General features: G+C 70.8%; 49 protein-coding genes and 1 pseudogene (1 of these 50 running past the window's edge). 27 read left to right on the forward strand and 23 right to left on the reverse strand.

Features of this window, described 5'->3' with window-relative positions:
- Positions 1 to 417: the end of a ricin-type beta-trefoil lectin domain protein gene (locus ABZ642_RS08705; RefSeq protein ID WP_360479305.1), read on the forward strand. The gene continues 945 nt to the left of window position 1, outside the view; 417 of the gene's 1362 nt are visible here — the last part of the coding sequence; its start codon lies beyond the left edge, outside the window; the stop codon is at positions 415 to 417.
- Positions 418 to 490: 73 nt separating this feature from the next.
- Entirely contained in the window at positions 491 to 2635 is a 2145-nt protein-coding gene (locus tag ABZ642_RS08710; RefSeq protein WP_360480175.1) for an RICIN domain-containing protein, read from the forward strand.
- A gap of 62 nt (positions 2636 to 2697) precedes the next feature.
- Here the strand turns inward: ABZ642_RS08710 and ABZ642_RS08715 are convergent, their stop codons facing one another.
- From ABZ642_RS08715 to ABZ642_RS08730, 4 genes are all read right to left on the reverse strand, one after another.
- Complete coding sequence (locus ABZ642_RS08715) at positions 2698 to 4365, reverse strand: MFS transporter (RefSeq protein WP_360480178.1); 1668 nt, start codon at positions 4363 to 4365, stop codon at positions 2698 to 2700.
- A gap of 116 nt (positions 4366 to 4481) precedes the next feature.
- Positions 4482 to 4949: a MarR family transcriptional regulator gene (locus ABZ642_RS08720; RefSeq protein WP_360479308.1), complete on the reverse strand. Its 468-nt coding sequence runs from the start codon at positions 4947 to 4949 to the stop codon at positions 4482 to 4484.
- 78 nt (positions 4950 to 5027) lie between these two features.
- Positions 5028 to 6218 (reverse strand): glycoside hydrolase family 3 N-terminal domain-containing protein, encoded by a 1191-nt coding sequence (locus ABZ642_RS08725; RefSeq protein WP_360479311.1) that lies wholly within the window; start codon positions 6216 to 6218, stop codon positions 5028 to 5030.
- 186 nt (positions 6219 to 6404) lie between these two features.
- Entirely contained in the window at positions 6405 to 6815 is a 411-nt protein-coding gene (locus ABZ642_RS08730) for an ATP-binding protein (RefSeq protein ID WP_360479315.1), read from the reverse strand.
- Between the two features lie 206 nt (positions 6816 to 7021).
- Between ABZ642_RS08730 and ABZ642_RS08735 the strand changes: the two genes are divergently transcribed.
- The 5 genes from ABZ642_RS08735 to ABZ642_RS08755 all read left to right on the forward strand — a co-directional run bounded on the left by ABZ642_RS08735 (position 7022) and on the right by ABZ642_RS08755 (position 15241).
- Complete coding sequence (locus ABZ642_RS08735) at positions 7022 to 7387, forward strand: STAS domain-containing protein (RefSeq protein ID WP_360479318.1); 366 nt, start codon at positions 7022 to 7024, stop codon at positions 7385 to 7387.
- A gap of 280 nt (positions 7388 to 7667) precedes the next feature.
- Entirely contained in the window at positions 7668 to 11942 is a 4275-nt protein-coding gene (locus ABZ642_RS08740; RefSeq protein WP_360479321.1) for a HAMP domain-containing protein, read from the forward strand.
- 149 nt (positions 11943 to 12091) lie between these two features.
- Positions 12092 to 14536, forward strand: a complete 2445-nt coding sequence (locus tag ABZ642_RS08745) for a SpoIIE family protein phosphatase (protein ID WP_360479324.1) — start codon at positions 12092 to 12094, stop codon at positions 14534 to 14536.
- A 145-nt stretch (positions 14537 to 14681) separates the two neighbouring features.
- Positions 14682 to 15038 (forward strand): PRC-barrel domain-containing protein, encoded by a 357-nt coding sequence (locus tag ABZ642_RS08750; protein WP_360479327.1) that lies wholly within the window; start codon positions 14682 to 14684, stop codon positions 15036 to 15038.
- Positions 15039 to 15070: 32 nt separating this feature from the next.
- Entirely contained in the window at positions 15071 to 15241 is a 171-nt protein-coding gene (locus tag ABZ642_RS08755) for a hypothetical protein (RefSeq protein WP_360479330.1), read from the forward strand.
- A gap of 3 nt (positions 15242 to 15244) precedes the next feature.
- On the opposite strand, the gene ABZ642_RS08760 is transcribed toward ABZ642_RS08755, so the two are convergent.
- On the reverse strand, positions 15245 to 15580 hold the full coding sequence (locus ABZ642_RS08760; RefSeq protein ID WP_360479333.1) for an STAS domain-containing protein: 336 nt from the start codon (positions 15578 to 15580) through the stop codon (positions 15245 to 15247).
- Between the two features lie 269 nt (positions 15581 to 15849).
- Positions 15850 to 16284 carry a MarR family transcriptional regulator gene (locus ABZ642_RS08765; protein WP_360479336.1) on the reverse strand — a complete coding sequence of 145 codons (435 nt, stop codon included), beginning with the start codon at positions 16282 to 16284 and terminating at the stop codon, positions 15850 to 15852.
- A 201-nt stretch (positions 16285 to 16485) separates the two neighbouring features.
- On the opposite strand from ABZ642_RS08765, the gene ABZ642_RS08770 reads away from it, so the two are divergent.
- Positions 16486 to 17661, forward strand: coding sequence for a PP2C family protein-serine/threonine phosphatase (locus ABZ642_RS08770; RefSeq protein ID WP_360479339.1), 1176 nt, complete (start codon positions 16486 to 16488; stop codon positions 17659 to 17661).
- A 97-nt stretch (positions 17662 to 17758) separates the two neighbouring features.
- On the opposite strand, the gene ABZ642_RS08775 is transcribed toward ABZ642_RS08770, so the two are convergent.
- From ABZ642_RS08775 to ABZ642_RS08790, 4 genes are all read right to left on the reverse strand, one after another.
- Entirely contained in the window at positions 17759 to 18265 is a 507-nt protein-coding gene (locus tag ABZ642_RS08775) for a MarR family transcriptional regulator (protein ID WP_360479342.1), read from the reverse strand.
- 296 nt (positions 18266 to 18561) lie between these two features.
- Positions 18562 to 19047 carry a lipocalin-like domain-containing protein gene (locus ABZ642_RS08780; protein ID WP_360479345.1) on the reverse strand — a complete coding sequence of 162 codons (486 nt, stop codon included), beginning with the start codon at positions 19045 to 19047 and terminating at the stop codon, positions 18562 to 18564.
- A 72-nt stretch (positions 19048 to 19119) separates the two neighbouring features.
- A complete protein-coding gene (locus tag ABZ642_RS08785; RefSeq protein ID WP_360479348.1) occupies positions 19120 to 20715 on the reverse strand; it encodes an aldehyde dehydrogenase (NADP(+)) in 1596 nt (531 codons plus the stop codon).
- Positions 20712 to 21341, reverse strand: a complete 630-nt coding sequence (locus ABZ642_RS08790) for an isochorismatase family cysteine hydrolase (protein ID WP_360479351.1) — start codon at positions 21339 to 21341, stop codon at positions 20712 to 20714. The genes ABZ642_RS08785 and ABZ642_RS08790 overlap by 4 nt, the downstream gene beginning before the upstream one ends.
- Positions 21342 to 21509: 168 nt before the next feature.
- Here ABZ642_RS08790 and ABZ642_RS08795 point away from each other — a divergent pair, with 168 nt between their 5' ends.
- Positions 21510 to 22109: a TetR/AcrR family transcriptional regulator gene (locus tag ABZ642_RS08795; protein ID WP_360479354.1), complete on the forward strand. Its 600-nt coding sequence runs from the start codon at positions 21510 to 21512 to the stop codon at positions 22107 to 22109.
- A gap of 480 nt (positions 22110 to 22589) precedes the next feature.
- Here the strand turns inward: ABZ642_RS08795 and ABZ642_RS08800 are convergent, their stop codons facing one another.
- Together ABZ642_RS08800 and ABZ642_RS08805 are read right to left on the reverse strand one after the other, a co-directional pair.
- Complete coding sequence (locus ABZ642_RS08800) at positions 22590 to 23810, reverse strand: metallophosphoesterase (protein ID WP_360479357.1); 1221 nt, start codon at positions 23808 to 23810, stop codon at positions 22590 to 22592.
- Positions 23811 to 24066: 256 nt separating this feature from the next.
- Positions 24067 to 24435 carry a hypothetical protein gene (locus ABZ642_RS08805; RefSeq protein ID WP_360479360.1) on the reverse strand — a complete coding sequence of 123 codons (369 nt, stop codon included), beginning with the start codon at positions 24433 to 24435 and terminating at the stop codon, positions 24067 to 24069.
- A gap of 632 nt (positions 24436 to 25067) precedes the next feature.
- On the opposite strand from ABZ642_RS08805, the gene ABZ642_RS08810 reads away from it, so the two are divergent.
- The 4 genes and pseudogenes from ABZ642_RS08810 to ABZ642_RS08825 all read left to right on the forward strand — a co-directional run.
- Positions 25068 to 25295, forward strand: a complete 228-nt coding sequence (locus ABZ642_RS08810; RefSeq protein ID WP_360479363.1) for a hypothetical protein — start codon at positions 25068 to 25070, stop codon at positions 25293 to 25295.
- 75 nt (positions 25296 to 25370) lie between these two features.
- Positions 25371 to 25733 carry a hypothetical protein gene (locus ABZ642_RS08815; protein WP_360479366.1) on the forward strand — a complete coding sequence of 121 codons (363 nt, stop codon included), beginning with the start codon at positions 25371 to 25373 and terminating at the stop codon, positions 25731 to 25733.
- A 247-nt stretch (positions 25734 to 25980) separates the two neighbouring features.
- Positions 25981 to 26391 carry a hypothetical protein gene (locus tag ABZ642_RS08820; protein ID WP_360479369.1) on the forward strand — a complete coding sequence of 137 codons (411 nt, stop codon included), beginning with the start codon at positions 25981 to 25983 and terminating at the stop codon, positions 26389 to 26391.
- Between the two features lie 1127 nt (positions 26392 to 27518).
- Positions 27519 to 27750: pseudogene (locus tag ABZ642_RS08825) on the forward strand (asparaginase); the annotation flags it as partial.
- Between the two features lie 158 nt (positions 27751 to 27908).
- Here ABZ642_RS08825 and ABZ642_RS08830 read toward each other — a convergent pair.
- The 3 genes from ABZ642_RS08830 to ABZ642_RS08840 form a co-directional block, all read right to left on the reverse strand.
- On the reverse strand, positions 27909 to 28580 hold the full coding sequence (locus tag ABZ642_RS08830) for an enoyl-CoA hydratase-related protein (protein ID WP_360479372.1): 672 nt from the start codon (positions 28578 to 28580) through the stop codon (positions 27909 to 27911).
- On the reverse strand, positions 28567 to 28971 hold the full coding sequence (locus ABZ642_RS08835; protein ID WP_360479375.1) for a CoA transferase: 405 nt from the start codon (positions 28969 to 28971) through the stop codon (positions 28567 to 28569). The genes ABZ642_RS08830 and ABZ642_RS08835 overlap by 14 nt, the downstream gene beginning before the upstream one ends.
- A 561-nt stretch (positions 28972 to 29532) precedes the next feature.
- On the reverse strand, positions 29533 to 29784 hold the full coding sequence (locus ABZ642_RS08840; protein ID WP_360479378.1) for a hypothetical protein: 252 nt from the start codon (positions 29782 to 29784) through the stop codon (positions 29533 to 29535).
- Between the two features lie 141 nt (positions 29785 to 29925).
- Between ABZ642_RS08840 and ABZ642_RS08845 the strand changes: the two genes are divergently transcribed.
- Positions 29926 to 31884, forward strand: coding sequence for a glycoside hydrolase family 15 protein (locus tag ABZ642_RS08845; protein ID WP_360479381.1), 1959 nt, complete (start codon positions 29926 to 29928; stop codon positions 31882 to 31884).
- Between the two features lie 520 nt (positions 31885 to 32404).
- Here ABZ642_RS08845 and ABZ642_RS08850 read toward each other — a convergent pair.
- Positions 32405 to 34513 (reverse strand): FUSC family protein, encoded by a 2109-nt coding sequence (locus ABZ642_RS08850; protein ID WP_360479384.1) that lies wholly within the window; start codon positions 34511 to 34513, stop codon positions 32405 to 32407.
- A 698-nt stretch (positions 34514 to 35211) separates the two neighbouring features.
- Here ABZ642_RS08850 and ABZ642_RS08855 point away from each other — a divergent pair.
- The 4 genes from ABZ642_RS08855 to ABZ642_RS08870 all read left to right on the forward strand — a co-directional run bounded on the left by ABZ642_RS08855 (position 35212) and on the right by ABZ642_RS08870 (position 37450).
- Positions 35212 to 35781, forward strand: a complete 570-nt coding sequence (locus ABZ642_RS08855) for a hypothetical protein (RefSeq protein WP_360479387.1) — start codon at positions 35212 to 35214, stop codon at positions 35779 to 35781.
- 240 nt (positions 35782 to 36021) lie between these two features.
- Entirely contained in the window at positions 36022 to 36441 is a 420-nt protein-coding gene (gene panD / locus ABZ642_RS08860) for an aspartate 1-decarboxylase (protein WP_360479390.1), read from the forward strand.
- 21 nt (positions 36442 to 36462) lie between these two features.
- Entirely contained in the window at positions 36463 to 36807 is a 345-nt protein-coding gene (locus ABZ642_RS08865) for a GNAT family N-acetyltransferase (RefSeq protein WP_360479393.1), read from the forward strand.
- Positions 36808 to 36817: 10 nt separating this feature from the next.
- The gene (locus tag ABZ642_RS08870; RefSeq protein ID WP_360479396.1) at positions 36818 to 37450 is read left to right on the forward strand and encodes an aspartate/glutamate racemase family protein; all 633 of its coding nucleotides are present in this window, start codon (positions 36818 to 36820) and stop codon (positions 37448 to 37450) included.
- A 433-nt stretch (positions 37451 to 37883) separates the two neighbouring features.
- Here ABZ642_RS08870 and gndA read toward each other — a convergent pair whose 3' ends face one another.
- A complete protein-coding gene (gndA, locus tag ABZ642_RS08875; RefSeq protein ID WP_360479403.1) occupies positions 37884 to 39323 on the reverse strand; it encodes an NADP-dependent phosphogluconate dehydrogenase in 1440 nt (479 codons plus the stop codon).
- 353 nt (positions 39324 to 39676) lie between these two features.
- Between gndA and ABZ642_RS08880 the strand changes: the two genes are divergently transcribed.
- The gene (locus ABZ642_RS08880; protein ID WP_360479406.1) at positions 39677 to 40852 is read left to right on the forward strand and encodes a transglycosylase family protein; all 1176 of its coding nucleotides are present in this window, start codon (positions 39677 to 39679) and stop codon (positions 40850 to 40852) included.
- On the opposite strand, the gene ABZ642_RS08885 is transcribed toward ABZ642_RS08880, so the two are convergent.
- Positions 40842 to 42098 carry a DMT family transporter gene (locus tag ABZ642_RS08885; RefSeq protein ID WP_360479409.1) on the reverse strand — a complete coding sequence of 419 codons (1257 nt, stop codon included), beginning with the start codon at positions 42096 to 42098 and terminating at the stop codon, positions 40842 to 40844. The two genes, ABZ642_RS08880 and ABZ642_RS08885, sit on opposite strands and share 11 nt — an antisense overlap.
- A gap of 231 nt (positions 42099 to 42329) precedes the next feature.
- Between ABZ642_RS08885 and ABZ642_RS08890 the strand changes: the two genes are divergently transcribed.
- The 6 genes from ABZ642_RS08890 (at position 42330) to ABZ642_RS08915 (ending at position 51179) form a co-directional block, all read left to right on the forward strand.
- Positions 42330 to 43097 (forward strand): (2Fe-2S)-binding protein, encoded by a 768-nt coding sequence (locus ABZ642_RS08890; protein WP_360479412.1) that lies wholly within the window; start codon positions 42330 to 42332, stop codon positions 43095 to 43097.
- A 38-nt stretch (positions 43098 to 43135) separates the two neighbouring features.
- Positions 43136 to 44287 (forward strand): glycogen synthase, encoded by a 1152-nt coding sequence (gene glgA / locus ABZ642_RS08895; RefSeq protein ID WP_360480181.1) that lies wholly within the window; start codon positions 43136 to 43138, stop codon positions 44285 to 44287.
- Positions 44288 to 44379: 92 nt separating this feature from the next.
- A complete protein-coding gene (gene glgC, locus ABZ642_RS08900; protein WP_360479415.1) occupies positions 44380 to 45600 on the forward strand; it encodes a glucose-1-phosphate adenylyltransferase in 1221 nt (406 codons plus the stop codon).
- Between the two features lie 183 nt (positions 45601 to 45783).
- Positions 45784 to 48105, forward strand: a complete 2322-nt coding sequence (locus ABZ642_RS08905; RefSeq protein WP_360479417.1) for a GH92 family glycosyl hydrolase — start codon at positions 45784 to 45786, stop codon at positions 48103 to 48105.
- A 148-nt stretch (positions 48106 to 48253) separates the two neighbouring features.
- The gene (locus ABZ642_RS08910; RefSeq protein ID WP_360479420.1) at positions 48254 to 49582 is read left to right on the forward strand and encodes a wax ester/triacylglycerol synthase family O-acyltransferase; all 1329 of its coding nucleotides are present in this window, start codon (positions 48254 to 48256) and stop codon (positions 49580 to 49582) included.
- Between the two features lie 103 nt (positions 49583 to 49685).
- The gene (locus ABZ642_RS08915) at positions 49686 to 51179 is read left to right on the forward strand and encodes an SDR family NAD(P)-dependent oxidoreductase (RefSeq protein ID WP_360479423.1); all 1494 of its coding nucleotides are present in this window, start codon (positions 49686 to 49688) and stop codon (positions 51177 to 51179) included.
- 180 nt (positions 51180 to 51359) lie between these two features.
- Here the strand turns inward: ABZ642_RS08915 and ABZ642_RS08920 are convergent, their stop codons facing one another.
- Together ABZ642_RS08920 and ABZ642_RS08925 are read right to left on the reverse strand one after the other, a co-directional pair.
- On the reverse strand, positions 51360 to 52118 hold the full coding sequence (locus ABZ642_RS08920) for an SDR family oxidoreductase (protein WP_360479426.1): 759 nt from the start codon (positions 52116 to 52118) through the stop codon (positions 51360 to 51362).
- 25 nt (positions 52119 to 52143) lie between these two features.
- The gene (locus ABZ642_RS08925) at positions 52144 to 52515 is read right to left on the reverse strand and encodes a hypothetical protein (RefSeq protein ID WP_360479429.1); all 372 of its coding nucleotides are present in this window, start codon (positions 52513 to 52515) and stop codon (positions 52144 to 52146) included.
- A 481-nt stretch (positions 52516 to 52996) separates the two neighbouring features.
- Between ABZ642_RS08925 and ABZ642_RS08930 the strand changes: the two genes are divergently transcribed.
- Together ABZ642_RS08930 and ABZ642_RS08935 are read left to right on the forward strand one after the other, a co-directional pair.
- Entirely contained in the window at positions 52997 to 53170 is a 174-nt protein-coding gene (locus ABZ642_RS08930; protein WP_360479432.1) for a hypothetical protein, read from the forward strand.
- Between the two features lie 58 nt (positions 53171 to 53228).
- Positions 53229 to 53711, forward strand: a complete 483-nt coding sequence (locus ABZ642_RS08935; protein WP_360479435.1) for a GNAT family N-acetyltransferase — start codon at positions 53229 to 53231, stop codon at positions 53709 to 53711.
- A 2-nt stretch (positions 53712 to 53713) separates the two neighbouring features.
- Here ABZ642_RS08935 and ABZ642_RS08940 read toward each other — a convergent pair whose 3' ends face one another.
- Genes ABZ642_RS08940 through ABZ642_RS08950 form a run of 3 tightly spaced genes read right to left on the reverse strand, consistent with a single transcriptional unit; the run spans position 53714 to position 56655 of the window.
- Complete coding sequence (locus ABZ642_RS08940; protein ID WP_360479438.1) at positions 53714 to 54670, reverse strand: SDR family NAD(P)-dependent oxidoreductase; 957 nt, start codon at positions 54668 to 54670, stop codon at positions 53714 to 53716.
- A 54-nt stretch (positions 54671 to 54724) separates the two neighbouring features.
- Positions 54725 to 55612 (reverse strand): MBL fold metallo-hydrolase, encoded by an 888-nt coding sequence (locus ABZ642_RS08945; protein WP_360479441.1) that lies wholly within the window; start codon positions 55610 to 55612, stop codon positions 54725 to 54727.
- 59 nt (positions 55613 to 55671) lie between these two features.
- Positions 55672 to 56655, reverse strand: coding sequence for an aldo/keto reductase (locus tag ABZ642_RS08950; protein ID WP_360479444.1), 984 nt, complete (start codon positions 56653 to 56655; stop codon positions 55672 to 55674).
- Positions 56656 to 56722 lie beyond the last annotated feature (67 nt).

Here is a 56722-nt window from a genome sequence, read left to right on the forward strand (position 1 = left end):
AGCGGCCCCGACACCAGCCTGATCAACCGGGCCGCGTCCTCCGGGCTGACCGTCGACGCCTGGGCCATCATGCCGTTCGACTTCGGCGGCGCGGGCCAGAACATGGGCAACCTCACCACCCAGGCGGCCGAGGGGCTCAAGAACGCGCTGAAGAACGCGTACGGCTACAGCGACGACACCGCCTACCGGGACATGGGCATCTCGTCCATGAACGGCATCACCGACAACAGCGAGACCGTGACGGTCGCCGACTTCCGGACCATTCTCGCCTACGCGCAGCAGCACCACCTGGCCCGGCTCACCTTCTGGTCCGCCAACCGCGACCGGCCCTGCACCGGCGGCTCCGCCGACAGCTGCTCGGGCGTGAGCCAGTCCAACTGGGACTACACGCGCGTCTTCGCCGGCTACACCGGCTGACCTCCCACCCCTCGGACTAGGAGATCCAGTGCTTCGCCTTTCCTGGCGCCGCAGACCGACGAGCGCCGCAGTGCTGGCCGTTCTCGGAGCGTCCCTGCTGACCGCCGCCCCGTCCGCGCACGCGGCCGCCACCGCCCTGCCCACCGGTTTCGCCACCCTCACCAACGCCGCCAGTGGCAAGTGCCTGGACGCCAGGTCGGCCGCCACCGCGAACGGCACCGCCGTCCAGCAGTACACCTGCAACAACACCACAGCCCAGCAGTGGAGTCTCACCGCCACCAGCGACGGCTACGTCCGGATCGGCAACGGCAACAACACCAGCCAGGTGGTCGACGTCACCGACGTCTCCACCGCCGACAACGCCCTGACCCAGCTGTGGGCCTACGGCGGCGGGACCAACCAGCAGTGGCTGCCTGTCGACGAGGGCGGCGGCGCCTACCACTTCGTCAACCGCAACAGCGGCAAGTGCCTCGACGACCCGGCCGCCTCGACCGCGGACAGCGTGCAGCTGGTCCAGTACACCTGCAACAACACCGCGGCCCAGCGCTTCCAGGTGGCCGCTGTGACGCCGCCGTCCACCGGCGACCCCGACCTCGGCCCGAACGTGGTCGTCTTCGACCCGTCGATGTCGGCGTCGACCATCCAGAACCGCCTCAACTCGATCTTCCAGCAGCAGGAGACGAACCAGTTCGGCTCCCAGCGCTACGCCGTGATGTTCAAGCCGGGCACCTACAGCGCGGACGTCAACGTCGGCTTCTACACCCAGGTGCTCGGCCTCGGCCTGACCCCGGACGCGGTCAACATCAACGGCGCGGTGCACGCCGAGGCCGACTGGTTCCAGGGCAACGCCACCCAGAACTTCTGGCGGGGCGCGGAGAACCTCTCCGTCACCCCGACCGGCGGCTCCGACCGCTGGGCGGTCTCGCAGGCCTCCGCCTACCGCCGGATGCACCTGCGCGGCAACCTCGCCCTGGACGACGGCGGCTGGTCCAGTGGCGGTCTGATCGCCGACAGCAAGATCGACGGGCAGGTCAACTCCGGCAGCCAGCAGCAGTGGCTGACCCGCAACTCGCAGCTCGGCAGCTGGACCGGCTCCAACTGGAACATGGTCTTCGTGGGCAGCACGGGCGTGCCGTCCACCACGTTCCCCAGCCCGCCGGACACCACGGTCGCGCAGAGCCCGGTGACCCGTGAGAAGCCGTTCCTGTACGTCGACGGCTCCGGCAACTACCAGGTGTTCGTGCCGTCCGCGCGGTCCAACTCCTCCGGCACCAGCTGGAGTTCGGGTTCCGCGGCCGGTTCGTCGCTCTCGCTGGACAGCTTCTACATCGTGAAGCCGGGTGCCACCGCCTCCCAGATCAACGCGGCCCTGGCGGCCGGCAAGAACCTCCTGGTCACCCCGGGTGTCTACCACCTCGACCAGACCCTGCAGATCAACCGCGCCGACACCGTCGTCCTCGGCCTCGGCCTCGCCACCTTCGTCCCGGACAACGGCGTCACCGCCATGAAGGTCGCGGACGTCGACGGCGTCCAGATCGCGGGCCTGCTCTTCGACGCCGGCACCACCAACTCGTCCACCCTGGTGGAGGTCGGCCCGAGCAACTCCTCGGCCTCGCACGCGGCCGACCCGACCTCGCTGCACGACGTGTACTTCCGGGTCGGCGGCGCGGGCGTCGGCAAGGCCACCACCAGCCTGGTCGTCAACAGCGACAACGTGATCGGCGACCACATGTGGATCTGGCGCGCCGACCACGGCAGCGGAGTCGGCTGGACCAGCAACACCGCCGACACCGGCCTGGTCGTCAACGGTGACAACGTGACGATGTACGGCCTGTTCGTGGAGCACTTCCAGAAGTACCAGACCGTCTGGAACGGCAACGGCGGCCGGACGTACTTCTACCAGAACGAGATGCCGTACGACCCGCCCAACCAGGCGGCCTGGATGAACGGCTCGACCCAGGGCTACGCGGCCTACAAGGTCGCCGACTCGGTCACCAGCCACCAGGTGTACGGCCTCGGCAGCTACTGCTACTTCAACGTCAACCCCGGCGTGGTGGCGGCGCACGCCGTCGAGGCGCCGAACAACTCGGGCGTCCGCTTCACCAGCATGGTGACGGTCTCCCTCGGCGGCACCGGCACCATCAGCCACGTCATCAACAACACCGGGGGACCGTCGAACTCCTCGACCAACGTGGCGAACCTCGCCTCCTACCCGTGACCGGCGCTCCCTGAGCGGAACACGGGTGCCCCGGCGGACCTCCGCCGGGGCACCCGTGTCTGTCAGGACGGAGCGTTGTGCCGGGGCTCAGCCGTCCGCGCCGACGGCTGGTCCTTCGGCTCCGGACGGTCCTGGCGGTCCGGGTCGGGCCGGTGGCCGCCGCGCAGGGCGGAGGCCACGGCGGAGACCAGGGCCATGCCTGCGGCCACGCCGAAGACGATGGCCAGGCCGTGGTGGAACGGACCGGAGACCAGCTGCGGGAAGAAGGTGTGGCCGGTCAGGACGGACCGCTGGGCGCTGGTCACGTGGTCCAGGACGCCCTCGGAGGAGAGCAGGTGCTCGATCGGGTTGTTGCCGAGGAACGTCGCGAACAGCGTGCTCACCGGCGGCAGCGAGGCGGCGTGCGCGGCGGAGGCGGCCGGCACGCCGTGTGCCATGAGCCCGCTCTTCAGCGTGTCCGGGAGCGAGGAGGCGAGGCCGGAGACCATCAGCGAGAAGAAGACGCCGATGGACAGCGCCGTACCGGAGTTCTGGAAGGTCGAGCGCATGCCCGAGGCGACACCCCGGTACTCGGCCGGGACACTGCCCATGATCGAGGACGTGTTCGGTGCCGAGAACATGCCCTGGCCGAGCCCGTTGAGCAGCAGCAGCGCCGCGAACAGCCCGTAGTCGAAGTCGACGGGCAGCGCGAGCAGGCCGAGGAAGGACAGCATGACGACCACCAGGCCGGCGGTGGAGAAGAACCGGGCGCCGAACCGGTCCGACAGATAGCCGGAGACCGGGCCCGCGACGAGGAAGCCGAGCGTGAGCGGGAGCATGAAGATGCCGGCCCACAGCGGGGTGTCCTCGAAGTCGTAGCCGTGCAGCGGCAGCCAGATGCCCTGCAGCCAGATGATGAGCATGAACTGCAGGCCGCCGCGCGCGATCGAGGTCAGCAGGGCGGCCACGTTGCCCGCCGCGAACGCCCTGTTCTTGAAGAGCGCCAGGTTGAACATGGGATCGGCGACCCGCGTCTCGATGACGCAGAAGGCCAGCAGCAGACCGGCGCCACCGATCAGGCCGGTCAGCACCCACGGATTCCCCCAGCCGGTGGCGCTGCCGCCGTACGGCTGGATCCCGTACGTGATGCCGGCCAGCAGGATCCCGGCGCCCGCCGCGAAGGTGATGTTGCCCAGCCAGTCGATCCGGCCGGGCCGGCCCGTCGAGGTCTCGCGCAGACTCAGGTACGACCAGATCGTGCCGGTGATGCTGACCGGGACGCTCACCCAGAACACGGCACGCCAGTCGACGACGGCGAGCAGACCGCCCGCGAGCAGACCGAGGAACTGGCCCGCCAGCGCGGTGATCTGGTTGATGCCGAGCGCCATGCCGCGCTGCCGGGTGGGGAAGGCGTCGGTGAGGATGGCGGCCGAGTTCGCGGTGAGCATCGACCCGCCGAAGGCCTGCACGATCCGCCACAGGATCAGCCACATCGCGCCCGCCCCCGCACGGAACGGATCGAGCGACAGCGCGACCGAGGCACAGGCGAAGATCAGGAACCCGAGGTTGTAGATCTTCACCCGCCCGAACATGTCGCCGAGCCGCCCGAGCACGACCACCAGGACCGCGGAGACCAGCAGGTACCCGAGGATCATCCAGAGCAGATAGCCGATGTTGCCGGGCGCGAGCGGGTCGAGGCCGATGCCGCGGAAGATCGCCGGCAGCGAGATGATCACGATCGACGCGTCCATCGTGGCGATCAGCACACCGAGTGTGGTGTTGGAGAGCGCGACCCACTTGTAGCCCGGCCCGGGAGGGGTGTCCTTGTGGCGGGCCGAGCGCAGGGTGCCGGGCCAGCCGCGCGCGCTCACAGCTGTTCCGCCAGCCGGGCGAGGAGCGGCACGGCCGCCCCGAGGGTCTCGCGCTCCTCGGCGGAGAACGCGTCGAGGACGTTCGCGAGCCGCTGCACCGATTCGGAGCGCCGTTCGGCGAGCATGGCCCGCCCCTCGTCGGTGACGGCCGCGATGCTCCGCCGCCCGTCCGCCGCGTCGGGGGTACGGCGGACCAGGCCGCGCTGTTCGAGCTGGGCGAGGGTGGTGGCCATGGCCTGCGGCCGCACCCGCTCCATCTCGGCGAGAGACGTGGGGGAGTCGGGGCCGTCGGCGGCGAGCCGCGCGAGCACGGACACGCCCGAGAGCGATACGTCCCCCACCGCGTGGGCCTGTCGCAGCCGCCGCGTCATACGGCCCACCGCGAGCCGGAGCTCGGTGGCGAGCAGAGAGGGGTCGCTCAGATCGCGTGCACCGCCGGCATCGGAGGCTATATCTGTCTTCACATGTACTAATACTAGGTTTATCAGTCTGGACTGCTCAACCAGGCATAAGTAAATATGCCTGGTTGCGTGGGGTGGGTCTCAGCTGCAGGTGAGCCGGCCTGCCGTGGCCTTGGCCGTGAGGATGCGGTGCACAGAGGCCGCGACCGTGGTGCGGAAGGAGGCGCTAGCCGCCATCCGGGCCTGCACGCCCTGCACCATCGCCGGCACGGTCGACGCCTTGACCGTGAGGATCATGTCGCCGCCGGCGGTCAGGAAGTTCACCGCCCGCTGGGCCGGGGTGTAGGCGCGTACCGCGACCGCCTGGCCGATGTCGTCGGAGATGACGACTCCCTTGAAGCCGAACTTGGTGCGCAGCAGCGAGTTGATGACGGTCGGGGAGAACACGGCCAGGTGCTTCGAGTCGATCTTGGTGTACTTCGCCGAGGAGACCATCACGAACGGCGTGCCGGCCGCGATCCCGCTGCGGAACGGCTGGAGGCTCGCGCTGGAGGCGGTGGTCACCGAGTCGACGACGTTCGCGGTGGTGTCGGTGTTGCCGGTGACCTGGCCCAGCCCGGGGAAGTGCTTGAAGGTGGTCATGACCCCGGCCGTGCGGAACCCCGCGGCGAAGGCGCCGGTGTGCGAGGTCACGACAGCGGGGGTGTGGCCGTACTCGCGGTAGTAGCGCCCGATGGGAGCGTTGCGGGTGCCGAGGCTCGCGGGCACCACGTCGGCGACCGGGGCGAGATTGAGGTCGAGGCCCGCCGCCTTGAGCTGCTTGGCCCAGGTCGCGGCGCGGGCGCGCAGGGTCGTCGTGCTCCACGTGCCCTGGGTCAGGGCGTTGGGAATGACCGAGAAGCCCGGCCCGCTGAGCACCTGTACCTGTCCGCCTTCCTGGTCGGTGGCCACGATCAGCCCGACCCGGTGACCGGCGACCGTGTCCGCCTGCGCGCGCACCCCGTCGACGACCTTCTTCGTCGCCGTGGTGCCGGCGGTGCTGCGCCCGGTCAACATGACGGAGCCGACATGGTACGTGCGCAGGGTGCGCAGGTCCGTGGTGCTGGGGCGGGCGGCGGCGACCCCGCCCATGAACAACTGGCCGACGCGCTGCGCCTGGGTCATTCCCGTATAGACCTTGTCGGCGCAGGCGGTGGCGGACACGCGGTGGGCTTCGTCCCCGGCGGCCGGCGCGCTGCACGCGCCGACGGCGACCAAGGTGGTGACGAGCCCGACGGCGGTGCGCCGGGCAGCGGGGCCGCGGCCCGCGGGCCGGCGGACGGGTGGCGCCATGGTGCGCTCCTGACTCGTGAGAGGTGCAGGCCACGGGGCCGGCGGGCCGCCGCACGGCATCGGCACCCTGCGTGGCTCGAAGCCGCCCCGGCGCCTCACGTTACGCCGAACGGGTGCGGTGCGCGCTGTGGCCGACCCGATGACCGGCGATTCCACCGCCCGGACCGTCGCACCGGCCTGCGGCGATCACTCGAACAACGCCAGCCGGGCGATGATGCGCTTGCCCACGGGCTCCCGTCGGGCCTCGAAGTCCCGCACCAGCGCCAGCACGATCTCCAGACCGTGCTGGCCCACCCGTCCGGCGTCGGCCGCTCGGGCCAGCGGAAGGGTCGGATCGGTGTCCCACACCTCGATCTCCACCAGGCCGTCGGCGGCACTCAGGCGCAGCAGTACCGGTCCGGGCGCGTACTTCAGCGCGTTGGTGACGAGTTCGCTCACCACCAGTTGCGCCAGCTCCCGGGTGCGGGCCGGCACCGGCAGTCCCGGCGCGGACTCGGCCCGCGTCAGGAAGTCCGATGTCTGGTTCCGTGCGTCGGCGATGCAGCCGTCCGCCCCGTCCAAGGCGATGGTGACATCGGCAGGTGCGGCATCCGCCATCCGGGAACACTCCTCAGGCGGGACTGACTTCCTGCCGACGATCGGCGATACCCCGTTCATGGGCGCGCGTCTACCCGGCGATCCGCCGTGTTACTCCCGCGCCGCCCGGATTCGGATGCCCCCTCTCGTGCATCGCACCGCGCATCCCTGGGCACGTTCGCTGCAGACAGGTGACGCGGCCCGGACCGAGGGTGCGGAGGACGCACGTGGCAGACGAACAAAGAGCGATGGATCGCGGTGAGCTGTCCGTCACCCGGACCGACGTCGACGGCATCACCGTGCTCGGCCTCCGCGGCGAGATCGACTACGAGAGTGTGGGTGCCCTGGCCCGGGCCATGCCTCCGGCGGACCCCACCGCCGGCTCTCGGGTCGTCGTCGATCTGAGCGGGGTCACGTTCATGGATTCCAGCGGGATCAACGCCCTGATCGCCGCCCACCAGGCGACTCGGGCCGCGCGGGGATGGCTGCGTCTGGCGGGGGTCCGGGACTCCGTGCTGCGCACCGTGCAGCTGGTGGGACTCGACACCCTCGCCACCTGTCACCCGACCGTGCGGGACGCCATCGCCGCGTGAGACGAGGCCGACGCCCGCTCCGCGGGCCCGCCTTCGGCAAATCCGGCCGAGTACCCCGGACCGGCTTCGGCATGCCCTCCTGCATCTCCTTGTTTTCGGTGCGCCGCGGTATTCGCGCCCGGCTTTGGTTGTCGGCCGACAACTGAGTTAACCTGCGACCGATTTCCCATCGGACGAGGCCGCCGAACGCGGAATCGCCGCTGGTGGGCGGAGCTCTACGGCTCCGGCGAGGTTCCGGGTCCTCGGGGTGGGGACTCTGGGGAGCGGAACGAGGGTGTGCATGAGCGGCGTGTCGGTGGACGCCCAGGTCCAGGGACCGGGCGAGCAGGAGTTGCGGCAGCTGCTGGCCGGCCTGACGGCGGTACGGGACGGTGACTTCGGCACCCGGCTGCCCTCCGACGGACAGGGCCTGCTCGGCGACATCGCCACGGTCTTCAACGGCATGGTCGACCAGCTGTCCCTGTTCACCTCGGAAGTGACGCGGGTGGCCCGCGAGGTGGGCACCGAGGGCACGCTGGGCGGCCAGGCGCAGGTCCCCGGGGTCTCCGGCACCTGGGCGGATCTGACCGACTCGGTCAACGCCATGGCGGGCAATCTGACCACGCAGGTCCGTGACATCGCCCAGGTGGCCACGGCGGTGGCGAGGGGTGATCTGTCCCAGAAGATCGACGTGCCGGCGCGTGGGGAGATCCTCCAGCTGAAGGAGACCGTCAACACGATGGTCGACCAGCTGTCCGCCTTCGCCGACGAGGTCACCCGGGTGGCGCGCGAGGTGGGCAGCGAGGGCCGGCTGGGCGGCCAGGCGCAGGTGCCCGGGGTCGGCGGCGTCTGGCGTGACCTGACCGATTCGGTCAACTTCATGGCCGGGAACCTCACCTCCCAGGTCCGCAACGTCGCCCAGGTGACGACCGCGGTGGCGCAGGGCGACCTCTCGCAGAAGATCACCGTCGACGCCCGTGGTGAGATCCTGGAGCTGAAGAACACCATCAACACGATGGTCGACCAGCTCTCCGCCTTCGCCGACGAGGTCACCCGCGTCGCCCGCGAAGTGGGCACCGAAGGCCGTCTCGGCGGCCAGGCGGACGTCAAGGGGGTCAAGGGCACCTGGCGCGACCTGACGGACTCCGTGAACTTCATGGGGGGCAACCTCACCTCCCAGGTCCGCAACGTCGCCCAGGTGGCCACCGCGGTGGCGCAGGGCGACCTCTCGCAGAAGATCACCGTCGACGCCCGTGGTGAGATCCTGGAGCTGAAGAACACCATCAACACGATGGTCGACCAGCTCTCCGCCTTCGCCGACGAGGTCACCCGCGTCGCCCGCGAGGTCGGCACCGAGGGCAACCTCGGCGGCCAGGCGATCGTGCCGGGCGTGTCGGGGACCTGGAAGGACCTCACGGACAACGTCAACGTGATGGCGTCCAACCTGACCGGGCAGGTCCGCTCGATCGCCCAGGTCGCCACGGCGGTAGCGCGCGGCGACCTCTCGCAGAAGATCACCGTGGAGGCCAAGGGCGAGGTCGCCGCGCTGGCGGACGTCATCAACACCATGGTCGACACGCTGTCGGCGTTCGCCGACGAGGTCACCCGGGTGGCGCGCGAGGTGGGCACCGAGGGTCGGCTCGGCGGTCAGGCCCATGTGCCGAACGTGGCCGGGACCTGGAAGGACCTGACGGACAACGTCAACTCCATGGCCAACAACCTCACCGGGCAGGTGCGCAACATCGCCCTGGTGACGACCGCGGTGGCCGGCGGCGACCTGTCGAAGAAGATCGACGTGGACGCCCGGGGCGAGATCCTGGAGCTGAAGACCACCATCAACACGATGGTCGACCAGCTGTCGTCGTTCGCCGCCGAGGTCACCCGCGTCGCCCGCGAGGTCGGCAGCGAGGGCCGGCTGGGCGGCCAGGCCGAGGTGGAGGGCGTCGAGGGCACCTGGAAGCGGCTGACGGAGAACGTCAACGAACTGGCCGGGAACCTCACCCGGCAGGTGCGGGCGATCGCCGAGGTCACGAGCGCCGTCGCGGAGGGCGATCTGACCCGCTCCATCACCGTGGTGGCGTCGGGCGAGGTCGCCGACCTCAAGGACAACATCAACTCCATGGTGGAGTCCCTGCGCGAGACCACCCGGGCCAACCAGGAACAGGACTGGCTCAAGACCAACCTCGCCCGTATCTCCGGCCTGATGCAGGGCCACCGGGACCTGCCCGTGGTCGCCGAGCTGATCATGGACGAGCTCACTCCGCTGGTGTCGGCCCAGTACGGCGCCTTCTATCTGGCGGAGGACACCGAGCGTGGCCATGAACTGCGCCTGGTGGGTTCGTACGGCTATCCGGACGACACCGAGCGGCCCACCCGTATCCCGGTCGGACGTTCCCTGGTCGGGCAGGCCGCGCGCAACCGGCGGGTCATCATCGTCGAGGAACTGCCGGAGGGCTATGTCACCATCTCCTCCGGGCTCGGGCAGGCCGTGCCCAGTGCCCTGGTCGTGCTGCCCATCGTGGTCGAGGAGCAGGTCCTCGGCGTCATCGAACTGGCCTCGCTGACCCGCTTCACCCAGATCCACCAGGACTTCCTCACCCAGCTGGTGCCGACCGTCGGCGTCAACCTCAACACCATCGTGGCCAACGCCCGCACCGACGAGCTGCTGGGGGAGTCCCAGCGACTGACCTCCGAACTGCAGGCCAGGTCGGAGGAGTTGCAGGTGCAGCAGGACGAACTGCAGCGCTCCAACGCCGAGCTGGAGGAGAAGGCGTCCCTGCTGGCCTCGCAGAACCGTGACATCGAGGCGAAGAACCTGCAGATCGAGCAGGCGCGGCAGGAACTGGAGACCCGTGCGCAGCAGCTGGCGCTGGCCTCCAAGTACAAGTCGGAGTTCCTGGCCAACATGAGCCACGAGCTGCGCACCCCGCTCAACAGCCTGCTGATCCTGGCCCAGTTGCTGGCGCAGAACCCCTCGCGCAACCTCACCCCGAAGCAGGTCGAGTACGCGGGCATCATCCACTCGGCGGGCTCGGACCTGCTGCAGCTGATCAACGACATCCTCGACCTCTCCAAGGTGGAGGCCGGCAAGATGGACGTGGCTCCCGAGCGGGTTCCGCTGCGCCAGCTGCTGGAGTACGTCGAGGCGACCTTCCGGCCGATGACGACCCAGAAGAGCCTCGAGTTCACGGTGGCCACCGCGACCGGTACGCCCGCCGACCTGCTCACCGACGACTCCCGGCTGCGTCAGATCCTGCGCAACCTGCTGTCCAACGCGGTGAAGTTCACCGAACAGGGCGGCGTCGAGCTGCGGATCGAGCCGGCCGCCGACCGGGAAGTGCCGCCGGGTGTGCTGCGCGGCGGTCCGGTGGTCGCCTTCCGGGTCCTCGACACCGGCATCGGCATCCCCCACCAGCAGCTGGAGACGATCTTCGGCGCCTTCCAGCAGGCCGACGGGACCACCAGCCGCAAGTACGGCGGCACCGGTCTCGGCCTGTCCATCACCCGGGAGATCGCCCATCTGCTCGGCGGCGCCGTCACCGTCGACAGCACCCCCGGTCAGGGCAGTACGTTCACGCTGTACCTGCCCGTCGCGCGCGCCGACTTCGAGGAGCTGCTGGAGACCGGCGGCCGGCCGGTGGAGCAGCCCCGCGCCGTCGCCGCCTCCGAGACGGCACCGGCACCCCGGCTGCTGCCCGCTTCCGTGCCGGTCCCCGAGCACCGCAGGCGCCGGCTCCTGGTGATCGAGGAGCGCCCGCGCGGTCTGCTCGCCCTGGTCGCCGAGCGGGCCGTGGCGGACCTCGCGCACGACCCCGGCGACCCGCACGGGGCGATCGACCTCATCACCGCCGTGGGGGCGCAGGAGGCGGCGAGCACGCTGGCGGCCGAGCCCTGCCACTGCGTCGTCCTGGAACTGGGCGTGCCCGGCAAGGAGGGCGCGGACTTCCTGGAGGCCATGCGCGGCGACTCCGCGCTGGCCAGCGTGCCCGTCCTGGTGCACACCGGGCACCGGGTGGATCTGGCCCAGGAGCAGGCGCTGCGTGCCCTCGCGGGCGGCCGGCCGCTGGACTTCCTGTCCAGCCTGGACGAGCTGCGCGAGCGCATCACCCTGCACCTGTCCGCCGAACAGCCCGGTGACGTGCTGTCGCTGGTGCGCGCCGAGGAGCCGCACCGCCCGGCCGCGCAGGTGGTGGACGACTCCTTCCTCGGCCGGACGGTCCTGGTGGTCGACGACGACGCGCGCAACCTGTTCGCCCTCAGCGGCGTGCTGGAACTGCACGGATTCCAGGTCCTGCACGCCGACAACGGCCGCAAGGGCATCGAGATGCTGCTCGCCCACCCGGACGTCTGCCTGGTGCTGATGGACGTGATGATGCCGGAGATGGACGGCTACGCCGCCACCGCGGAGATCCGGGCCATGCCCCAGTACGCGGAGCTGCCCATCATCGCCGTCACCGCCAAGGCCATGCCGGGCGACCAGGAGAAGAGCCTCGCCTCGGGGGCCAACGACTACATCACCAAGCCCGTCGACACGAACGACCTCATCGCCCGCGTCCGTCGCTGGCTGGCCGTGTGACGACGCGCCACCGCCACTGCGTCCACCAGCAGGCCGGGTAACGCCCCGGGGCGTCCCAGCCGAGAAACAGGCCCACCGTGAGTGATCTCCGTCCATCGCCCGAACCTCCCGGACCGCCCGGTGCCGACGACCTGGGGGGCCAACCACGCGTGCCGGAAGGCATCGGCCCGGTGGGCATCGAGCCGCCCGGCGTCGTCGGGAACACGCGGGGAGCCGCCACCGGTCAGCCGGACGAGCCCGGCCGGTCGTCCCCGCTCGGCAGGCTGGCGGCGACCGTGGAGCGGCTGCGCCGCGAGGTGCGGGCGGCGCATGCCGAGGCCGACGGGCGTGCCCTGATCGAGCTGGCCAAGGGCATCCTGGTCGAACGGCTGGGCTGTGGCCCGGCGCAGGCGGCCCGGCAGCTGGCCGAGCTCGCCGAACAGGCGGGGGTGACACCCCTGGAGTTCGCGGTCGACGTCATCAACCAGGCGGCACGGGACCGGATGTCGGAGGTGACCGCCGCTTTTTTCGCGGCCACCGCCGCCCGTACCGAGGCCGTCGACTCCGCGGACAGCCACTCCTCCGCCGTACGGTTGCGGGCCGCCGAGAGCGGTGCGCTGGCCGCCCAGGACACCCAGGCCGTGGCCGAGTCCCTGCTGGAACACGCGCTGGCCCCCCTGGGCGCGGAGGCGGTCGCGATCTGGGCACTGGGCGCCGACGGCTCGCTCACCCTGGTGGGCAACGCCGGATTCTCCTCCGCCGAGGCCGGGCGCTGGCGGCATGTGCCGCCGGGGGTGGCGACGGTGGGCCGCCGCGGCCTCGCGGAGCGCTCGGGGCACTGGATCCGCAGCCTGGCCGAGACCGGGCTGCCCTCCATCGGCCAGCACCACCATCCCGACGGCGGCCGGGTCGCCGTGGCGGCCGGCACCGGCGGGCGCATCCACGGCGTACTGGAGATCGTCTGGCCCGCGCCGCTGGAGACGCCTCCCGCGCCGGTCGTCCGGCAGATCGAGGCTCTGGCCGAGCTGTGCGCGCACACCCTGGACACCGGGTCCCCGGACCAGGCCCACGGCGGCACCGGCCGGCCCGTGCTGCCCGGCGTCACCGAGCTGATGGACCTGGCCGACGGACTCCACGACCCCGCCCTGGTGCTCATGCCGCACCTGGATGCCGACGGCGACCTCGTCGACTTCCGCATCCACCACGTCAACGGCCGCTTCCTGGACCCCGGCGGCAGGCCGCGGGCTGTCATCAACGGCGCCCTGCTGCTGGAGACCTATCCGATGGCCGCCGGCCACAGCGAACTCTTCGAGCGGATCGAGCGCGTCTACGCCACCGGCGAGCCCTACCGCGCCCACCGCGTGCGGCTCACCGCCCTGGTCGACGACGTCCCGCTGGCGGCGGTCGCCGACATCAACGTCAGCCGGCACGGCGGCTGCGTCCTGCTGATCTGGCGCATCGAGGACGAGACCGCCCGCCTGGCCAGCCTGCTCCAGCACGCGCAGCGCCTCGGCCGTATCGGCGGCTTCGAGGAGAACCTCCTCACCGGCGAGATCACCTGGAACGGCCAGCTCTACCACCTCTACGGCAAGCCCGGCTCCGGCGCCCCGGTGCCGCTGGAGGACCTGCCCGCCCATGCCCACCCCGACGACGCCGTCACCATCGGCCGCTTCCTGCGCACCCTGCTGCACCACCGCCGGCCCGCGTCCACGGCCTTCCGCCTGCAGCGCCCCGACGGCGTCACCCGCCATATCCGGGTGGCGGCCGAACCGGTCCTCGACTCCGGCGGGCAGCTGTACGTCGTACGCGGCGCCTACCAGGACATCTCCGCACATCACTGGACGGAGGTCGCTCTCGCCGCGACCCGCGACCAGCTCGCCCATACCGAGCAGCAGGCCAGCGAACGCAACCGGCTCACCCTCCAGCTCCAGCACGCCATCATGCCGCCCGCACAAGCCCCGCTGGCGGTCCCCGGGCTGGACCTGGCCGTGCGCTACCGGCCCGCGGAGACCCAGCACCTGGTCGGCGGCGACTGGTACGACGCGGTCGTGCTGCCGTCCGGGCAGGTGCTGGTGTGCGTGGGCGATGTCGCCGGACACGGCATCGAGGCGGCCACCAGCATGGTCGTCCTGCGCAACGCGCTGCGCGGGCTCGCCGTGACCGGCGCCGGACCGGGGCAGCTGCTGTCCTGGCTGAACATGGTCACCCATCATCTGACCGGTTCCGTCACCGCCACCGCGGTGTGCGGTCTCTACGACCCCGACCGCCACATCCTGCGCTGGGCGCGGGCCGGTCATCTGCCGCCCGTGCTGGTCCGTGGCGGTGAGGCGGAGCCGCTGCCCCTGGTCCAGGGGCTGCTGCTGGGTGCCGTGCCCGAGGCCGGGTACCAGGAGCACGAGGTCCAACTCGCAATCGACGACACGTTGTTGATGTACACGGACGGCCTGATCGAGCGCCGTGATCGGTCCGTGGAGGAGTCCCTGGCGCACCTGCTGACGACCGCGCGCATGGTTCCGCCGACCCTGGAGCAGCAGCTGGACCGGCTGCTGACCCACAGCAGGTCCGACACCGACGACGACACCTGCCTCGTGGGCATCCGCGTGGCGCCGCGCTGACGGCCCGCCGCCGGGACGGGGGCCTCGGCACTGTCGGCGACGGGGAGCGGCGCCCCGTGGACGCGCAGCGCGCCCTCGCGGCGGTCCGGCCGGTCGTCGGCGTCAACCGCGCGATCGCGGGTACCCGCCCCCACGGAGGTGTCCGATGTTCGAAGCAGGCGATATCCGAGAGTGGCGCGGTCACGACGTGGTCGACACCCTCGGGCACAAGGTCGGAGTCCTGGAGTCGGTCTACGTCGACACCGCGACCGACCAGCCCTTCTACGCCACCGTGACGGTCGGCCTGCCCACCCGTCGGCGCCTGGTGTTCGTGCCGCTCGCGAACGCGACCGTCGGTCCGGGCTATCTGAAGGTCGCCTACGACAAGGACACGGTCAAGAAGGCCCCTGCGATCGACACGGACGGCGAGCTCCCGGCCGTGCAGGAGCCCGCCGTCTTCGCGCACTACGCACTCGACTACACCCCTGGCGCCGGCGGTGAGCGCCGACTGGCGCGCCGCTGACCCAGCGAAGCCGACGGTTGATAGGAGAGCCGATGAGCCTGTTCCTGCTTCTGATCCTCGTGGCCCTTGTCCTGGGCATCATCGGGTTCACCGCTCATGGACTCTTCTACCTGCTGGTCATCGGTGCGGTGGTGCTTCTCGCCGACCTCGTCTACGCCGCGGTCAGGCTCCGGCACGCGGCGCGAAACCGCGTGGCCCGCTGACCGTCACCTGCCGGTCTCGGTGATGGTGAACAGCCGGATGGCGCCCGTGATCGTCAGGAGTCGGCTGACGGCGGGCCGCAGGGGGCCGATCAGCACCAGGTCGCGCCCGCTGGCCCGATGGCGCAGACGAGCCTCGATGAGGGCGTTGAGAAGCATGCTGTCGGCGAAGGTGACCTGCGTCAGGTCGACCGCTGTCACGGGCATCGCCGCACGATCGGCCGCCTCCCAGGCCTGTTCGAAACCCTCGGCGTCGGCGTAGTCGACATCGCCGCGCACGGTGATCACGAAGGTCTGCTCGTCGCGGTCGATATGCGCTCTCAGTTCGGGAGCCGCGGGCATCGCGCCATCCTTGTGTCAACGTTCAGTCTCGGGATTTACGAGACATATCGCACAGTCATCGCGGATCGCATCGGAACGGGGGTAGTCGGACAGGGTAAGCGCGACACCGAGAACTGTTGTCGTTTGACAATAATAGCCATGAGGCAACAGAGTAGCCGAGTCGGACGTACACGGGGAAGGACCTGGAATGTTCCGGTGGACAGGGGCCGCCCCCGGCGCCGGCCGCCATCGTCATGGAGCGGTGGTGGCACCGGTGCCGTACGGGTTGTTCAGGCGGTCCGGCTGTCGGACTCGGGGGCCTCGTCGGGTATCTGCGTCGCCGCGGCGGCACAGAACGCCTCCAGCCCCTCCAGCAGGGCGACACGCTTGGCGGCGGGCATGTCCGCCAGCACCTTCTGGAGCTCGCTCTCCCGGCGGGCACGCAGATCGGCCAGGAAGGAGCGGCCCCGGCCGCTGAGATGCAGCCGTACCTCGCGTCGATCCTCCGCGCCCACCATGCGCTCGATGAATCCCGCGGCCTGTAGCCGATCGCACAGTCGGCTCGTGGACGGAGGAGTGGAGGCGAGCGACTCGGCGAGAGTGCGCAGATTGATGCCGTCGTGGTGCTCAAGGATGTGCAGCACGCGCAACTGGGAGGCAGAGGTAGGCGCGGTCGAGGCACGGCCCCACACAACTTCCAGCAGCTCAACGGCCTTGGTGGTCACGCGTGCGACCTCATCGGGCTCTGGGCGGCGGCGGAAGGCAGTCACGATCACACTCTCGCAGGCACTGGGGCACCTTTCAGCCTACTAGGAGCCCCACCCCACACGGACCTCCCTCGGAACGACCGACGCGGCTCTCGCGAAGCCCCGCCCACTCGGCCGGGCCCGCACGGTGCCGGGAGAAAGAATGGTGCATTCCTCATCGTGAACAGATTCCAGACCGCTGAGCGTGCCGTGCGCACAGCGGCTCCCCACGAGTTGCTCGACGCCGTCCGCGTCGTGCTGACCGAGCAGTACGGCGCGGAGGCCGTCGAGCTCTTCATGGCCGACTACGGCCTGACGGCACTGCAGCCGGTGTCGGTGCGGCCGCACAACCTGGTGCCGGTGCCGGTGCACGGCAGCCCGGCCGGGCGGGCCTTCGGTTCGCAGGAGCCCTACTGCGAGGAGGGCCAGGACCGGCGGATGCGCGTCCACCTGCCGGTCAGCGTGCGCGGCGACCGGCTCGGCGTGCTGTCCGTGACGCTGCCCGGCGACGACGCGACACGCGGGTATGTTTCCGAACTGGCCGAGATCGCCGAGGTGCTGGCGCACGAGGTGCTCGTGGCCGAACGCGACACCGACCTGTATCTCCAGGCCCGGCGCAAGGACCGGCTCACCCTGGCGGCCGAGATGCAGTGGCAGTTGCTGCCCGGTCGCTCCTGCACCCGGCCCGAGTACGACCTCGGCGGCCAGCTGGAGCCCGCCTACGCCGTCTTCGGCGACAACTTCGACTGGTCTGCGACCGCCGACCACCTGATGCTGTACGTCACCAACGGCATGGGCGAGGGCATAGAGGCGGCTCTGCTGACCAGCCTCGCCATCAACGCCCTGCGCAACGCGCGCCGCGCCGGAATCTCCATCGCCGACCAGGCGGCTCTGGCCGACCAGGCCGTCTACGCCCACTACCGAGGCCGCCGGTATCTGTCCGTCCTCATGTTCGACTTCGACCTGGACACCGGGCGGGTGAGTGTCGTGGACGCGGGTTCCCCGCAGCTCCTGCGGCTGCGCGGCGGGACTGTCGAACGTGTCCCCTTCGAGGCGCAACTGCCCCTCGGCATGTTCGAGGAGACGGACTACGTGGCGCAGGAATTCGAGGTCGAGCCCGGAGACCGGCTCGTCTTCGTCAGCGACGGTGTCCACGCGGTGTACTCCCCGAAGGGGGAGGCGTACGGGGATCGGGCGCTGGCCCGGGCCATCCACTCCACCCGGCTGTTGCCCGCCGCCGAGGTACCCCGTGCCATCCTGCGCGAACTGGCGGGCCACCGGGGTGAGGCCGTCATGGCCGAGGACGACGCCCTGGCCGTCTGTCTGGACTGGCGCGGGCGTCCCCGCCCGTCGTGACCCGGGAGGCGGGTTCGCGCCCGCTCCTCTGCCGCGCGAACGCCCGGTGGGGCCGACCGGCGGCGGAAGGCCCGTTGCGTCGACGCGCCGGGCCCGGTCAGGGATCGCCGCCGTGACGATCGTGCGCTCCGCGGTCCCGGGCGGCGGCCAGAAAGCCCTGGAGCCCTTGCCGGAGAGCCTCCCGCGCGGCCGGCTCCATGGCCGCGAGCACGGCGGCCAGGGCGCGAGCTCTGCGCGAGGCCATCTCGTCCAGTACCCGGTGGCCTTGCCCTGTCAGGAGCAGTCGTACCTCACGCCGTCTGCGCGGATGCAGCACACGCTCCAGCAGACCGGCCGCTTCCAGCCGGCCGCACAGCCGGCTGGCGGTCGGCAGCCCGATCTCCATGCCCACCGCCAAGGCGGTGAGGTTGAGGCCCGGCTCCTCCTCCAGAATCCGCAGTGCCCGCAACTGGTGCGGCGACAGGCGCAGGTTCGTACTCTGCGCGGCGTCCGACCACAGGTGGATCAGACAGTCCACGGCGTCGGTCAGCGCCGCGGCGAGGGGGACGGGACCGTCGCGCGGTCCGCCTGATCGTTCGTCCCTGGAGCCACTGAGACCAGTCACGGAGGCATCGCTTTCCGAATCCCGCTGCCATTGCAGGTATCACCTATGCAAACGCCGTACCCGAAGAACCGCCGGGCAAGCACCTTCCGGCGGGCCGATCGGGTCATCGCCGCGGCGCCGTGCGGGTATTGGGTACGCCTGCGCCTGCCGCAGGGGGCGCCGGGCCGGCACCGGCCGCCGACTCGCTCACGCCTGCTCCCCACCGCCCTGTCCCGTGCCGCGGCCGCGGGCGGTCCCGTACCCCGGCACCGCACCTGTCGCTCCACGGCACCGCGGAGCCCGTCGGCCGACCCGCCTCAGGCCAGTCTGCTCCACGTGAGTTCGGCCGTGCGGTCCGCGCCCCACAGGCGGGTGGGGGTGGCGACGCGGAGGGTGAGGAGCGGGCCGTCGAAGCTCACCTGCCGGACCTGGGACCGTCCGATCCAGTTCGGGAAGAGGCTGGTCGTGACGTGGTGCTCGACGGTGGCCGGACCGACGACCTCGAACGGGCCGCCGTAGGCGAGGTAGTCGGCCGCCGCCCGGGCCAGCTCGTCGGCCGCCGCGTCCTCGAGGCGTGCCGACCGCAGGGGCGGGCGGTCGCCGCGGCCCAGCTGGGCGGACATGTGTCCCTGGGGGGTGTAGACGATCAGGCCGTACGGTGTGGGGCCGAGCGGGCTGATGACCTCCCCGTCGACGCTTGTGGCGGTGTACGACATGAGTCGCCAGGCGCCTAGCAGCTTTTCGCGGACCTCGTCACGGGCCGCGCGTTCGTTCTCCGCCGCCGTTCGGTCGGTGATGGACATGGCAGGATCGCCTTTCGTTCCGGGGGAGCCGACGGGCTCCGTTCGGGGGGCGAACGGAGCCCGTGCGGGTGGTCAGTGCCGGCCGGGTGCGCCGTCGACGAGCCGCCAGACGTGCAGCGGGTTCGCCTCGCGCAGCGGCTCCGGCAGGAGGGCGTCCGGGAAGTTCTGGTAGGTGACCGGGCGGACGAACCGCTCGATCGCGCCCATGCCCACCGAGGTGAACCGGCTGTCGGAGGTCGCCGGGAACGGGCCGCTGTGGGTGGCGGCGTGGGAGACCTCCTGCGGGATCGAGAAGGCGTTGAACACGATGCGGCCGGTGCGCCGTTCCAGGATCGGCAGGAGCCGTTCGGCCGCGGCGCGGTCGGCGGCATCGGCGTGCAGGGTGGCCGAGAGCTGTCCGCGGAAGGCGCGGGCCACCTCGAACAGCTGCTCCGCACCGGTCAGCCTCACCAACAGGACCGCCGGGCCGAAGACCTCCTCGCGCAGGGCGGGTTCGGCCAGCAGCTGCTCGCCGGTGACCTCGTACAGCAGGGACTGGCCCTCCCCGGCGCGGGCCGGGTCCGCTCCGGTGCCGATCAGGGTGGCGCCGCCGTCCTCCATACGCCGCGCGTTGCGGGTGTAGGAGTCGTGGATGCCGGGCGTGAGCATGGTCCGGGCGTCCGCCTTCCGTATCTCGGCGGCCGCGGCGTCCCGCAGTTCCCGGAAGCCGGGTCCGTCGACGGCGAGGAGGACGGCGGGCTTCAGACAGGCCTGCCCGACGTTGTACATGGCGCGCTGCACCAGGCCCGCGCCGATCTCCGGGCCGCGGGCCGCCAGGGCCGCGGGCAGGACGAAGGTCGGGTTGACGCTGGTCATCTCGGTGAACACGGGGATGGGTTCGGGACGCCGCTGGGCCCGGCGGTAGAGGGCCATGCCGCCGCCCTCGGAGCCGGTGAAGGTGACCGCCCGGACCAGCGGATGGTCGACCAGCGCCTCGCCGATCTCGTTGCCGGCGCCGCGGACCAGGGAGAAGACGCCTTCGTGCAGTCCCGCCTCGGCGACCGCCCGCTGTATGACCCGGCCCTGGATCTCGGAGGCACCGGGGTGCGCGTTGTGGGCCTTGACGACGACGGGGCAGCCGGCGGCGAGAGCGGAGGCGGTGTCACCGCCCATCACGGAGTAGGAGATCGGGAAGTTGCCGGCGCCGAAGATCACCACCGGTCCCAGGGCCACCTTCTGCAGCCGGTGGTCCATGCGCGGCGCGGGCCGGCGGTCCGGCTGCGCGGTGTCGACGGCCGCTTGGAGGAAGCGGCCCGCGCGGACGACGTCGGCGAACTTGCGGAACACGTCGGCGGTCCGCGCCGCCTCGCCTGCCAGCTGGGCGGCCGGCAGGCCGGTCTCCAGCGCGGTACGGGCGGCGAGCTCGTCCTTGACCGCCTCCAGCCCGTCCGCGACGAGGTCGAGGAACGCGGCCCGCTCGGCGAGTGAGGTGTGGCTGTAGCTGTCGAAGGCGTCGTCCGCGAGGCGGACCGCCCGGTCGACCTCGGCCGCGCCGCCGAAGGCGAACTCCGGCTCGACGAACTCCCCGGTGGCGGGGTTGAGCGCCTTCATGGTCCCGGCGGTGGCGGGCACCCGGGCCGTGCCGATCAGCAGCTCTCCGGTCAGGGTCATGTCTCCGGTCAGGGTCATGCGTGCGCTCCCTCGAACGCGGCGGTGAGTTCGTCCGCGGTGGTGATGGCGTGGGCGTAGGTGGGGCCGTTCAGTTCGTGCGCGGCGTGCATCATCGCGGGCTCGAAGGCGGCGGTGGCGTCGCGCACCAGCGTCACGTGGTAACCGAGTTCCATGGCGAACCGGCCGGTGGACTCGATACAGGTGTTCGCCAGGAGTCCGACCAGCACGACGTGGGTGATGCCGTGCTGCTTGAGCTGGAAGTCCAGGTCGGTGTTGGCGAACCCGCTCTGCGCCCAGTGCTCTGAGATCACGACATCGCCGGAGACCGGCTGGAAGTCGGGGTGGAACTCCCCGCCCCAGGTACCGCGGGCGAAGCTGTGCCGCTCCATGATGCTGAGCTGGGTGGGGTTGGGGTGGGCCCAGGTCTCGTAGTCACCCGGCTCCCAGCGGCGGTGCGGGACGAACACCACGCGTACGCCGGCCGCACGGGCCGAGCCGACCACGGAGCGGAGGTGGTCCAGCAGGCCGACCTCGTGCGCCATGGACTCCAGACGCGGCCAGATCTGGCCGCCTTCGGACAGGAAGTCGTTGTAGGGGTCGATCAGCAGAACGGCCGTGCGACGTGGGTCATAGGTCTGAGACATGGTTCCGACTCCAATCTGGATGATGCTTGACATCCTCATTCAGGATTACGCTCGTAATCCTGAATGTCAAACGAGTGGCTCCCCGGCACGTCTGCGAGGTGCTGTATGATGACCGTCATCCAGTTGGGTGATGGCGCATCGCGTCGATCCAGGAGAGGCGGGGTCGGTATGGGCCACTCGCAGGCGGAGAAGGCGGCGAGCCGCGAACGGGTCCTGCGGATCGCCTCGCGCAAGGTCCGCACCGACGGCATCGGCCGCCTCGGCATCGCGGACCTCATGAAGGAGGCCGGACTCACGCACGGCGGCTTCTACAAGCACTTCACGTCGCGTGACGACCTCGTCACCCAGGCCGCCGCCGCTGCCCTGACCGAGGGCTCGGCGAAGATGGAGCGGGCCGCGCGCAAGAACGACCGGGACGCACGGGCCGGCCTCATCGACGCGTATCTCGGGAAGCAGCACCGCGACACCCCGGCCACCGGCTGCGCGCTGGTCCCGCTCGGCGCTGCCGCGGGACGCGACGGCACCGCGGGCGACCTCCACATCAAGGACGCCTACGAGCGGCAGGTCCGCGCGTACCTGGACCTGATCGCGGGCCTGGACGACGACGCCACGGACGCCAGGGCCGAGGCCATGCTCACGCTCAGCGCCCTGGTCGGCGCCGTGCTCATGTCCCGTGCCGTGGCCGACGAGGAGCTCTCCGACGAACTCCTGGAAACGGTCAACGACCAGCTCAAGCGGCGCGGCGGCACCCCGCCTCCGGCCGCCTGACGCGTTCGCGGGGCGGCTTCCGTCGCCGAAGACCGTACTCATCGGCATGCGGTCCGACACCTGTGCCGACACCACCGCGCGCTACGGCCGTGAGCCGGGCCACCACGTGCCCCCTCGGCGCTGCGGTGCCGCGCCCGACATTGCGCAGCAGGCGACGGGCGCGCGACAGGTGGGCGAAGAACCGCCCCGCACTTCACCGCTCGGGCGACGCGGGTCTACCGGTCGACGTCGGCGACGCCGCCGCCGAGCCGGCCGAAGTGCTCGGTGGTCCGGGTCACCAGGGAGGCGACGGAGTCCGCGTCCCGGAGGTCGCACCGGACCGTGAGCAGCCCGTCGACGGCGTCCGCCGCCCGGTCGCGGGTCCGCGCGAGTGCGTGGACGAGGAAGATTCTCGGTCTGCTGGTGGTACAGGTGTCACGCGTCGCCGACCTGGGGGAGCGTCGCCACGTGTGGCTCGTTGGAACCGTCGGCCGCCCCGTGCTACGGCGAGGTGGGCAGGTGCGGGGAGCGGAGCACGAGCAGGGTGATCTCGCTGGGGGCGAAGACGCGGAACGGCGGCCCCCAGAAGCCGGTGCCGCGACTCGTGTAGAGGAGGGTGCGGGTGCCGTGGTGGCTGAGGCCTGCGAGGGCGGGCTGGTCGAGGCGGACCAGGTGGTGGAAGGGCCAGATCTGGCCGCCGTGGGTGTGGCCGGAGAGCTGGAGGTCGACGCCGCCGGCTGCCGCCCGGTCGACGAACTTGGGCTGGTGCGCCAGGAGCAGGACGGGCAGGTCGGGGTCGGCGCCGTCCAAAGCTCCGGCGAGATGGGCGCGGTGGCCTGCCAGACCGGAGGACTCGGCGGTCACGTCGTCCACGCCGGCGACCACGAGGGTGTCGCCTCCGCGTTCGAGCAGCAGATGGCGGTTGCGGAGCGGCTCCCAGCCCAGCTCGTCCATCAGGTCGACCCAGCCCTGGGCCTCGCTGTAGTACTCGTGGTTGCCGGTGACGTAGACCCGGGCCCGGGTGGCCCGCACGGTGCCGAGGGGGACGGCCTGGGCGCGGCGGCGTTCGGCCGTGCCGTCCGCGATGTCGCCGGTGTGGCAGACCAGGTCGGCTTCCAGAGCGTTCACCGTCTCGCAGACCCGTTCCGACCAGCGAGCGCGGTCGAGTGGGCCGTAGTGGGTGTCGGTGATGAGGGCGACGCGGAGGCCGTCCAACCCGGCACCCAGGCGCGGGAGTCGCACGTCGAGTCGGCGCACGCGGGGCACCCGGCGGGCCTCGGCGTACCCCCAGGCGAGCAGCACGGCGGAGACACCGAGGACGGTCCAGGTGACGATCCGGGCCCGGTCCTGGCTCTCGCCGACGCCGGTCACGGTCAGGGCGAGCCGCAGGAGGACGCCGATCAGAACGGACCAGGTGAACAGAATCCAGCTGGCGCCCAGCAGGGTGTCACCGATGATCGCCGCCCGGTCCTGCTGGCGCCGGCCGTGGCCGCGCATCATCGCGAGCGGCATACCGATGAGGCCGAGGGCGAACAGGGCGGTGCCGACCAGCGTGACCGGCAGCGGCCAGTGCTGGCCGCCGTACAGGAGCACCCAGCAGGGCACCGCCCACAGCAGGACGGGGGCGATCAGTGGGATGTAGCGCATCAGGCGGTGCAGCCGGCTCTGCCGTGGCACTCGCGCTTCGCTGTCGACGGGTCGGGTGTTGCTGGTGTCGGTCACGCTTCCCCTCCCTGACCGGGCTGCCGTCTCGCGCACTGTATCCGGTCGCCCTCGGGCCGACCGGACCGGCGTACATGGGCGCGGCCCCGAAGAACGGTCCCGGCAGCACGTCGGCCGGCCAGGTGACGCCCGTGGTCCCCGCCATGTCGGCGCTGACGAGCATCTTCATGCCGGGCACGGCAGCGGCGGACGAGAGCCGGGCTACGGTTCGCGCCGCCGCGTCGTACCCCGGCTCACTCCGGACGGCCGCAACGCCCTACTCGTTGAGGAACCGATACGTCTCGCTCGCGGCCTGGATCACGACGGTGCCGTCGCGGACCTGCCACTCGCTCATGCCGTCGACCTCGTGGCTGACGAGGAACAGACCCGTGATCAGGTCGTTGTCCTCGTCGGAGGCCGGAATCCGCGCCACGCTCCGCAGTCGGTCCAGGAACCAGCCGACGGAGTGGTCGCGCATCTGGGCCCCGAAGAGAACCCAGTTCACGAAGTTGTACTGCCTCGGCGGAAAGGCCCAGCCACCGCTGTACGTCCGGTCGGGGTCGTCCTGTTCGACGATCTCTCTGATCCGGGCGAGCTGCTGGTCGTCGCACTCCAGCCAACCCCTGACATTGACGAGGACACTCACGACAATCAGCCCCTGACCTTGCACACACGAGCCCCCGGCTCACTGATCGCCCAGCGGACCGATGTGGATGACCGCCTGCATTCCCTATCTCTCCCACTCGAAGCCGCACGGCACGCGTCAGTCCGCCGCCAGGCGTCTCGACGCCACGGAGTCGGCGTCCGCCCGGGCGAGGGCGACCGGCAGACCCGCGGTACCTCGCCACCGCTGACCCCGGTCGGCAACCTGCTCCGGATCCCTCGACTCACCTGATGACTCCTCTCCGGCGACCTGCCGACCACCACCCCGGCCGGCCCGGCGCCCACCACACCCAAGTCCGGCGATGCCCCCTCGACACCGGGATCGGGTACGGGCAAGGGCGGCAAGGAACCGGGCGGCAGCGGCAAGTCCGCCGCCCGGAGCGGGGACGAGTCGGGTCCGGCGTCGGGGACGAAACAGGGCAACGCCTACCGCAGCAAGCCCGACAGGAAACCCAACGAGTATCCGCAGGGGCCCGTGGTGAGCCTCGGCAGGCTCAAGGAGACGCCGGCCAGGGCGGGTTACCGCTCCGAGTGGGACAAGTACGGTGTCGTTCACAAAGAGAGGATCATCGATCAGAACACGGGTGGCCTGGCCGAAGGAACAGCCCACACTCTTTGGGCCCATCACCCAAGGACAGTGACCGCCCCCATCTCGGCCGGAACGGTCCGCCGATCATCGAGATCTCGAAAAAGGGCCTGCGGAGCATCAAGGAAGCCGTGGTGACGTTCTTCCACGAGACGTACCACCAACACCGCATGGCCGGCTTCGGGGACACCGGAACCGAGGAGGATGCCGAGGAGTTCGGCCAGATGAGGTGGCGCAGGATATCCGGAAGTGAATGATGTCCTGACCGGCCGGTCGGCCAGGCGACACACCGGCCGGCGCATGATCCCGCACACCCCGGAAAGGTCCCATCCATGGTCCGCCCCTACGACGAACACCATCGTGAGGCGCTCTTCGCGCAACTGCTGCGTCCGGTGACCGAGCGGATCTGCCCGGTCTGCGGGCATGTGGGCCTGCGTAACTACCACCACGAGAAGTACGGACGGACCGAGCCGTCATGGATCAACTACCTGTGGTGCGGCAATTGCCACGCCTACTCGTCGTCCTTCACAGGCGCCGGCCGCAAGATGGTCGAAAGCGACCCGCTGCTCGACGAATACGGCGACCGGATCGCCGAGGTCTTCCGCGAGCCGGAACGGCTGCTCACGATCCTCGACGGCTACTGGAAGGCCGACAGCCTCCCCCAGGTGATCACCCGGCGCCCCCGAGGACGCTGACAGCACAGTTCTCATTGCCGGGCCGGCCGCTTCCTGTCGGCCGACCCGGCCGCAATCAGCCAGACGGGCAGCGACACTTCCCAGAGGTCCTCGTGGACGACGAGTCACTGTCCCTGGTGACATTCCGCATCGGAATCGGTAGTGGGTCTGTCCGGAATCAACACACTGATACGACAGGGACCTGGCCGCGGTCCGGCAGAGGGTGCACACATCTTTGCCGTGGCCCGGGCCTCAAACGAGAATCGACATGACCTACTACGCGGATTTCTCGCTCTACGACTACGACCACCACGCAGCGCCCGAGGGCCTGACCATCGGCTGGCTGGAGGACGGCTTCGACTACAACATCGACGAGGTCTCCGAGGAAGACCTCGCGAACATCATCGATCTCGGTTCACTGCGACAGCACAGGAGCCGGGGCTGGCACGCGTGCACGCTGTGCCGGGAGTACACCGAACACTCGGTGACCTCCGCGCGGGCGAATGTCGACTACCGCTTGGGCCACGCCGAGATCAGGGCCGTCTCGGACGACGGGGTGCTCTACGTCGCCCCGAACCTGATCATCCATTACATCGTCGACCATCTCTACGGACCACCCGCCGAGTTCATCGACGCTGTCCGGTCGGAAGTCCGAAGGCGCTGGCCCGATGGTGGTTGACGCAACGGCGGCAACGGTCATCTGCCGTCCTCTGGGGCGTCGGTGACCGACGACAACCCGGCACTCGGCGAGGTCGTTCGGCAACTGACGCAGGTGTTCCCGGACGGGGTGGATGACGAGGATCACCGCCCGCTCCTCGTGATCCTGTCCGAGTGCTGTCGGAAAGGAATCTGGGAGCGGCTGTACAGGCCGCCTTCGGCCTGGACGCGCACGTCGTGCGGAACGAGGCCGCTGACGCCTGCTCGGGCAACAAGCCTTCCCGGTGCAGGATCGAGGACTTACGAAGCCGCATGACGGCAAGAGGCTGGTCCATCGTCCACGACGAGAACTGAACCGACCGGGCGCCGCGGCGAACACCGCTCTGCGTCATCGCCGCGGCGCCCGACCTCACGCGCGAATCGACATGCCCTGCTGCTGTCCGCACCCGTGCCCGCGCGTATCGCTCCAGCGGCGGCCCGACGCCGGCATCTCAATTCCTGGTGAGGTGAGGACGAGAGCACGTTTCCGTACGAACTTGTGCGGCTGAGCGACCTCGAGAATTTGATTTGCGCAGATCGCGCAGGTGAGAAGCCTGCTCGCCACGGCGCGGGATGTTCTTGGAAGTCTTCGATTCGAGGCCTCGTGCCTCTGTACAGTGAAGAGCGCCTCTGACCTGCAGAAAGTGGGCGGAGAGCCGTCTTCCAGGAGCACAGAATGCTGCGCACCATGTTCAAGTCCGAGATCTAACGCTTGAGCATCTATTCAGGTCACAGGCATGGTGGGGCCGTTCGGGTCAGCAAACGGTCAGCATCGGGTAGGAAGGCGTCCCGGCTTGCTGAACTTGCCGGAGGCCGGTTGACCCGGCGTTCGTATCTCGACTCGACGTCCACCACGTGGGCTCCTCGTGGCGCCCTCGTATACCCGACCTGATCCCGAGCAGCCGACTGCTGCGGGGCGGCGAGCACATCGGAGACTTCTCCTCGGACGGAGACGGCGGGGTGTTCGCCGTGTGGCGTGAGGGGACGACACAGAGCGCCACGGACGCGGCCCTCGACTACGCGCTCGCCGGCGCGTTCTGCACTGGAGCACAGCCGATGTGGATGACGGCGATCGAGACGGCCGGCGACCGGGATGCTGCGCCGGCCTCAGTACCGGGCGTCCTGTCGGAGATGGGCGCGGAAGCGGTCCAAGCGGTCGCTCTGCCCCACGGCCGTGCCCGTGCCCTGGCCCTCAAGATCGAGGACGGCAGCGCCCGAGCCCTGGGGCCGGTCCTGGCCCGCGCGCTTGGTTTGCTCGGCGTGACGTACCAGTGATCAACCGCGTCGGACGTATGCCCCTGCTGGGCGGAGGCCGGGGGTGGGCGAGACACGGACGGTGTTCCGAGGCAGTGGTGCGGGGCGCGTGGTGGTCGTGATGCTCGCAGACGTCCACCACCGGGCCACGTGCCCGGCCCATTCCCAGGATCAAACTGGTCCGGCCGGTGGGCCGGGCACCCGCAGCAGTGGGGGCCCGGCGCCCTCCGTCGGTTGCCTGCGGCGTCAGCCGCGTGGGTTGACCGTGTCGCGGAGGGACGCCAGAGCCGAGCCGTACATGCGTGCCTTGATGGTGCCGAGGGTGCCGCCGGCCTTGCCCAGCTGTGCCTGGGCGATCTCCACGGCCGTGGAGCGCACGGCGTCCTCAGCGACCGCCCGGTCGACGATGCCGACGGCCGCGGCGTCCGACCCGCCGTAGCGGCGGGCGGTGACCATGGCCTCGTGCGCGGTCTGCGGCGCCAGCCGGGACTGGATCAGGGCGGACATGCCGGGCGTGAAGGGGATGTTGATGTCGGCTTCGGGCAGGCACCAGTAGCCACGGTCGGCACGCATGACGCGGAAGTCGTGCGCGAGGGAGAACATCGCGCCCGCGGCGAAGGTGTGCCCCTGCAGGGCCGCCACGGTGATCATCGGTAGCGAGAGCACGCGGGCGAAGAGCTCATGGACGGAGACGATGTAGTCCTGGTGCTGGTCGGCGTGGCCGGACAGCCACTCCAGATCCAGGCCGTTGGAGTAGAACTTGCCCGTCGCGGCGGTCACCAGGGCTCGCGGTCCTTCTGCCTTCTCCACCTCGTTCAGGGCGGCGTCGACGGACGCGATCCAGTCGGGGTGGAAGCGGTTCTCACCGTCTCCGAGGTCGAGCACGAAGACGTTGTCCTGGCGGTCAAGGGTAGGCATGTGCGCTCCTGGAAGGATGCGTGGTGTGAGGGAAGGGCGAGATCGGGCAGCGGGCTGCCGCGGGCGTGCTCCAGCTCCAGCACGGGAGCCATCGGGATGCTGTGCCTGGCGCACCCCTCTGTCCAGTCTGGCGTAGTCGACGCCGGCAAGGCCGGGTTGCGTGCGGCGACGTCCGCGTGCACTGGGTGCAGTTGGCGTTCCGGCTCAGCGTGGTCGTACCCGGCGGGACGCGGTGCCGGCCCACCCGTACGGTGTCGGAGGACGACTCGATCTTGATCACGTCGGCGCCGAGGTCACCGAGTGTCTGGGCCGCGTACGGACCCATAACCAGGGTCCCCGGTTGATCACCCGCACCCTGTCGAGCGGCGCGGATGGCGAAGGATTCCGCCATCCCCTCTTCCTTTCGCGCCGTGCGTCGATGCGCCTGAGACGGAATGCTAAATGAGGTGCGACGAGAGATGGAATTATCAAGATGGGAACGGCGGTGTTACCGCAGTGGTCACACCGTTTCTCGGTATGTCCAGGGCTGTTGTCGGGCAGTTCGGAGGCGGACGTTGTCCCAGACCAGCAGGATCGGGGCCCCGAGCGTCCCGCCAGCCGAAGCCCTTCGGCTCGTCCTTACGGCCCCTGTACTCGCGGATCGCATAGATGAGCTGGGACCGTCGGCCGGGTTTGAAGCAGGCCATGTCCGCCATCGACACCCGCCCGGAGCCGCGGCCCCGCACCCGCACGACCGGGGTCTGACCGATCCGACCCCAGGTCCTGGCACGCGGCGGAGTCATCGACTGCCCGGCCTCGTCGTCGACGATCCAGGCGCCGTGCTCCGCCGCGGTGCTCTTACCCCGCAGCCAGGTCTCCTTTTTCTTCCACACCTCGACCACGGAATCGTCCCGCTCCGCTCGATGGGCCGCCTGGCCTGCTGCCGGCTCCAGCCATGCCGCTTCAGCAACCGCTACGTGCCCTCGACGGTGCAGGAGACGTGGAACAGACGGCCGATCAACGTCTTGATCCGCGCCGGCGTCCACCGCCGGTCCGCCCGGTCGTGGACCAGCGTGCCACGCTCCAACTCTCGCTCCAGCCTGGCGATCCGCGTTTCGCTGAGCCGGGACCGCCCGGCCTCGAAGCGGACGACAGCCTGCAACCTGATCCGCTCCCGCGCGGCCCTCTCGGCGTCGGTCAGCCCACCACCCTGCGCGTACCTCACCTCCCCAGGGCTACCGGAGGAGTAATGCGAACCCGCGGCATGCCGGGCAGTCTGGAGGTGGGGGCGCAAGGTGTGTCCGCGAGGGGCACGGCGGTAGCAGCGACGTCACCGCTCACGCCAGGCGGGACGGGAAGAGGCCCCATGAACGAATATCCGCTGATCGACGACCACGGACTCATCGGTGACCTGCAGACGGCCGCGCTGGTCTCCACCGAGGGAACGATCGACTGGTTCTGCAGCCCGCGATTCGACTCGCCGAGTATCTTCGGAGCACTGCTCGACGGTGCGAACGGCGGGCACTGGACGATTGTTCCCCGGGCGCCGACGTATGCGACCAAGCAGCTCTACTACCCGGACACCTGTGTGCTGCTCACCAGATTCATGACCGAGCAAGGCGTCGGATCGGTCGTGGATTTCATGCCGCCTGCTTCTCCACGTAATCCGACAAGCAATCACCGGCTGGTCCGCATGCTGCGGTGCACACGCGGCGAGATCTCGTTCGACATCGAGATCGCCCCTCGGTTCGACTACGCGCAGCAACCATATGAGGTCACCTCGCATATGGGCGGCTGGCATTTTGCCAGCCGAGGTACGGATGTGACCGTCCATGTGGTGGACACACCTGACGTTGAGTGCGTGAGCGACCGCAGGATTCGGTCAGGTGGCGTGTGCATGACTGTAAGGCTACGAGCTGGTATGACCCGCGGCCTGGTGCTGGAGACGTTCGCTGACGGTCCGCCACGCATCGTTTCGCCGCAGGAATGCGAGCAGCTACTGGAGGACACCATCGCCTTCTGGCACAACTGGCTGGCGCGTTCGCGCTACACCGGACGGTGGCGGGAGACGGTCAACCGCTCCGCCATGACGCTCAAACTCATGACGTACGCCCCGTCCGGGGCCATGGTCGCGGCTCCGACCACCAGTCTGCCGGAACAGGTCGGAGGCGAGCGCAACTGGGACTACCGCTACGCGTGGGTACGTGATGCCTCCTTGTCCCTTCACGCGCTGCTCGGGCTGGGATTCACCGAGGAGGCCGTGGCGTTCACCGAGTGGCTGGGCGACCGCGTTCAGGAATACACCGGTCCTGGCGAACACCCTCTGAAGGTCATGTACCGCGTCGACGGCTCCTCCGACCTGGCAGAGCAGACCCTGGGCCACTGGGAGGGCTACCGGCACTCCGCTCCGGTGCGGGTCGGCAACGGTGCCGCTGACCAGTTGCAGCTCGACATCTACGGATCGGCACTGGAGTGCCTCCATTTCGCCGACCAGCAGGGTCTGCCGACAACCTGTCGCATCTGGCAGACGCTGATCAACACGGTGGACTGGGTGTGCGAGAACTGGGACCGTCCCGAAGCCGGTATCTGGGAAACGCGGGGCGGTGACAAGGACTTCACCTATGGACGACTCATGAGCTGGACCGCGCTGGATCGGGCCGTACGCATGGCCGCCCGGAGCGGCCGTCCCGCCGAGGTGCAGCGCTGGACGAAGGAACGCGACGCCATCTACTGGCAGATCCTGCGGCGAGGGTGGAGCCCGGAGCGTGCAGCGTTCACGCAGTCCCTGGGCAGCGACGTCCTGGACTCCGCGCTTTTGCGGATGCCTGCGGTAGGGTTCATCCCCCCGCAGGATCCGCGGTGGCTCTCGACCTTGGACGCGATCAGGAAAGATCTCGTGTCCGACGGCCTCGTATACCGGTACGACCCCTCTGCCTCTCCCGACGGACTGCTCGGTTTCGAAGGCACCTTCTCGGCGTGCACTTTCTGGTACGTCGAAGCCCTCGCTCGCGCCGGTCATCTGCGTGAAGGGCGACTCGTCTTCGAGAAGATGCTCACCTACGCCAACCATCTCGGCCTGTACTCCGAGGAGATCGGGCTGACCGGCGAGCAACTCGGCAACTTCCCACAAGCATTGACCCACCTCGCCCTTGTCACCGCCGCGCTCAGCCTGGATGCCCATCTCGACGCCGCCAGGCCGGGCTTCCCTCCCACCTCTGCGGTTCCGGTTCCCTTTCTCTACGCGCAACCGATGGCGGCACCGGCCGGTGGTCCACCTGTCACGCCGACCACCCCGTATCCGTCGGACCACGTCATCCGCAGGTGAGCGCACCACCCTTTCCCCATCGGTCCGTCACCTGCGGTAGCAGGCCGCGTCCACCGGTGATGGCAAGGCGGTCGTGATGCCGGCACGGCTACAGGGTGCGCGATGACCATGGGCAAGCCCGTCAACACGCCACTGAGAAGGCTTCGGCCACGGCCGACCAGCCTGTTGCGGCATCGCTGCGCGGTGGTTGGATCCTGCTGGTCGAGATTGCCGATCTACGGTTGCCGTTGCCAGGTGACTGCACCATCGACGCCCTCGCCCGACCGCTGACGACACTGGCAGCCTGGTGAACGCAAGGGTCGGCCATCCTGACCGGAGCGATCGGCACGGAGCTGCTGTTGCGCGACCTGGCGCGTGCGCGCAACTCGACAGGTACTGGCTTGATGGTCAGGTCGGGGTAGGGATCCGGAACGCGTCGCGCCGCCCTGCACCGGCGTCGATCCCCAGGGCCTACCCGGCTTCGCCCGTCCCCCCTCGGCAGGAACCCCACCGTCAGGGCGGACAGCGACTTCGCGGAGTTTCAGGCTGCCGCGTGGCGACCGCGGCGGTGGCGGGAGGCGATGGTGGCGGTCAGGGCCTCCACGGCGTCGACGGTTGCGGTGCTCAGGACGACGGCGCGGCTGGTCGTGGCGCTGCCGAAGCCGTCGGATGTCTCGGCCAGCAAGCCGGAGCGGGCGGTGAAGGAGTCGAAGACCGACCGCAATACCCCCGGGGCCACGGTCTCGGCTCCGGCGGCGGCGCGGGCCAGGGCCGTGAGGTGTTCGTGCAGCGGATCGACCAGTTCGGTCAGCTCCGGCACGGTGTCCTGAGGAGTACGCGGCAGGTGTTCGCCCAGCAGGGTGGCGCATCCGGCAACCGTGGACACCTGAGTCCTGATCTGCTCCAGCTGCACACTCGACCAGGGGCCGCGGTGCTCTGCCGGCTCGGCGTGCGATTGCTCGACCGCGGCCTCCAGATGCTCCCTGACCTGCCGTGACCGCGCCCGCAGCGCGTCGACGGCTGCCGCGTCGGTCGCCCCGACGTCGGCGTAGCCGGTCAGCAGCTCTGGCAGCAGCCGGTCCTGCACCCGCAGCCACTCCGCGAGCAGGCCCGGCACCCGCCGGGTGGACCAGGTCGGCCAGACCAGGAAGATGAGCACGGCGATCGCGGCGCCGACCACCGTGTCGGCTGCCCGCGCCCACGCTGTGGGCCCGGGCAGCCCGCCGACGTGGTGGATCAGGAAGACGATCCAGGTGGTTAGCCATAGATTGAGCATCAACTGCCCAGTCCGCAGGGTCACAAACGACGCAGCGGCCAGCACTACCGCCACGACCGCGAGGCCGACGGGCGTCCAGTTCGGCAGAGACAGAATCCAGGCGAACAGGCCGCCCAGCACGGCCCCGGCCGCACGTCCCCAGCCACGGGCGAGGGTATGACCGTACTCGGGGAAGAGCACCAGCATGGTGGTCAGGGCCACCCAGAAGCCGTGGGTGGAGATGCCCAGCCCGCCCCACCCGCCGATCGACCGGCCGATGACCTCGGCGAGCACCACGCCCACTGCGAGCCGCACCGCATGGCGGAAGATCGGTGATTGGGGGTGCAGCTGCGCCCGGATCCGCCGGGCGGTGCGTGCTACGGAGGGGGTGCCCGCGTACAGGCCCGGCACCTCGGTGTGGGGTTCCAGTACATCGCCCAGGCGGTCGTCGGTCGAGCGTCGGGCCAGCTGCTCGGCCGTCCGTAGCCGTGCGGCCAGATCGCGCGGGCCGCGCACGGGCGAGGCGGCCGCCCAGGACTCCAGGAGGGTCCAAGCTTCCTCGGGGGTGCGGTGCTCGCGGCCGGAGGCCACCGTACGGGAGATGTCGCCCAGCACCTGCGCCGCAGCGGCCAGTGCCTCCTGGTTCCCGGCCGCCGCTACCGTCAGCCGCACCGTGTGCAGCGCGCGGCGGACGCGCTCGGCCTCTCCCAGCAGTCCGAACATGGCCGCCGCCGCCGGTCGACTCAACTGCGGCAGCACGTCCAGGGCCTGCCGGGCCGCCGTGAACGGAGCGGACCCGCCCAGGCCGGCGGAGCCGGCCGCGACCGAAGCCTCGGCGAACGACTGGTACAGAGCTGCAAGGGCGCGGCGCTGGGCGGCGAACCGCGGACCGTACGGGGGGAGCAGTTGCACCACCACGACGAGTCCGGTCCCGACCGCGATCCAGCCGGCGATCACCAGGCCGCCATGTACGTCGGGAGCGAGATCAGCCGTGATCATCAGCCCGATGATCGCGAGGCAACCCCGGATGCCGGGCGCGATGCCCATCGTCCGCCACAGCCCGGTGGCGAACGCTGCGACCGCGAGCACCAGCAGGAACAGCCAGGTAGTGCCGTGCACCAGGGCCCCCAGCACCGCCATGGCGCTGAAGGCCGCGGCCATCCCGAGCGCGTTCACCACAGGGTGTCGCAGCGGGCTCAGCAGCGTACCGATGCCGCAGATGAACGCACCGACGCTGGCCATGGCCCCGGCCACCGGGTCGTCCAGCACCAGGCCGAGGACCGTGGCGAGCAGCACGGACAGTACGGCCCGTGCGATCGCCGACGGGGCGGCGAATGCCCGTTGAATGCGCAGCCCGTCCCGGCTGATCGTGACCAGCGAGGACCACCAGCGCATGTCCGGGCCTCCTTGGCGGCGCGGCGCGGGAGCAGCGCTCTCATCCTCTGCCCGCTCCGGCGTGGCTGCCACTCGCCCCTGGAGGGCGCCACTCAGGGTCGTGAGACCGGCGGTCACCGTGCGTTCGTCTGAACAGCTCCGGGGCCCGGCTCCGGAAAGCGCCAGGCCCGCGCCTGCGAGGCGTTCACGACGGCCGAGCGCGTCCTGCTCATCACGCTCCTGGACCCCTCACCGAACTCGTCGCCGCTTCCGGCACCGGCTCCGATTGAAGATCGTGCAGTCGCGGGAGCACGCCTTTCCGTACTTCGGCTGCACGACTCTCCGTAGGGTGGACACGACAGGGCCTCACGTGCCCTGCCGACTCGTGCTGACCGGACGCGCACCTGACAAAGGGACGGTGCCGGGCGTCCCTTCCGGCACCGTCCGGGGGCCGCGCGCCGCTCAAGCACGGCCCGTCCTTGGGGTGTGGGACCGAAGCGCATGTCCGGTTTCCCGCGGGCGGCTCCGCGGCACTCGCTCACCGGCTCCTTCTGGCCTGCCGGAACCCGGTGAACCTTCCCGTAGCCGTCCGCCGACGGCCGTCCGCGTTCCCATCCGGGGCCTCGCCTCGACGCACCCTGCGCACGGTATGCGAGAGAGATCGGCGCGGAAGTCTCACTCGTGCCGGGAGACCGCAGGTCAGCCCCGGAGCGCAGCGCTTGTCACCACGCCCTCCGGAGGCAGGTGCGCAGCTTCGAATCCTCACTCGTCGTCTCGGCGATGCCCCCTCGACACCGCGATCTGGTACGCGCAAGGGCGGCAAGGAACCGGGCGGCAGCGGCAAGTCCGCCGCCCGGAGCGGGGAGGAGTCAGGTCCGGCGTCGGGGACGAAACAGGGCAACGCCTACCGCAGCAAGCCCGACAAGAAACCCAACGAGTACCCGCAGGGGCCAGTGGTGAGCCTCGGCAGGCTCAAGGAGACGCCGGCCAGGGCGGGTTACCGCTCCGAGTGGGACAAGTACGACGTCGTCCACGAGGACCCGATCATCGACCCGGTCACACGAGAGTACAACTTCGGCAACAGCCCGCACACGATGAAGACGACCCACCCGTACACCGAACGCCCGAACCTGGGCCGCAACGGGCTGCCGGTCATCCAGATCTCGAACAAGGGACTGCGAAGTATGGAGGAGGCGGTGGTGACGTTCTTCCACGAGACCTACCACCACTACCGCATGGCCAACTACGCGTCCGCAGGCTCCTGCTCCAGCTCCCTTCGGCTTGCCTGATGAGAAATCAGGTAGGTCGGCATGCAATCGGCATTGGGCCGGGACGATCTTCCTTGCTTGCTCCTGGCCTACGGCTCCGCGGCAGCGTAATTTGCAGGGATCGCGCAGGTCAGAAGCCTGCTCGCCACGGTGCAGGATGTTGCGCAAAGTCTTCGAGTCGAAGGTATGCCGATGTACAGTGAATGACGCCCCTGACCTGCAAAAACGTGGGCAGGGAGCTTACCTTTCAGGAGTGTCCCGATGCTGCGCACCATGTTCAAGTCCAAGATTCACCGAGCCACCGTCACCCAGGCCGACCTGCACTACGTGGGATCGGTGACCATCGACGCCGACCTTCTCGACGCCGCCGACCTGCTCCCCGGTGAGCTGGTCCACATCGTCGACATCAGTAACGGCGCCCGGCTGGAGACGTACGTCATCGAGGGCGAGCGGGGTTCCGGGGTCGTCGGGATCAACGGGGCGGCCGCCCATCTCGTCCACCCCGGCGACCTGGTGATCATCATCAGCTACGCTCAGGTCACCGACGCCGAGGCGCGTACGCTTCGACCGCAGGTCGTGCACGTCGACCACGACAACCGCGTCGTGGCGCTCGGCGCCGACCCGTCCGAGCCGGTACCCGGCTCGGACCAGGAGCGCAGCCCGCAGGCCGTGTCGGCCTGACCGGCGGACCAGGAGGGCGACATGAGCGACATCGAGATCCGCGACGACCGGCAGGCGGGTCGTCTGGAGGCGGTCGCCGGCGACGAAGTCGTCGGCCACGTCGAGTACTTCGTGCTGGAGTCGCCCTCCCGGGCCCTGGTGCCGGTCCACACCATCGTGGAACCGGAGCACGAGGGGAAGGGCATCGCGGGCTCCCTCGCCCGCGAGCTGTACGCGATCGCCGAGCGCGAGGACACCCCGGTGGCCCCGCTCTGCCCGTACGTCGTCAGGTGGGCCGAACGTCACCCCGAGGTGGCGCCGGCGGCGGACCCCGAGCTGCTGCGCGCGGCGAAGGAGTGGCTGGTCGCCCACCCCGGCCGCTTCTGAGGAATCACAGATGCTCGCCCTCCTCCACACGTCCCCCCTCCACATCCCCGTCTTCGACGCCCTGCGCGACGAGGACCACCCGGGTCTGGAGCTACGGCACCTCGTAGCACCGGAACTTCTGGCCCGGGCCCGCCGGGAGGGCCCCGAGGCGGTGGCACCGGAGGTCACGGCCGCCCTGGAGCGGGCGGCGGCCGACGGTGTCCGGGCCGTGCTCTGCACCTGCTCGACGATCGGCGAGGTGGCGGAACGGGCCGCCGACAGGATCGGCGTCCCGGTAGTCCGAGGCGACCGCCCGATGGCGGCGGCGGCCGTGACGGCGGGCCCCCGCGTCGCCGTCCTGGCCACGGTCGAGAGCACCCTGGCGCCGACCCTGGCCCTGATCGAGGACGAGGCCCGGCGTGCGGACCGCCCGATCCGCGCCCGCGCCCAGGTCGTGGCGGACGCCTGGACCCACTTCGAGGCCGGCGACATCGAGGGATGCGCCCGCCTGGTGGCAGCCGCCGCGGACACCGTGACCGACGCCGACGTGATCGTCCTGGCCCAGGCCTCGATGACCTCGGCCCAGCGGCTGACGACCACGACCGTGCCGATCCTGGCCAGCCCACGCCCCGGCCTCGCGGCGGCGGCACGGGCGGCAGGGTGAGTGCACGCGCCGCGTTCGGGTACGTGGGGAAGTAGATCCCAGAGGTGAAGTCGAGCCACTGGCCGGAGGACGCCATGACGAACCCGCAGCCCACCCCGGTACCCCCCACCCCCCAGCCTCCGGACCCCTACCCCAGCCCGGTCCCCACCCCGGAACCACCCCCGTCCCCGGGCCCCGTCCCCACCCCACCACCGCCGACCCCCGCTCCACCCCCCGTCCCACCCCCCGTCCCCCCGAACCCGGACCCCACCCCGGAACCGGGCCCACCCCTCACCTGACAACAGCCACACGCCCCCGAAGGGGCGCGGGGAACTGCGCAATTCCCACAACGCACCCGCACCCGACCGACAAGCTCGGCACCCACCCCCAGGGGCGCGGGGAACTGCGCGAACCCGCAGCCCACCCGCGCCCCTCTCCCAACGGCCAGGTCCGCCTACGCGGTGACCTCGCTGCGGTCCCCGCCCCACAGCGTGTGGAACGCACCCTCCCGGTCCACCCTCCGGTACGTGTGCGCCCCGAAGAAGTCCCGCTGCCCCTGCGTGAGCGCGGCGGGCAACCGCTCCGCGCGCAGCGCGTCGTAGTACGCCAGCGCCGCCGAGAAACCGGGCACCGCGACCCCCTCCCGGGTCGCCGCGATGATCACCTCACGCCAGTCGTCCTGCGCCCCGGCGATCTCCCGGGCGAACGTCTCGTCGGACAGCAGGCTCGGCAGGTCCGCCCGCGCGTCGTACGCCGCGCGGATCCGGTCCAGGAACGCCGCCCGGATGATGCAGCCGCCCCGCCAGATCGAGGACACCGCACCGAGGTCGATGTTCCAGTCGTACTCGTCGCTGCCCGCCTGGATCTCGTGGAAGCCCTGCGTGTACGACACGATCTTCGACGCGTACAGCGCCTGCTCCACCCGGTCCGCGAACGCCGCCGCCTCCGCCTCGGGCAGCGCCGTCGGCTTCGGACCGGCCAGCTCGCGGGAGGCCGCCCGCAGATCCGCGTGGCCCGACAGGGAACGCGCGAAGACCGCCTCGGCGATCCCCGACACCGGCACGCCCAGGTCGAGCGCGATCTGGACGGTCCAGCGGCCGGTGCCCTTCTGCTCGGCCTGGTCCACCACCACGTCCACGAACGGCTTGCCGGTCGCCGCGTCCACGTGCGCCAGCACTTCCGCCGTGATCTCGATCAGGTACGAGTCGAGGCGGCCCGTGTTCCAGGTCCGGAAGACGTCCGCGATCTGCGCGGGGGAGTACCCGGCGACGTCCCGCAGCAGCTGGTACGCCTCACCGATCAGCTGCATGTCGGCGTACTCGATGCCGTTGTGGACCATCTTCACGAAGTGCCCGGCGCCGTCGGGGCCGATGTGCGTCACACACGGCGCGCCGTCGGCCGCCTTCGCCGAGATCTTCTCCAGCATCGGGCCCAGCGAGTCGTACGACTCCTTCGGGCCGCCCGGCATGATGCTCGGCCCGTGCAGCGCGCCCTCCTCGCCGCCGGAGACGCCCATGCCGACGAAGTGGATGCCCTGCTCGCGCAGCGCCTTCTCACGGCGCCGGGTGTCCGCGAAGTGCGCGTTGCCACCGTCGATGATCATGTCGCCGGGCTCCAGGAGCGGTGCGAACTCCTCGATCACCGCATCCGTCGGGTCACCGGCCTTGACCATGACGACCAGCCGGCGGGGCCGTTCCAGCGCCTCCACGAACTCCTTGGCGGTCTCGGCCGCGATGAAGTCGCCCTCGTCCCCGAAGTTCTCCACCAGCTCGTGTGTCTTGGACACCGTGCGGTTGTGCAACGCCACCGTGTAGCCGTTGCGCGCGAAGTTCCGGGCGAGGTTGCGGCCCATGACCGCGAGACCCGTGACGCCGATCTGCGCCGAAGTGCTCATACCGCCTGCTCCTCAAAGATCAAGTCGATCCCGTAGAACGTGCAAGGAATGCTGCCGCCCCTCATGCCCGCCAGTATTGCCCAAAGGCCATCCTGACTCGCCGTTCGACCGGCCGCACTTGCAGATACGGACCACAGGGGCCGACGCCTCAGCAGCCTCACGAGACACTTCGCGGGGGTGCCGCGCGGCTCTCCGGGCTGACGGCGGGTCAATTCCGTTCTGTTCGGTGCCGCTTCACGGCGTGACGGCCGTGTCTCCAGGTGCGAGAGGCGGCTGATTGCTGTCTTGTCATGGCCTGTTCGGGGCGCTTACTTTTGGCCTTCCTGACGCGCGTGGCGAGGGGGATCTCAGACATGGCCGATCGCGGCCGGCACCGCCGGTACCAGCCGAACAGGATCAACCGCGCCTCGCTGACCGTCACGGCGGGCGGCGCCGGGCTGGCGCTTCCGCTGGCCGCCGCCGGGAGCGCCGACGCGGCCTCCGTGTCCACCTGGGACAAGGTCGCCGCCTGCGAGTCCAGCGGCGACTGGGGCATCAACACCGGCAACGGCTATTACGGTGGGCTCCAGTTCACCCAGTCCACCTGGGAGGCCTACGGCGGCACCCGGTACGCGCCGCGTGCCGACCTCGCCACCAAGGACCAGCAGATAGCCGTGGCCGAGAAGGTCCTGGGCGGACAGGGGCCGGGCGCCTGGCCCGTCTGCTCGGTCCAGGCCGGGCTCAGCCGCGGCGGCGGCACGCCCGAGGTGCACACCGAGAGCGCCTCCACCCGCCCCGCCAAGAGTTCGGTACGGGACGTACAGCCGCAGACCACACCGCAGTCCCGGGCCGGCAAGGCCGAGATGTACACCGTGGTGCACGGCGACACGCTCTCCGGGATCGCCGAGGAACACGACGTCAGCGGCGGCTGGCACCGGCTGTACGCGGCCAACCGCGCGACGGTCGGCTCCGACCCCGACCTGATCCTGCCCGGCCAGCGGCTGAGCCTGACGGGCCACGCGACCGAGGACGCGAAGACCGGATCGTCGGCGAAGAAGACGGCGGCCGGGACGTCCAAGCCGGCCAGGACGAAGACCAAGGCCAAGCCGGAGGCCCGGACCAAGAAGGCCTCCTCCCACAGCGACCACGCCCTCGTCGCCCCGGTCGACGCCCCGATCGGTACGCCGTACCACGCGTCCGGCTCGCACTGGTCGAAGGGCTACCACACCGGCGTCGACTTCCTGGCGTCCACCGGCACCTCCGTCAAGGCGGTCGAGGCCGGGGAGGTCGTCACGGCCGGCTGGGGCGGTTCGTACGGCTACCAGGTGGTCATCCGGCACGCCGACGGCCGCTACACGCAGTACGGTCACCTCTCGGCCATCTCCGTGCGGGCGGGGCAGAGCGTGTCCACGGGGCAGCGGATCGGCCGCTCGGGGTCCACCGGAAATGCCACGGGCCCGCATCTGCACTTCGAGGTGCGGACAGGGCCCGGTTTCGGCACGGACATCGACCCGGTCGCCTATCTCCGGGCCGGCGGCGTCAGGATTTGACCCTCATCCGGTGCCGGTCCGGCAGCGGGGCCGGCACATAGCCGACGGCGGGAAGCAGCACGTCCGGCACGGACGCGGTGCGCTGCTGGGGCATCTCGGGCAGCACCATGAGCGCCTCGCCGTCCGCCGCCGGCCCGCCGGGAGCCGCCACGCCTCCCGCCGCGGCCGGGACTCCCGCCACCTCCGCCGCCCCGGCAGCCTCCGCCACCAGCCCGGCGTCCACCAGCCCTGCCCCGGCCGGCTCGGCCTCCGGGAGGGCTGCCACGGCCAGGCCGGCGTCCATCAGGCCGGCGTCCACCAGGCTCGCCTCGGCCGCCTCGGCCCTCGCCAGGCCCGCCTCCGCCAGTTCCACGAGTGCCTCGACCAGTGGATCGGGGGAGGTCTCGTGCTCGGGTGCGGAGTACGCCGGGTGCGGGGTGCTCTCGATGCGTTCGGTCGTCAGCAGGATCAGGCCGCCCGTCGCCACCACACCGCAGGCCAGCGCCAGCAGGGTGCCGGTCGTGCCGTAGCGGAACGTCTCGTCGAACATCGTGATGCCGACCGCGGCGGCCAGTACCGGGTTGACCACCGTCAGCGTGGCCAGCGGCGCGGCGAGGCCACCGCCGCGGTACGCGGCCTGCGAGATCATGACGCCGGCGACGGCGTACACGCCGATCACGGCCAGCCAGAGCGCGTCGGACACGGCGATCCCGCCGTCCCAGTCGATCGCCACGACCTTGGTGAACACCGAGGACATGCCGAAGGCTATGCCGGACGCGACGGCGAGCAGCACGCTGCGCACCGCCGGGTGCCGGTGCGCGGCCCGGCCCGCGGCCAGCAGCGCGACGATCGCCCCGCCGGTGACCACCGCGACCCCGGTCCGGCCGGCGGAGTCCAGGGTGTGGGAGTCGGAGGAGCCCACCAGGGAGAGCAGGCCGGCCAGACCCACGGTGGCCATGATCGCCCCCCGCCAGGCGGTGGAGCCGGCCTTGCGGCCGACGAACAGGGCCGCCATGGGCAGCGCGAACACGATGGTGAGCGCGCCCAGCGGCTGGACCAGGCTGAGCGGGCCGTAGGCCAGCGCCACGACGTGCAGCAGGCCACCGAGGCCGTTCAGCGCCATCGCCCCCCACCAGCTCGGGCGGCGCAGCGGCGCGTACTGCTCGTCGGGGGAGCTGACCGCGACCTGCTCCTGCACGATCGCTCCGCCGGCGTAGGCGACGGCTGAGACGAAGGACAGCACCACGGACAACGCGAGGGAACTCATGCAGGGCTCCTCAGCGTCAGACGGATCCGCAGGGCGGTCCCGCACGGTGAACGGTCGGCTTCCATGAGCAACACTGTGCCCGCCCGAACGCTTCCCGTCGTCGTACCTGAGCACCCAATGCCTCGTACTACCGATGGAGTAGGGGAGGTCTCTGATCATCCCCAGGGTGGGTGTCGGCGGGTGGAGACCCGGAGCCCCCGGGTCCTAAGAAGCCTGGTACTACTGCTGTTCGTGGACCTGGACCCTGATCTCGCCGCGCTCCGGCCGCTCGGCGGCTTCTTCGTGCTGCCAACGCTCCGATCGGAGGCCGGAGACCCGGAGGCGGTGCGGATCACCGAACTGCCAAGCCTTGCAAAAGCTTATAAAACATGCACATCGGATGTTTACCAAGATGTCCTAACTTTCCGTGTTGGGGTGGTGGCGGGCCGTCTCCGCGCCTCCGAGCTCCGGGTCGCCGCCTCCATCGCCCAGCAGGGACTGGCCGCCCGGCTCTGGTCCGTCGCCCTCGGCTGCGCCGCCCGCTACGGCCGCCTCCCCGACCTGGACCCCCGTCTGCTCCGCTGGGACGCCCGGGCCGGCGCCCCCGACGACCTCTGGCTCACCGAGGTCCGCCCGCTGCCCGGGGGCGCCGGCCCGGACACGCTCGCGGACGCCGTCGTGCACGGTCATCTCGAACCCCTGGCGGAGGCCCTGCGGGCCCGCTACGGCGTCGCCGCCGCCCTGCTGTGGGGCAACGCGGGCTCCGCGCTGGCCGGCGCCGCCCGCGAGCTGGAGCGGTGGGCCCGTGCCGACGGCCGTACCGAGGTCGCGGACCGGACCCGCACCCTCGTCGACGCGCTCTTCGGGCACCCCCTGCTGAGTGCCACCGGCACCCGTACCGGCCCGGCCTTCCGGCGGCGCAGCTGCTGTCTCTACTACCGGGTACCGGGCGGCGGGGTCTGCGGTGACTGTTGTTTCACACAACCACCGTGCTCTTCCCCGCGCGGCGCATCTGGGTGACCATGGAACAACCGGCCGTGGAGATCAGGGGGTTGCGGGTGCGAGTGGGACTGCTGACCCGGGAGTACCCTCCGGACGTCTACGGCGGCGCGGGTGTTCATGTGGAGTTCCTCGCCAGGGAGTTGCGGCCGCTGGTCGACCTGGAGGTGCACTGCTGGGGCGAGGGCCGCGGGGTCGGCGTAGTCCGGCACCGCCCCTGGTCCGCGCTGGACACCGCCAACGACGCGCTGCGCACCTTCTCCGTGGACCTCGCCATGGCCGCCGGCCTCGAAGGCCGCGAACTCGTGCACTCCCACACCTGGTACGCCAACCTCGCCGGCCATGTGGCCAAGCTGCTGTACAACGTCCCGCACGTGGTGACCGCGCACTCGCTGGAGCCGCTGCGCCCCTGGAAGGCCGAGCAACTCGGCGGCGGATACGCCCTGTCGAGCTGGGCCGAGCGCAGCGCGATCGAGGCCGCCGACGCGGTGATCGCGGTCTCCGGGGCCATGCGCGCGGACATCCTCGGCTGCTACCCCGCCCTGGACCCGGCGAAGGTCCACGTCGTGCACAACGGCATCGACACCGCCCTGTACCGGCCGGACCGCTCCACCGACGTCCTCGCCCGGACCGGCATCGACCCGAGCCGCCCCTACGTGCTGTTCGTCGGCCGCATCACCCGCCAGAAGGGCGTGCCGCATCTGCTGCGCGCCGTACGGGACATCGACCCGGGGGCGCAGGTCGTGCTGTGTGCCGGGGCTCCCGACACCCCGGAGATCGACCGGGAGTTCCGTGAGCTCTTCGAGGAGCTGCGCCGGGTCCGCGAGGGCGTGCACTGGATCCCGCAGATGCTGCCGCGCGCGGACGTCATCCAACTCCTCACCCACGCGGCCGTGTTCGCCTGCCCCTCGGTGTACGAACCGCTCGGCATCGTCAACCTGGAGGCGATGGCCTGTGGCACGCCCGTGGTGGCGTCCCGGGTCGGCGGAATCCCCGAGGTCGTCGAGGACGGCAAGACAGGGTTGTTGGTCGATCTCGACGACGACTTCGAGGCGGGCCTGGCCCGGGCGCTGGACGCCGTCGTCGGCGACCGGGAGACGGCCCGGCGGATGGGCGAGGCCGGACGGGAGCGCGCCGTGGGCGAGTTCGGCTGGGACGCGGTGGCCCGGCGCACGGTCCGGCTCTATGAGGAGATCCTCAAACAGTCGTAACTGGCAGGCCGTCTGTTCGACGTGATCGGGGTACAGGCTTAGCGGGAGTGCTTCGAGGGCAGGCATGGAGCACCAGGGTGAGGGGAGCGGCCATGCGTCGTGGTGGGCCTTCGGTACTCGGGATCGTGCTCGCGGGTGGGGAAGGCAAGCGCCTGATGCCCCTGACCGCCGACCGGGCCAAACCAGCTGTCACTTTCGGCGGGACGTACCGTCTGGTCGACTTCGTGCTGTCCAACCTCGTCAACGCGGACGTGCTGCGCATCTGCGTGCTGACCCAGTACAAGTCGCACTCGCTGGACCGGCACATCACCACCACCTGGCGGATGTCCAGCCTGCTCGGCAACTACGTCACCCCGGTCCCGGCCCAGCAGCGGCTGGGCCCGCGCTGGTACCTGGGCAGCGCCGACGCCATCCTGCAGTCCCTCAACCTCGTCCATGACGAACAGCCCGACTACGTCGCGGTGTTCGGCGCCGACCACGTCTACCGCATGGACCCCCGGCAGATGCTGCAGCAGCACATCGAGGGCGGCGCCGGGGTCACGGTCGCGGGCATCCGCATCCCTCGCGTGCAGTCCTCGGCGTTCGGTGTGATCACCCCGGGCTCCGACGGGCAGACGATAGAGACCTTCCTGGAGAAGCCCACCGACCCGCCGGGGCTGCCGGACGCCCCCGACACGGTCTTCGCCTCGATGGGCAACTACATCTTCACCACCAAGGCCCTCGTAGAGTCCCTGCACCGGGACGCCGAGGACGACGACTCCGTGCACGACATGGGCGGCTCGATACTGCCCCAGCTGACCGCCCGCGGCGAGGCCCAGCTCTACGACTTCGGCACCAACCACATCCCCGGCGAGACCAGCCGCGACCGCGGCTACTGGCGGGACGTCGGCACCCTCGACGCGTACTACGACGCCCATATGGACCTGATCGCCGAGCGGCCCGCCTTCAACCTCTTCAACCGCAGCTGGCCCATCTACACGCACTCCTACCAGCTCTCCCCGGCCCGCTTCAACGCCGGCGGCATGGCGAGCGAGTCCATCATCAGCGCCGGCTGCCTGATCCGGGGCCAGGTCACCCGGTCCGTGCTGTCACCGGGCGTGCGCGTCGACCCGGGTGCGGTGGTCCAGGGTTCGATCCTGCACGACAACGTGGTCGTGGGCCGGGGCGCGGTGGTGCGCGGCGCGGTCCTGGACAAGAACGTCGAGGTCCCGCCCGGCGCCACCATCGGCGTCAACCCGGACCGGGACGCCGAGCTGTACACGGTCTCCAAGGGCGGGGTGATCGCCCTCGGGAAGGGGCAGCTGGTCTCGTAGCTCCCTCCGCGTACTCCGGGCCCGGCGCCGTTCCCGCGCCGGGCCCGACGCGTTGCGCGCGTCTCCTCCCGCACCCTCCCCTCGCGCGACGCGTTGTGCGCGAAAACTCCTATGTGCCGGGCTTTGCGCCCTTTCCCCCTCACGATGCAGACAACGACGTCGAACCTTCGGAGGTCATCCGACATGAGAGGGACCCGGCGCACACGGCTGTGCCTGGCCGGGGTGCTGACAGCGTCCGCGCTGCTCACCGTCCCCGCCGCAGGGGCCGCCGAACCGACCGACGGCCACCTCACCGACCTGGTGAACCCCTTCATCGGGACCCAGAACGAGGGCAACACCTTCCCCGGCGCGGCCGTGCCCTTCGGCATGGTGCAACTCTCCCCGGACACCGGGCACAGCACCGGCTACGACTACGCCCAGCACCAGATCCGCGGCTTCTCCCTGGTCCATCTCTCGGGCGTCGGCTGCCGCATCGGCGGCGACCTGCCCGTCCTGCCCACCACCGGGGACGTCACCCAGACGGATTACGCCCGGTACGCGGCCGGATTCGACCACGCCGACGAGCAGGCGAGCCCCGGCTACTACCGCGTCGGCCTGGACTCCGGCGTCCGCGCCGAGCTGACCGCGACCGCCCGCACCGGCGTCCAGCGCTACACCTTCCCGGCCACCGACAAGGCCAACGTCCTGCTCAACGCGGGCCAGGCGCTGCACAAGCCGGTGAGCAGCGAGGTCGAGATCCTCGACGACCACACCGTCCGTACGAAGATCACCGGGCATGGCTTCTGCCGGGAGACCGCCCCCTACACCGTGTACACGGTCACCCGCTTCAGCCGCCCCTTCACCGCCTACGGCACTTGGAACGGCACCGCGATCACCCCCGGCGCCCGCGCCGGGGCCGACGGCGCCTATGTCCGCTTCGACACCACCCGGGACCGTACCGTCGAGGCGACCACCGCCCTGTCGTACGTCGACGCGCGCGGTGCCGAGGTCAACCTGCGCGCCGAGGGCGGCCGTTCGTTCGACACGGTACGACGGCAGGCCCGGGACGCCTGGGAGCGGCGGCTCGACGGGGTGCGCGTCCAGGGCGGCGGCACGACCCTGCGTCGTACCTTCTACTCGTCCCTGTACCGCGCCTTCCTGGCACCCAACGTGGGCGACGACGCGGACGGCCGGTACGCCGGCTGGGACCGCCGGATCCACCGCTCCGCGGGGTTCACCTACTACCAGAACTGGTCGCTCTGGGACACCTACCGCACCCAGGCCCAGCTGCTCGCCCTGCTCGCGCCGCGCGAGGCACGGGACATGGCGCTGTCGGTGCTGAAGGTCGACGAGGAGGGCGGCTGGCTGCCCAAGTGGGGCTACGGCACGGTCGAGACGAACATCATGACCGGCGACCCGGTCACCCCGTTCCTGACCACCGCCTACCAGGCGGGCCTGCTCAAGGGGCACGAGGAGCGGGCGTACCGGGTGCTGCGGAGGAACGCCGACGGCGTGCCCCCGGCCGCCAACCCGGGCGTCGGCCGCGAGGCCAACGCCGAGTACCTCGCCGACGGCTTCGCGCCCTACGCCAAGGGCCGCCCGCACACCAAGGTCGGCGATTCCGACTACGACCACGGCGCCTCGGTCACCCTTGAGTACGCGCTGTCCGACGCGATGCTCGCCCAGATGGCCCGGGACCTCGGCCATGGCGCGGACGCGGCCCGCTATGCCACCCGGGCCCAGAACTACCGCAACGTCTTCGACCCCTCCACCGGCTTCTTCCGCGCCCGGGACGCCTCCGGCGCGTTCACCGGCGACCCCGACCCGGCCCGCGGCATCGGCTTCCACGAGGGCACCGCCTGGCAGTACCAGTGGCTGGTCCCGCAGGACCTGCCCGGGGTGATCTCCCTGATCGGCGGCGAGCAGGCCACCAACCGGCGGCTCGACTCCTTCTTCGCCTACGACCGGCTGCTCGCCGACCCGGAGAGGACCGCGCGCGAGGTGTGGGTGCACGGCAACGCCTACGACTACTACCGCGCGGCCGTCTACAACCCGATGAACGAGCCCGACCTCATCGCCCCGTACACCTATCTCTCCACCGGCCAGCCCTGGAAGACCACCGACGTGGTGCACGCGGCGCTCACCCTCTTCACCGACGGGCCGTCCGGGATGACCGGCAACGACGACCTCGGCACCATGTCCGCCTGGAACGTGCTGTCGTCCATCGGTCTCTTCCCCGTCCAGCCGGGATACGGCACGTGGGGCCTGTCGACGCCCGTCTTCGACCGGGTCGACGTCCGTCTCGACCGCCGCTACTGGCCGAGCGGCGGTTTCACGGTGACCGCGCCCGGCACCTCGGCCGCCGACCGGTACGTCCAGACCGCCCGGGTCGACGGATCGGAGTACGGCCGGACCTATCTGACGAACGGTTCGCTGCGCACCCTGCGCTCGCTTGCGTTCACGGTCGGCCCGCGCCCGTCAGAGTGGGGTACGTCACCCCGGGCGGCGCCACCGGCGCTGAGGTGACCTCAGGTTTCCCATGAGTCCCGCCTCTTTCGGGGGAGGCGGGGCTTAATCTGCTGTTAACTGAGCGTAGCGTGATCGTACTTGACCGTAATCAGGTGTCGGCGTTTGACTGCTGATCCACCCTCCGTCGACGCGAGGCCCCCCTTTGATGACTGCGACCGACCTGCTCGCCCCTCTCGATCTGGCGTTCTGGAACATCGAGTCCGACCGGCACCCGATGCACCTCGGTGCGCTGGGCGTCTTCTCGGCGCACTCGCCGACCGCCGGCGCCCACGCGGCCGACCTGCTCGCGGCCCGTGCCGCCGCCGTGCCCGGACTGCGCATGCGGATCAGAGACGTCTGGCAGCCACTCGCGTTCGGCGGCGCCGCCCGCGAGAGCGCCCCGGACTTCGATCCCCTCGACCACGTCCGGCTGCACGCCCCGACCGACGACTTCCAGGCCGTCGCCGGCCGGTTGATGCAACGCCCGCTGGAGCGCGGCCGGCCGCCGTGGGAGGCGCATGTGCTGCCCGGCGAGGACGGGGTGTCCTTCGCGGTGCTGTTCAAGTTCCACCACGCCCTCGCCGACGGGTTGCGCGCCCTCAAACTGGCCGCCGGGGTCATGGACCCGCTCGACCTGCCCGAGCGCGCCCCCCGCCGGATCGAGGCACCGCGCACGCTGCCGGCGCTGCCGGACGTGCGCAGGGTCCCCGAGCTGGTGCGCGGCGCGCTCTCGGACGTGGGCCGGGCCCTGGACATCGGCGCCTCCGTCGCCCTGTCCGCCCTCGGGGTGAGCTCCTCGGCCGCCCTGCGGTCCGAGCCGACCGGCACCCGCAGCATCGCCGGCGTCGATCTCGACATCGACGATGTGCACCGGGTCCGCAAGGCCGTCGGCGGCACCGTCAACGACGTCCTCATCGCCGTCGTCGCCGGCGCACTGCGCCGCTGGCTCCAGGAGCGCGGCGACCCGACCGAGGGCGTCGCCCCGCGCGCCCTGATCCCGGTCTCCAAACGCCGTCCGCGCACCGCCACCCCACAGGGCAACCGGCTCTCCGGCTACCTGATACGGCTTCCGGTCGACAACCCCGACCCGCTCGCCCGCCTCGACCGCGTCCGCACGGCGATGGTCCGCAACAAGGACGCCGGCCCGAACCGGGGCGCCGGTGCCGTCGCGCTGCTCGCCGACCATGTGCCCGCCCTCGGGCACCGGCTCGGCGGACCGCTCGTCGGCCAGGCGGCCCGGCTCTGGTTCGACATCCTGGTCACCAGCGTCCCGCTGCCGGGCCTGGGCCTGCGCCTGGGCGGACACCCGCTGACGGCCGTCTACCCGCTGGCCCCGCTCGCGCCCGGCCAGTCCCTCGCGGTCGCCATCTCCACCTACCGCAACCAGGTCCACTACGGCCTCGTCGCGGACGCGGCCGCCGTCCCGGACCTCGATGTACTGGCCCGCGCGGTGACCGATGAGGTGGACTCGCTGATCTCGGTCTGCGAGCCATGATCCGGTCGGGTTTGGAGGTATTGCCCGGCGCTCCGTAAAATTCCCTGTTCGAAAGCGGGCGCGAGTCGGAGCGCCGCTGGTGGATCAGGGAAGCGGCGGCACGATGACGGTGACACAGGACGGCCCGACGGCCGAGGACCAGGTGGTCTACGGCCCGGGCATCGACCCGGAGCGGCTCGCCGTCTGCCTCAGCGTGCTCGACGAGCTGGACAAGCTGGAGGTCGACCACCCGGACGCCATCGCGGTGCGCCGGGCCACGGCCGGCGTCTACCGCACGGTCAAGCAGCGCCGCCGCCAGGAGCGCCGGGCCGCCAAGACCGCGCACGACAAGGCGGTCACCGAGGCCACCGCGACCGGCTCCGCCGAGCGCATCGACGACGAGACCGAGGGCCTGCTGCCCTCCTCGCGGACCGAGGAGGGCAGGATCGCGGGGATACTCCAGCGCCCGCGCTCCTGCTACACCTGCAAGAGCCGCTATGTCGAGGTCGACTACTTCTACCACCAGCTCTGTCCGGACTGCGCCGGCCTGAACCGCGCCAAGCGGGACGTCCGCGCCGACCTGACCGGCAAGCGCGCCCTGCTCACCGGCGGCCGCGCCAAGATCGGCATGTACATCGCGCTGCGGCTGCTGCGGGACGGCGCGCACACCACGATCACCACGCGTTTCCCGAAGGACGCCATCCGCCGCTTCAAGGCGATGGAGGACTCGGCGGACTGGCTGCACCGCCTGGAGGTCGTCGGCATCGACCTGCGCGACCCCGCCCAGGCCGTCGCCCTGGCGGAGCAGGTCGCCGCGGCGGGCCCGCTCGACATCCTGATCAACAACGCGACCCAGACCGTACGCCGGCTGCCCTCGGCATACGCGGCCCTGGTCGAGGGCGAGAGCGCCCCGCTGCCCGCCGGTGAACTCCCCGCCCACCAGGTCATCGGCGCCTTCAACTCGGGTGCCGTGGACGGTCTCGCCGCGCTGCCCCTCGGCACCAGCGGCCTCGACGCCCAGCAGGTCGCCGACCTGGCGCTGGTCGCGGGCAACGCCAGCGTCGCCCGGCACCTCGACGGCACCGCCATCGACGCGGGCGGGCTCGTCCCCGACGTCGTCGACAGCAACACCTGGGTGCAGACCATCGACCAGATCTCCCCGGTCGAGCTCCTGGAGACCCAGCTCTGCAACTACACCTCGCCGTTCATCCTGATCAGCGCGCTCCGGCCGGCCATGGCCGCGGCCGCGAAGCAGGCGGCGCGCGGACGGTCGTACGTGGTCAACGTCTCCGCGATGGAGGGTGTCTTCGGCCGCGGCTACAAGGGTGCCGGGCACCCGAACACGAACGCGGCGAAGGCGGCCATGAACATGGTCACGCGGACCAGCGCGGTGGAGATGTTCGAGACCGACGGCATCCTCATGACCTCCGTGGACACCGGCTGGATCACCGACGAGCGCCCGCACTACGACAAGCTGCGCCTCGCCGAGGCCGGCTTCCACGCCCCGCTCGACCTGATCGACGGCGCGGCCCGCGTCTACGACCCGGTCGTCCGCGGCGAGCAGGGCGAGGACGTGTACGGGGTCTTCCTGAAGGACTACGAGCCGGGCAAGTGGTAGGCCCCGCTTAATCGTTGGCGGCCACCGGCGCCGGCGCCCTACTGTTCGGGCAGGCGCCGGTGTGCCCGGTGCGCAGGTCACGCGTTCTTCGTGGTTCGATCCCATACGGGTCCACCCAGGGGCCCGTCGCCCATCGGGGGGCAGCCGCGTTGCCGACTCGATCTCGGGCACGCTCGGCTCTCACCTCGCTGTGTGTGCCGCTCGTACCCGGGTGCCGCCGTCGACCACCAGGTCCGCTCCGGTCACCCACCGCGCGGCGTCCGAGCACAGCCACAGCACCGCCCCCGCCACGTCCTCGGGCTCTCCGATCCGCCCCATCGGCAGGCCCGCCGCGATCTCCCGCTCCCGCGGTTCCCACATGAAGCGGGCCATCTCCGTGCGCACCAGTCCCGGCGAGACCGAGTTCACCCGCACCCGGGGTGCCAGTTCCCCCGCCAGCTGCTGGGTCAGATGCAGCAGTGCCGCCTTGCTGGTGCCGTAGGCGCCCACATCGGGGCCGACATGCGCCGCGCCCTCCGTGCAGATGTTGACCACCGAGCCGCCGTGCTCCCGCATCCAGCCCCGCCATGCGCACTGCGTCAGCCGCAGCGGCCCCTCGACGTTGACCGTGAAAGCCTCCCGCCATGTGGCGAGATCGGCGTCCATGAGCGGTCCGTAGGGGCGATTGGTGGCCGCGTTGTTGACGAGGATGTCGAGGCGCCCGAACTCGCCGAGCGCCAGCCGGGTCAGCTCCCGGGCGTGCTCCGGCTCGGCCACGCTGCCGGCCAGGCCGGTGCCGCCCAGCTCCGCGGCGGTACGCCGGACCTCGTCCGGGTCCCGCGCGCTCACGCACACCAGCGCCCCGGCCGCCGCGAGCGCCCCGGCGACCGCGCGCCCGATCCCGCGCGTGCCGCCGGTGACGACGGCCACCCTGCCCCTGAGCCCGTGCCACGACGTCATCGCCGTACCGTCTCATGACGGACCGTCAGTCGACAGCCCCGAGGCGGGAGTTGCGGGTCGCGACCAGCTCCAGGGCGGTTCGCCAGTCCTCCAGGACGCCCGCGTCGAACCCCGCGGTACGGCTCTCCTCGTCGGCCTGCCGCAGCGCGTCGTCGTCGGCGGGGGCGCCGTCCCCGCGTACCAGGTGGTAGACCCGCTCCCCGAGCAGATGTCGTACCGCGTGCGCGGCGCCGTCGGCGGGGCCCGGCAGTTCCTCGATGCCGTGCACCAGGCCCGCGACCTGGAGCTCCTTGTCGGCGGGGCGGCTGCGGCGCAGCAGGGCCGCGGTGCGCAGGGCGCGCTGGTGCCGGCAGGCGTGCAGCAGATCCATCAGCTCCTCGACGCTGCGCAGCTCCATGCGTCAGTCCTTCCGCGAGACAGCCGTTGTCCTGGGCCATCGGATCATGTCGAGTTTTCGACCCGGCCAACGCAACCTGAACTGCACGGCCTGTGAGGGGGCGGTGCCTGTCCGGTCGAAGGGGTGTTCGCTCGCTCGGGTCGAGCGGGTGGAGTGTAAACAGGGCATCATGTTACGAACAGGTGTATTTGCGGGCGCCCGAATTGCGGAGCGACTCGCGATAGTTACACCTTGTTTGCACTCCCTATCGAGCGGACCTGTGCTCATTTGGTTAATCTATAGGGGACGGACAGCAGTAAGGGGTCCCACCCACACCCACGGTCCGTCCCGGGACAAGCCGGTCGACAACGGCCTGCTCGTGTGAGTTACCGGCGCCACCGCGTCCTAACCGGCCTTCCATCCAGACCCGAGCGGGCGCCCGGCACCGGAACGCAGACCGACCGGTACGCCCCGAGGGTGACCGACACATAAGGAGTGCGCGGTGACACCTGAGAAGACGACTCTCGAGCAGCGCCCCAAGGAACGCGCGGAGCGCGCGGGCAGCCGGCCCGGACAGCTCGGCAGCCTCGACGTGTGGGCCCGGTCCGCCCCGATCCGCCTCGCGGGTTACGAGGAGGACCTCGCCGAGCCCCACATCCTGCCCAGCGTGGACTGACCGGCCGGTCAGCCCTGTCGCGATCGCCGGTGCGCATGGGCGTGCGAGACTCACGCCCATGCTGATCAGAGCAGCCACCGCGGCCGACTGGCCGCAGATCTGGCCCTTCTGGCACCGGATCGTCGCCGCCGCCGAGACGTACGGCTGGGACCCCGACACCTCGGACGAGGCGGCCCGCGCCCTGTGGATGGGCCCGGCGAAGCGTGTCTACGTCGCCGAGGACCCCACCGGAGCCGTCGTCGGCTCCGCCTACCTCACCCCCAACTACGGGGGCCCCGCAGCGGGCGTCGCCAACGCCGGCTTCATGGTCGACCCCGACCGGGGCGGCCGGGGCGTCGGGCGGGCCCTGGCCGAACATGTCCTGGCCGAGGCCCGGGCGCACGGCTACCGGTCCATGGTCTTCAACGCCGTCGTCGAGACCAACCCCGCAGTGGCCCTGTGGACCTCCCTCGGCTTCAGGATCATCGGTACGGTCCCGGAGGCCTTCGACCATCCGGAACACGGACCGGTCGGGCTGCACATCATGTATCGCGCCCTGTGACGCTAGCCGATCAGCGCCTCGGACACCGCCCACAGCCGGGCCGCGTTGTCCCGGTCCAGGGCGTACGGCGCGACCCCGCCGACGGCACCGGCCCGCTCGGCGACCGGGGCGGCCTCCGCGCAGTCCTCGTAGTAGCGGCCGGTGACACCCGCCACCGTCGGGGAGGCGGCCAGCAGCACCGAGGTCGCGGCGCCCTGCTCCACCGTCTTCTGCGGCGGCAGCGTGAGTTCGCCCGAGGCGATGAAGTCGGCGACCTGCTGCATGTCCATGTGCCGGGCCAGGTTGGTGTCGGCGATGTTGCCCGGCATCAGGGCGTTGGCGGTGATGCCGTCGTCGGCCCAGCGCTCGGCGGCGGCCACGGCGAACAGGATGTTCGCGGTCTTCGACTGACCGTAGGAGGTCCACGGGTCGTAGGGGCGGAACCGGTAGTCCAGGTCGTTGAAGACGACGGGCGAGAAGAGGTGGCCGGTGGAGCTGACCGAGACGATCCGCGCGCCGTCCGCCGCCGCGAGCGCCGCGTGCAGGCCGGTGGTGAGGGCGAAGTGGCCGAGATGGTTGACGCCGAACTGCTGCTCCCGGCCGTCCGGGGTGCGGGTGATCTCCGACGGCGCCATCACTCCGGCGTTGTTGACCAGGATGTGCAGCGGACCCTGCCAGTCGGCCACGAAGGCGGCGACCGTCGAGCGGTCGGCCAGGTCGAGCCGTCCCACGGTCAGCTTCCCCGCCCCGGGCGGCAGCTCGGCCTCCAGCCGGGCCACCACGCGGTCGCCCGCTTCGGTGTTGCGCACGGCCAGGGTGACGTCGGCGCCGGCCGAGGCGAGCGCACGGGCCGTCTCCACGCCGATCCCGGAACTGGCGCCGGTCACCACGGCCCGTCGGCCGTGCAGGTCGGCGCCGTCGACGACCTCGGCCGCCGTGGTGGTGGCGCTGAGGGTGTGGGGGGTTGCGGGTACGGACATGAGGTGTGTCTCCTGAGGTGAGAGGTGGTTCTTGAGGGGCCGTGCCCGGCCCGGTCAGCGGGACGCCGGCGTGTCGGCGACGGGAGTCCAGCGCTGGCGGTCGCCCTCGTGGTTGACCCGGCCGAACACCTCGTCCGTGAAGTGCCCGGCGGCGATCACCGTGTCCGGCCGCCCGAGCACCCGGTCGCGCACCTGCCGGGCCTGGTCGGGAGCGACGTCGGAGGCGAAGGCCAGGTCGGGATCCGCTATCTGGGCGGGGGAGTGCAGGATGTCCCCGACGACCCAGACCTCCTCGCCACCGGCGCCCGACGGGTCCCGTACGACGACCGCCAGGTGGCCGGGGGTGTGACCGGGCGTGGCCTCGACGGTCACGCCGGGCGCGATCGTGTCGCCGCCCGCGACGAACTCGACGACACCGGTGAGCGGCTTGAGCACCGCCTCGGCGTCCGGTCCGCCCAGGTCGGCTTCCCGCGTCGTCCAGTACTGCCACTCGGCCTGCGACATGAGGTGGCGGGCCCGGGTGAAGGTGAGACCGCTGGGCGCGTGTGCGGCCGGTGTGCCGGGCAGCGGGGCGACATCGCTGGTCCAGCCGACGTGGTCGAGGTGCAGATGCGTGTAGACGACGGTGTCGATGTCGGCGGCGGACAGCCCTTCGGCGGCGAGGTTCCTGAGCAGCGCGCCGCCTTCGAGGTGAGCGACGCCGGGCACGTCCACATTGATCTTCCCGGTGGCCAGGTCCACGAGGATCCGCTGGTCCCCGGCCTGGATCAGGAACGACCCGAAGGTGAGGATCAACTGTCCGTCGTCGAGATGGCCGGGGCGCGTCGTCCAGTCCACGCCGGGGAAGAGGGTGTCGGGGTTGTGGGCGCCGAAACCGTCGGGCAGATAGGTGATCGTCGTGGCGCCGACGGAGATCCGGGAACGCTTGGCGGGCTGGGGCATGGTCGTGGAGTTCCTTCTGAATCGCTCTGCATCGCTGCGGGGACTGGGACGGCGGGCTCTCAGCCGTTGAGGGTGCCCATGTGCTCGGGTGCGTAGCGGTCGCCGGCGACCGCGCCGTGCGGGGCGACCGCCTCGATGGCGGTGAGGTCGGCGGCGGTGAGCGTCACCTCGGTCGCGGCGACGTTCTCCTCCAGGTAGCGGCGGCGCTTGGTGCCGGGGATGGCGACCGCGCCCTGCTGCTGGACCCAGGCGAGGGCGAGCTGACCGGGCGTGACGTTCTTCTCGGCCGCGATCCGGCGGACCTCGCGGACGACGTCGAGGTTGCGGTCGAAGTTCGCGCCCTGGAAGCGCGGGTCGGTACGGCGCCAGTCGTCCTCGGCGAAGTCGTCCGGGCTGGTGATCGCGCCGGACAGGAAGCCGCGGCCGAGCGGGGAGTAGGCGACCAGGCCGATGCCCAGCTCCTTGAGGGTGTCCAGGACACCGTCCTGCTCGATGCCGCGCTCGAAGAGCGAGTACTCGATCTGGAGGGCGGTGACCGGGTGGACGGCGTGGGCCCGCCGGATGGTCCCCGCGGAGGCCTCGGACAGGCCGATGTGCCCGATCTTGCCCTCGGCGACCAGCTCCGCCATGGCGCCGACGGTCTCCTCGATGGGTACCTGGGGGTCGATCCGGTGCAGGTAGTAGAGGTCGACGTGGTCGGTGTCCAGGTGCCGCAGCGAGCGCTCCAGCGCGTGGCGTACGTATTCCGGCCTGCCGTTGAGGCCGACCATCCGGCCGTCGTCGGTGATCTCGACCCCCGTCTTGGTCGCGACCACTGCGGCCTCACGGCGCCCGGCCAGGGCCTTGCCGAGCAGCTGCTCGTTGACGAACGGGCCGTAGCTCTCGGCGGTGTCCAGCAGGGTGACGCCGAGTTCCAGGGCCCGGTCGACGGTGGCCAGGGACTCGGTCTCGTCGGTGGCGCCGTAGAAGACGCTCATGCCCATGAGGCCGAGGCCCTGGACGCCGACGGTCAGGCCCTGACCGCCGAGTGCGCGCTGTTCCATGATGGGGTTCCTCAATTCCATAACTAACTGGATAGATACCTTGACCGTAGACCCGTCCGCGAGGGAT

The organism is Streptomyces sp. NPDC007157, assembly GCF_040634235.1.
Lineage (GTDB): Bacteria > Actinomycetota > Actinomycetes > Streptomycetales > Streptomycetaceae > Streptomyces.

Excerpts from the sequence above, each read along its gene's own strand:
- ABZ642_RS08715 (WP_360480178.1), bottom strand. The coding sequence starts at position 4,365 with ATGGACGCGTCGATCGTGATCATCTCGCTGCCGGCGATCTTCCGCGGC.
- ABZ642_RS08725 (WP_360479311.1), bottom strand. The coding sequence starts at position 6,218 with ATGGCGCCACCCGTCCGCCGGCCCGCGGGCCGCGGCCCCGCTGCCCGG.
- ABZ642_RS08730 (WP_360479315.1), bottom strand. The coding sequence starts at position 6,815 with ATGGCGGATGCCGCACCTGCCGATGTCACCATCGCCTTGGACGGGGCG.
- ABZ642_RS08740 (WP_360479321.1), top strand. The coding sequence starts at position 7,668 with ATGAGCGGCGTGTCGGTGGACGCCCAGGTCCAGGGACCGGGCGAGCAG.
- ABZ642_RS08750 (WP_360479327.1), top strand. The coding sequence starts at position 14,682 with ATGTTCGAAGCAGGCGATATCCGAGAGTGGCGCGGTCACGACGTGGTC.
- ABZ642_RS08755 (WP_360479330.1), top strand. The coding sequence starts at position 15,071 with ATGAGCCTGTTCCTGCTTCTGATCCTCGTGGCCCTTGTCCTGGGCATC.
- ABZ642_RS08760 (WP_360479333.1), bottom strand. The coding sequence starts at position 15,580 with ATGCCCGCGGCTCCCGAACTGAGAGCGCATATCGACCGCGACGAGCAG.
- ABZ642_RS08780 (WP_360479345.1), bottom strand. The coding sequence starts at position 19,047 with ATGTCCATCACCGACCGAACGGCGGCGGAGAACGAACGCGCGGCCCGT.
- ABZ642_RS08785 (WP_360479348.1), bottom strand. The coding sequence starts at position 20,715 with ATGACCCTGACCGGAGACATGACCCTGACCGGAGAGCTGCTGATCGGC.
- ABZ642_RS08790 (WP_360479351.1), bottom strand. The coding sequence starts at position 21,341 with ATGTCTCAGACCTATGACCCACGTCGCACGGCCGTTCTGCTGATCGAC.
- ABZ642_RS08795 (WP_360479354.1), top strand. The coding sequence starts at position 21,510 with ATGGGCCACTCGCAGGCGGAGAAGGCGGCGAGCCGCGAACGGGTCCTG.
- ABZ642_RS08815 (WP_360479366.1), top strand. The coding sequence starts at position 25,371 with ATGGTCCGCCCCTACGACGAACACCATCGTGAGGCGCTCTTCGCGCAA.
- ABZ642_RS08820 (WP_360479369.1), top strand. The coding sequence starts at position 25,981 with ATGACCTACTACGCGGATTTCTCGCTCTACGACTACGACCACCACGCA.
- ABZ642_RS08830 (WP_360479372.1), bottom strand. The coding sequence starts at position 28,580 with ATGCCTACCCTTGACCGCCAGGACAACGTCTTCGTGCTCGACCTCGGA.
- ABZ642_RS08835 (WP_360479375.1), bottom strand. The coding sequence starts at position 28,971 with ATGGCGGAATCCTTCGCCATCCGCGCCGCTCGACAGGGTGCGGGTGAT.
- ABZ642_RS08845 (WP_360479381.1), top strand. The coding sequence starts at position 29,926 with ATGAACGAATATCCGCTGATCGACGACCACGGACTCATCGGTGACCTG.
- ABZ642_RS08850 (WP_360479384.1), bottom strand. The coding sequence starts at position 34,513 with ATGCGCTGGTGGTCCTCGCTGGTCACGATCAGCCGGGACGGGCTGCGC.
- panD (WP_360479390.1), top strand. The coding sequence starts at position 36,022 with ATGCTGCGCACCATGTTCAAGTCCAAGATTCACCGAGCCACCGTCACC.
- ABZ642_RS08865 (WP_360479393.1), top strand. The coding sequence starts at position 36,463 with ATGAGCGACATCGAGATCCGCGACGACCGGCAGGCGGGTCGTCTGGAG.
- ABZ642_RS08870 (WP_360479396.1), top strand. The coding sequence starts at position 36,818 with ATGCTCGCCCTCCTCCACACGTCCCCCCTCCACATCCCCGTCTTCGAC.
- gndA (WP_360479403.1), bottom strand. The coding sequence starts at position 39,323 with ATGAGCACTTCGGCGCAGATCGGCGTCACGGGTCTCGCGGTCATGGGC.
- ABZ642_RS08880 (WP_360479406.1), top strand. The coding sequence starts at position 39,677 with ATGGCCGATCGCGGCCGGCACCGCCGGTACCAGCCGAACAGGATCAAC.
- ABZ642_RS08885 (WP_360479409.1), bottom strand. The coding sequence starts at position 42,098 with ATGAGTTCCCTCGCGTTGTCCGTGGTGCTGTCCTTCGTCTCAGCCGTC.
- glgC (WP_360479415.1), top strand. The coding sequence starts at position 44,380 with ATGCGTCGTGGTGGGCCTTCGGTACTCGGGATCGTGCTCGCGGGTGGG.
- ABZ642_RS08905 (WP_360479417.1), top strand. The coding sequence starts at position 45,784 with ATGAGAGGGACCCGGCGCACACGGCTGTGCCTGGCCGGGGTGCTGACA.
- ABZ642_RS08910 (WP_360479420.1), top strand. The coding sequence starts at position 48,254 with ATGACTGCGACCGACCTGCTCGCCCCTCTCGATCTGGCGTTCTGGAAC.
- ABZ642_RS08915 (WP_360479423.1), top strand. The coding sequence starts at position 49,686 with ATGACGGTGACACAGGACGGCCCGACGGCCGAGGACCAGGTGGTCTAC.
- ABZ642_RS08920 (WP_360479426.1), bottom strand. The coding sequence starts at position 52,118 with ATGACGTCGTGGCACGGGCTCAGGGGCAGGGTGGCCGTCGTCACCGGC.
- ABZ642_RS08925 (WP_360479429.1), bottom strand. The coding sequence starts at position 52,515 with ATGGAGCTGCGCAGCGTCGAGGAGCTGATGGATCTGCTGCACGCCTGC.
- ABZ642_RS08935 (WP_360479435.1), top strand. The coding sequence starts at position 53,229 with ATGCTGATCAGAGCAGCCACCGCGGCCGACTGGCCGCAGATCTGGCCC.
- ABZ642_RS08940 (WP_360479438.1), bottom strand. The coding sequence starts at position 54,670 with ATGTCCGTACCCGCAACCCCCCACACCCTCAGCGCCACCACCACGGCG.
- ABZ642_RS08945 (WP_360479441.1), bottom strand. The coding sequence starts at position 55,612 with ATGCCCCAGCCCGCCAAGCGTTCCCGGATCTCCGTCGGCGCCACGACG.
- ABZ642_RS08950 (WP_360479444.1), bottom strand. The coding sequence starts at position 56,655 with ATGGAACAGCGCGCACTCGGCGGTCAGGGCCTGACCGTCGGCGTCCAG.